Origin of the sequence: Devosia sp. Root105 (assembly GCF_001424865.1) — a bacterium.
GTDB lineage: Bacteria > Pseudomonadota > Alphaproteobacteria > Rhizobiales > Devosiaceae > Devosia_A.
The window spans coordinates 112,461-170,131 of record NZ_LMCR01000018.1 but is presented as its reverse complement, the minus strand read 5'-3'; the positions used below and the strand labels follow the sequence as shown (position 1 = coordinate 170,131).

Sequence of the window (57,671 nt, the reverse complement as noted above, 5' to 3'; positions counted from 1 at the left end):
GTCGACGACATTGTCGAGCATCCGCATGGCGATATCGACGGTGCGCTTGAGCCGCTCGAGGTCGAGGCCTTGGTCGCCGATGTGGGCCAGGAGGTTGATCGAGCCGAGATTGCAGACCGCCACCTCGTCCTTGCTCGTATTCAGCGTGATCTCGGTGCAGAGGTTGGACGAGTGCACCACCCCGACATGCTGCTGCGGCGAGCGGATGTTGCAGGGGTCCTTGAAGGTCACCCAGGGGTGGCCGGTCTCGAACAGCATGGTCAGCATCTTGCGCCACAGATCGAGCGCCCGGACCGTCCGGAACACCTTGATCTGGCCGGCCGCCGCTTTCGCTTCGTAAGCTTCGTAGGCCGCCTTGAAGGCGGGGCCAAAGAGATCGTGCAGGTCCGGCGTCTCGTCGGGCGAGAACAGCGTCCAGTCGGCGCCGGCTTCGACGCGCTCCATGAACAGGTCCGGCACCCAGTTGGCGGTGTTCATGTCGTGGGTGCGGCGGCGGTCGTCGCCGGTGTTCTTCCGCAAATCGAGGAACTCCTCGATGTCGACGTGCCAGGTCTCGAGATAGGCGCAGACCGCGCCCTTGCGCTTGCCGCCCTGGTTCACGGCGATGGAGGTGTCGTTGGCCACCTTGAGGAACGGCACAACGCCCTGGCTCTCGCCATTGGTGCCCTTGATATGGGCGCCGAGCCCCCGCACCGGGGTCCAGTCATTGCCGAGCCCGCCGGAATATTTGGCGAGCAGCGCGTTGTCCTTCACGGCCTTGAAGATGCCGTCGAGATCGTCGGCGACGGTGGTGAGGAAACAGCTCGAAAGCTGCGGCCTGAGCGTCCCCGAGTTGAACAGGGTCGGGGTCGAGGCCATGAAGTCGAAGCTCGACAGCAGGTTGTAGAATTCGATGGCGCGGGCTTCGCGGTCGATCTCGCGCACCGCGAGCCCCATGGCGACGCGCATGAAAAACGCCTGCGGCAGCTCGAACACCGTGCCGGCGGCATGGAGGAAATAGCGGTCGTAGAGCGTCTGCAGCCCCAGATACTGGAACTGCTGGTCGCGCTCCGGCCGCAGCGCCGCGGCGATGCGGGCGATGTCGAAGCGGCCGAGTTCGGGGTCGATCAGTTCGAGCCCGATGCCGCGTTCGAGATAGGCCGGGAAGTACTCGGCATAGCGGGCCGCCATCTCGCCCTGCGTCGCCTGGTCGGGGCGCCCGGCGAGAAAGCTCAGCGCTTCACGGCGCAGCTTGTCGTTGAGCAGGCGCGCCGAGACATAGGCGTAATTGGGCTCGGTCTCGACCAGGGTGCGGGTGGCGAGGATCGGCGCCAGCGCCAGCTCCTCGGTCGAAATGCCGTCATAGAGGTTGCGGCGGGTCTCGGTGAGGATGGTCTCGGCGACCACGCCGTCGAGGCCGGCAGAGGATTCGGCGATAACGGTGGTGAGGCGCGCTTCGTCGAGCGGCGCGCCATCGGCCATGCGGATCGCGGGGGACGCGGCCGGCGCCACCGCCTTGTCGGCGCGGGCCTTGGCGTGCTCCTCGCGGTAGAGCACATAGGCCCGGGCGACCTTCTGGTGTTCGCCGCGCATCAGCGCCAGCTCGACCTGATCCTGCACATCCTCGATGTGGAACACCCGGCCGTCCTTGGCCCGGCGGACCAAAGCCGCCACCACTTCGCCGGTCAGTTGCTCGACGATCTCGTGCACCCGGCGCGAGGCCGCCGCCTTGTTGCCTTCGACCGCCAGGAACGCCTTGGTCAGCGCCACGGCAATCTTGCTCTGATCGAACGGCACGGTGCCGCCATTGCGCTTCAGCAGCGAGAAGCCCGGCGCATTGGCCGCCTGCGGCTCAGGTGAGGTGACGACGACCGGGCGGCCGGTGTCGGAATGGACGATCTCTGAAGTGGACATGTGCCTCAAGTAACCCCGTGAGTGGCAGCGGGGCTTTCCGAGGTCGCGAAACGGCGCACAGGCGCATCGGCCCAGGCGTTTTCGCGGCCAACCGGTGCACCCCGCCCGTGGACGAACTAACCTGTCGTGGCAGGTATCTGGCTGGCCGGCAGCGCCGGCTATCACAGTTGCGGGGGCAGCGCCGGACTGGAGCAATTGCCCGCACCGGCTTCCCTATTATCACCCGTCCTTGCGAACCGAGTGACCACGACACACTAGATGTAGTGTGCCTGTTCGGGATTCGCGTCAATGGGTTGCGACAGAATCCGCCGGGCGGCCAGCTTGCTGTGATGGGCGGGATATAAAGAAATCTTTATGTCCCGTTGACAGCGCCCCATCCCTGCGGCAACCTCACCCCGTCCATGGTCCCCGCAAGGGGATAACAGGGAATCCGGTACGGGGTGGTCCCCAAGTCCGGAGCTGCCCCCGCAACTGTAGGCGGTGATGGGCGCTCAACGAGCCACTGGCGAGAAGCCGGGAAGGCGAGCGTTCAGGATCCTCGCGAGCCAGGAGACCTACCGTGGAAGTGATTGTGCACTTGCAGTCGATCGGGCGGATCGGCGAGAGGACCAGACCATGACGAACCATCGTCACCACTTCCGAATGCGTCGCTGAACCGGCGGCCTTTCGTTGTCGCGCTTTCGAACCGGAAAAGTCTCACAACTTTTCCTGAAAACGCTCCGGCGACCGGCTCCATCCTGATCAGCTTTTTTGCCCGCGCCTTTCGGCGCCGGGCTCGTTCACGCATCGGAAACCCCATGACCCGTTCAGCCAATCTCGGCTTTCCCCGTATCGGCCTCCATCGCGAATTGAAGAAATCCCTCGAAGCCTACTGGAAGGGGGCGATCGATGCAGAGGCCCTCGACGCCTCCGGCCAGGCGCTGCGCGCCCGCCATTGGCAGTTGCAGCGCGACGCCGGCATCGAGGTGATCCCGTCCAACGATTTCAGCTTTTACGACCACGTGCTCGATATGACCGCGGCACTCGGCGCCATCCCGCCACGGTTCGAGGCCATCGCCGACCCGACGGAGCGCTATTTCGCCATGGCGCGCGGCACGGCCGCGGCGCCGGCGATGGAGATGACCAAGTGGTTCGACACCAACTACCACTACATCGTGCCGGAGCTGCATCGCGGCCAGCAGTTCCGCCTTGCCTCGAGCAAAGCGGTCGACGAGGTGCTCGAGGCGAGGGCGCTCGGCATCGAGACGCGGCCGGTGCTGGTCGGTCCGGTCACCTGGCTGAGCCTCGGCAAGCCCAAGGATGACGGGCTCGACCCGCTGACCCTGCTCGACGGCGTGCTGCCGGTCTATGCCGAACTGCTCGGCACGCTGAAGGCGATTGGCGCTGAGTGGGTGCAGATCGACGAGCCGATCCTGGCGCTCGACCTCAGCGTGGTGCAACGGGCGGCGCTCCGCCGTGCCTATGAGGTGCTGCAGCCGGTGGCGCCGCGGATCATGCTCACCAGCTATTTCGGCGCGCTCGGCGACAATACCGAGCTCGCCGTCGGGCTGCATGTGGCGGGGCTCCATATCGATCTGGTTCGCGCCCCCGAGCAACTCGCCGGGGTGCTGAAGGCCCTGCCGGCGGATAAAGTGCTGTCGGTCGGCGTCGTCGATGGCCGCAACATCTGGAGGGCCGATCTCGACCGGCAACTGGCGCTGGTCAACAAGGCGTGGGACAGCGTCGGCCCCGACCGCCTCGAAGTTGCCCCGTCCTGTTCGCTGCTGCACAGCCCGGTGGATCTCGAGGCAGAAACCGAGCTCGACCCCGAGCTACGGTCGTGGCTGGCTTTCGCCACCCAGAAGCTGGGCGAGGTGTCGGCGCTGACCCGCGCCATGCAGAAGGGCCCGGCAGCCGCGAGGGCCGCCTTCGAAGCGAGCGCCGCCGCGGCCCTGTCGCATCGGCAGTCGCCACGCATCCACCGCGCGGAGGTGAAGGGCAGGGCGGCTGCCAGCCTGCGGCTCAATCGCGCCAGTCCGTTCAATGTCCGCCGCGCGGCGCAGCGCCGGCGCTTCGGCCTGCCGGCCTTCCCGACCACCACGATCGGCTCGTTTCCGCAGACGCAGGAAGTGCGCGAGCAACGTGCCGCGTTCAAGCACGGGCAGATCGACGCGGCTGCCTATCAACGGTTCCTCGAGGCAGAGACCGAGCGGGCAGTGCGCATCCAGGAACGGATCGGCCTCGACGTGCTGGTGCATGGCGAATTCGAGCGCAACGACATGGTGGAGTACTTTGGCGAGCAGCTCGACGGCTTCGCTTTCACCAAAAACGGCTGGGTGCAATCCTATGGTTCGCGCTGCGTCAAGCCGCCGGTGATCTACGGTGACGTGTCGCGGCCCCAGGCCATGACGGTGCGCTGGTCGGCCTATGCGGCCTCGCTCACCGACAAGCCGATGAAGGGCATGCTCACCGGCCCGGTCACCATCCTGCAGTGGAGCTTTGTGCGCGTCGACCAACCGCGCGCCGAGACGTGCCGGCAGATTGCGCTCGCCATCCGCGACGAGGTGCTCGACCTCGAAGCGGCCGGCATCGGCATCATCCAGATCGACGAGCCGGCGCTGCGCGAAGGCCTGCCGCTGCGCCGCAGCGACTGGCAGGAATACCTCCGGTGGGCGGTCGATTGCTTCCGCATCACCGCTTCGGCCGTCGCCGACGCGACGCAGGTGCACACCCATATGTGCTACGCCGAGTTCAACGACATCATGCCCTCGATCGCCGAGATGGATGCCGACGTGATCTCGATCGAGACCTCGCGCTCGGCCATGGAGCTGCTCGAAGCGTTCCGCGATTTCCGCTACCCCAACGAGATCGGCCCCGGCGTCTGGGACATCCACGCGCCCCGCGTGCCGAGCCAGCCGGAGATGCTGGCGCTGCTGCGCAAGGCCGCGGAGGGCATCCCGGGCGAACAGCTCTGGGTCAACCCGGATTGCGGCCTCAAGACCCGCAACTGGCCGGAGGTCGAGGCATCGCTGCAGAACCTCGTGGAGACAGCCCGGCAGCTGCGGGCTTAGTCCTCGGGCGTGGGCGTAAAGTGAGGGGGGCGCTGCCGCAGGCGCCCCCATCCCAGGTGCCACCCTGGCGCAGGCAGGCCGGCCTGCCGATCAGGTAGTTGTCAGCCGCGCTGTGGTATCGGGCAGGGATGGAACCGAAGCTTTCATGGTGGGCAGTCCTCGCGGCCTTTTTTGTCCTCATGGTGACAGCGGCCGGCATCGGCGTCACGCTTGGGCTGCTGATCTCCATCCCGCCGCGATTGTGACTGCCTGCGCAAATAGGCGCATAAGCGCCCATCCTGTCAGCAAAACTACAGGCGCCAGGCGCTAAGCTATGAGCGTTGTCCCCGCGTTCGCGCCGCGGAAGGGACCTGCAGGCGTCGTCGGCAAGCGACACCTGCCTCACTGGGCTTTGGGGGCCGTCATAGCGGAAATGGACCGAGAACCGAGAGATCGGTGGTGGCTTTACGCCACCGTCTTCCTTGCGATTGTCACGGGAACGACAGCAGGGCTGGTTGCCATGATGATCTGGGCAAGGCTGTAGCAGGGAGCTGTGGAAGGCCGCCGTGGTGTCATCGCCGCGGCCACCCCGTTCGCGCCACGTCATCCCGGCCTTCGCCCATAGGCGCTAAGTTACGACCGCGCCCACCGAGTTTGGGGCGCTGCCGGGTGGCAAGCTCGCCGATGGGCGCCGCATAAGAGCAGTGGAAATCGCCTAAACTTAACGCATATGGGCGAAGGCCGGGACCCATCCTGAGATGCTTGGGCTTGCCTGCGCAACCGCACGACGCTCTGCAAGTCCCCCAAACTCGGTGTCATCCCCGCGAAAGCGGGGAACTCCGTTTTGCGATCGTGCAAAGGCCAAGAAAACAGAGGTTCCCGCTTTCGCGGGAATGACCCGGTGGGTGGGGCACGACTCTGACTTGCCGCCAATGCGCCTGCGCCGGAGAGCCAGTCGCGTTGTGAGGCGCCGCTGCTGGCGACCTCACCGAATGTCCTCAGCCACGCCGATCGGCGGGTCTTGACTCTGCTACTCAGCGATACTATCTACCGGTAGTCAGTAACGCAGACTAGCACGAGGTGCCCCGGTGGGCAAACAGATGACGGAGATGCTGAAGGGAACGCTGGAGGGGATCGTGCTCGCCATCCTCTCGATGCGGGCCGCCTATGGCTACGAGATCACCGCCTGGTTGCGGGATCAGGGTTTTGCCGACATCGCCGAAGGTACCGTCTACGCGCTGCTGGTCCGCATCGAACAGCGTGGTTTCGTCGATGTCGAGAAGGTGCCGTCCGAGAAAGGGCCACCGCGCAAGGTGTACTCGCTCAACGCTCAGGGCCGCGAATATCTCGAAGAGTTCTGGAGGACCTGGAGCTTCCTCTCGGATCGCCTCAGCCAGCTCAACCAAGGAGACAAGTGATGTCCATTGCCAAGCTCGCCGCCAAAGTGATCGGCGAAAAGAAGCGTTGGCGCGAGTACAAGGCGCGCGTCAAGAAACTGCCCGAGCCGTATCGCAGCGCGGTCGATGCGTTCGAGCGCTACCTGATGGTGGCGGGTGGGGTGGTCGAGGCCGACGCGGCGGCCTCGCTGTTCGAAAACCTTGCCGACCTGTTCGAACAGAGCGCCGCCAATCAGACGCCGATCCGCGACATCGTCGGGGACGACCCGATCGAATTCATCGAAGCCTTCATCCGCAATTATGCGGAAGGCGACTGGCGCGCCCGGGAACGGCAGCGGCTGATCAGCGCCATCGACAGCGCCGCCGGCGACAAGTCGTAACCAGCCAGAACGGATAGACAAGATGCGAACCGACCAGGTTCTGAGCCCCGCAATCCATGTGCGGGGCCTGACGAAGTCTTACCAAAAACTCGAGGTGCTGCGTGGGGTGGATCTCGAGGTGGAGCGGGGCAGCATCTTTGCCCTGCTCGGTTCGAACGGCGCCGGCAAGACCACGCTGGTCAAGATCCTCTCGACGCTGCTCAAGGCCGACGGAGGTACTGCCGCGGTCAACGGTTTCGATGTGGCAACGCGGGCGGCGCGGGTGCGCGATTGCATCAGCCTCACCGGGCAGTTCGCGGCGGTCGACGAAATCCTCTCCGGCCGCGAGAACCTCGTGCTGGTGGCCCGGCTGCGGCACCTCAGGGATCCCGGCGGCGTCGCCGACCAACTGCTCCGCCGGTTCTCGCTCAGCGAGGCGGCGGGCCGCAAGGTCTCGACCTATTCGGGCGGCATGCGCCGCCGGCTCGACATCGCCATGAGCCTGATCGGCAATCCGCCGGTGATCTTCCTCGACGAGCCGACCACTGGGCTTGACCCCGAGGCGCGCCTCGAGGTGTGGCAGGCGATCAAGGAACTCGCCCGCAACGGCACCACGGTGCTGCTCACCACCCAGTATCTCGATGAGGCCGAGCAGCTCGCCGACCGCATCGCCATCCTGCACGAGGGCCGGATCCTCGTGAACGGCACGTTGGCTCAGCTCAAGAAACTGCTGCCGACCGCCACCATCGAATATGTCGAGAAACAGCCGACGCTCGAGGATGTCTTCCTCGCCCTGGTCGGAACGGGCGCTCACCAGCGCCCCGGCACCAACCGCGAAGGACAACTGCAATGACCAGGCACTTTGTCGGCGATACCGTCATCCTCTTGGGCCGCTCGCTGCGCCACATCACCCGCAGCCTCGACACCATCATCACCACCACGATCATGCCGATCATGTTCATGCTGCTGTTCGTCTATGTGTTCGGCGGCGCCATCAACACCGGTACCGAGTCCTATGTCAGCTACCTTTTGCCCGGCATCCTCCTGATCACCGTGGCCTCGGGCATCGCCTACACCGCGTTCCGGCTGTTCCTCGACATGAAGAGCGGCATTTTCGAGCGCTTCCAGTCGATGCCGATCGCCCGCTCATCGGTGCTCTGGGCGCATGTCCTGACCTCGCTGGTCGCCAACATGATTTCGCTCGTCGTGGTGGTGCTGGTCGCCCTGCTGATGGGGTTTCGCTCGGGGGCAGGGGTGCCGGACTGGCTGGCGGTGGGCGGCATCCTGATGCTGTTCACCCTGGCCTTGACCTGGATCGCGGTGATCCCCGGCCTCACCGCCAAAACCCCTGACGGCGCCAGCGCCTTCTCCTATCCGCTGCTGTTCCTGCCCTTCGTCAGCTCGGCCTTCGTTCCCACCGAGACCATGCCCGGCCCGGTGCGCGCCTTCGCCGAGCACCAGCCGGTCACCTCGATCGTCAACGCCATCCGTGACTTGCTCACCCAGCAACCGGTCGGCGCCGACATCTGGATCGCGCTCGTCTGGTGCGTGGGGATCCTGGTGGTGGCGTACCTGTTCGCCATGGCGGCTTATCGGCGGAAGATCGCGTAGTGCTAGCAGTCGGCGCACCGCTCCCGCTTGCGGGGGAGGGTGCGCCGACTGCCAATCCTCAGCTCCCCGACAACTCGCCGAGCGAGCCCGCAAGCGTATCGATCCAGCCCTCGTCGATCGGCCAGCCCAGGTGTTGGGCGGCGGCCAGCAGCGCGCCGCCGACGGGGGGAAGGCGGGGCAGGGATGGTGGCCGGCCGACATGCCTGGTGACGGCTCGCCGGAGCGCCGGGCTGGCGAACAGCCCGCCGGCAAAGCTCCAGGCCATTGTCGGCGCGGCGAGCCGTCGCTCCAGCGTTCGTACGTGCAAGGCGAGCTCGGCGGCCGCTGCATCGACGATGGCGCCGGCGGTCGGATCGCCCTGTTCGGCGAGAGCGAGGGCGAGCGGCGCCAGCGCGGCGATCTGCATGCGCGCTTCGCCCAGCCGCGAGGCCCAGCCTACCAGATCGTTCAGCCCGTCGGCGGACGCGAGGCCGAGCCGATCGAACACCGCGTCGACCAGTGCGGTGGGGGCGGCACGCTCATCGAGTGCCTTGCTGATCGCTCCAAGCACCCGGTTGCCGATCCAGTAGCCGCTGCCTTCGTCGCCGATGACCTCGCCCCAGCCACCGGTGCGGTGCGAGTTTCCCGCCGGGTCTCGCGCCCAGGCCATCGAGCCGGTGCCGGCGAGGATCAGGATGCCCGGCCCACCGGCGAAAGCGCCGATGTTGGCGGCGTCGACATCGTTGAGCAGGCGCTGCGGCGCTGCGCCGAACAGCTCGCCGATCGCCTGCCGCTGGGCCGTCGACGCCGCCTCGACTTCGCCATAGGCCGGCAGGGCTGCCGCGACGCCGGCCAATCCCGACGCGCCGGCAAACGGCCGGGCCAGTTCGGCCAGCGCCTCGCGCCAGCCCGGGCTTTCGAGCGGGCTGGTGCCGCGGCCCCGTTCCAGGCTGATCAGCTGTCCCCCGCGGTCGGCGCTGGCGATCAGCGTCTTGCTGCCGCCACCGTCAATGCCAACGATAATGGCCTGGGAGGGCGAGTGAGAATGGCGAGGCACGGGCGCCCTCCAGCTGTTGAGTTCCGGCAGGTCGGTGCCGTCGCGATCGATGTGGACCATAACCGGGTGCTTCGCGCCAGCCGCTGACGCCGACGAGTGTGAAGTGGGAGACTGGCGAGGGCTGGTGCGAGCTGACCCCCCTGTCCCCTCCCCCCTAGGGGACGCAATAGCGTTCCCGGAATGGGGAGGGAGACGCACTCACTGATGCCGGCGTTTTGGTCTCCCTCCCCCTTGCGGGGAGGGGACAGGGGTGGGGGGGCAGCCCGCACCGGCCTCGCCTCCCGCTACCGATAAGCCGGCAGCCAGTTGCCATGCGCTTCGATCAGCCGGTCGACCAGGCTCCAGATCTCATCCAGCGATAGTTCGGCCGCGGTGTGCGGGTCGAGCATGGCGGCGTGGTAGATGTGCTCGCGCTTGCCGGTCACGGCCGCCGCGACGGTCTGGCGCTGCACGTTGATCGAGAGCTGCATGATCGAGGCCAGGTGATCGGGGATGCGGCCGATACGGGTGGGCTGGATGCCATTGCGGTCGACATGGCAGGGCACTTCCACCACCGCGTCATCGGGCAGGTTCTCGATCAGCCCGCGATTGGGGACATTGCCGTAGATCAGCCCGGGCTCGCCGGTGGTGAGTGAGCGGATGATGCCGGCGGCATACTCGTTGGATTGCTCGACCTCGAGCGGTGCATCGCCCTCGAGGTCGCGGCGCAGCTGGTGCCAGTCGGCGATCTGCTCTTCGCAGCGGTAGAGATATTCGCGGATGCGCAGGTTGTACTGGTCCAGCAGGTCCGGCCGGCCGCGCTTCAGAAACCACGAGTTGTATTCGGAGAAGTGGACGCTCGACTCGGTAACGAAGTGGCCGACCCGCTTCAGCAGGTCGAAACGCACTCGGTCGTCGTCGGGGATCGGGCCGTGCTGGGCGATAGCCTTGAGGCGCGGATAGAGATCCTCGAAGGCGCCATCGGGCCGCACCTTGCCGAACTTCAGGTAGAAGGCGACGTGGTTGATGCCGGCGCAGAGATAGCTGAGGTCAGCCGGGTTCTCGCCCAGGAGCTCCGCCAGCTGGTGCGAGGTTTCCTGCACCGAGTGGCAGAGGCCGACGGTTTTGATGTGGGGGAACTGCTCCTTGATGGCCCAGCAGTTGATGGCCATCGGGTTGACGTACTGCAGGAGCGTTGCATCCGGGCACACCTCCTCCATGTCGCGGCAGATGTCGAACAGCACCGGAATGGTGCGGAGGCCGCGGAAGATGCCGCCAATGCCGAGCGTGTCGCCGATGGTCTGGTTGAGCCCAAAGCTGTCGGGCACTTCGAAATCGGTGACGGTCGCCGGCTTGTAGCCGCCCACCTGCATCATCAGGATGACGAAGTCGGCACCCTGCAGCGCGGCGCGCCGGTCCATCGTCGCCTCGACCTTGAGGTTGGTGAGCCCCAGGGTCTGGCCGATGCGGTTGGCGACGACGTAGGAGGTGGAGAGCCGGGTCTCGTCGATATCGTGGAGGCTGATGGTGGCGTTCTGCAGCGCTGGATTGGAGAGCACGTCACCGAGGATCGACTGGGCGAAGACGGTGCTGCCGGCGCCGATGAGACAGATTTTGAGCATGAGTTGTTCCTTCATCGCGAAGCGATGCCGAGGGGGTGGCTGGTTGGAGGCTGCGGGTCAGGGGTTACTTGATGCCGGTCATCGCTTGATCCCGGTGGTTGCGATCCCCTGGATCAGGAAGCGCTGGAAGAACAGGAACAGCAGCAGCACCGGCACGAGCGCCAGGCAGGACATGGCGAACACGGCGCCCCAGTTGGAAATGCCGGTGCCATCGACGAAGGTCCGCAGGCCCAGCGACACGGTGTATTTGCGCACGTCGCTCAGGTAGATCAGCGGCCCGAAGAAGTCGTCCCAGGTGAAGATGAAGGTGAAGATGGCTGCCGTCGCCAGCACCGGGGTCGAGAGCGGCAGGATGGCGTACCAGTAGACCTGCAGTGGGTTGCAGCCGTCGATGATCGCGGCCTCCTGGATCTCGTGCGGAATGCCGCGGAAGAACTGCACCATCATGAAGATGAAGAACGCATCGACCGCGAGGAACTTCGGCACGATCAGCGGCAGCAGCGTGTTGACCCAGCCGAGGTTGAAGAACATCACGTATTGCGGGATCAGCGTGACGTGATAGGGCAGCATCATGGTCAGCAGCAGGATGGCGAACAGTGGCTTTCGCCCCGGGAACTGCAGCCGGGCAAAGGCAAACGCGGCCAGCGAGCAGGCGATGAGGTTGCCGGCAATCGACAGCAGCGAGATGGTCAGCGAGTTGAGGAAGAAGCGGCCGAAATCGACGCTCAGCCCGGACCAGCCGCTGACATAACCGTCGAGGGTGAACTGCTGCGGGACCAGCGACGTGCTGCTGAAGATCTCCTCCTGCGGCTTGAACGACGCCGCCAGCATCCACAGCAGCGGATACAGCATGGCAAACGAGGTTGCGATCAGCAGCGCGTGCACGATCAGGCTGGCCAGGGGCCGGCGCGTGGCGCGGGCGGGGCGTTCCGGGCTGGTTGGCTCAAGCATCGTAGTAGACCCAGAAACGTGATGTGAGGAATGCGATGGCGGTGAAGATCGCGATGATGACGAGCAGCACCCAGGCCAGCGCCGAGGCGTAGCCCATGTGGAAGAAGCCGAAGGCCTCGCGGTAAATGTAGAGGGCGTAGAACAGGGTGGAGTTCAGCGGGCCGCCGGTGCCGCGCGACACCACGAAGGCCGGCGTGAACGACTGGAAGGCGTCGATCATCGCCACGATGAAGTTGAAGAAGATCACCGGCGTCAGCAAAGGCAGGGTGATCGAGACGAACTTGCGCAGCCTCGTGGCGCCATCGATGCTGGCGGCCTCATAGAGATCGGTGGGGATCTGCCGAAGCCCGGCGAGGAAGATTACCATGGGCGAGCCGAACTGCCAGGCGCTGAGCAGCACCAGCGACCAGAGCGAATAGCGCGGGTCGGAAATCCAGCTCGGTCCCTGGATACCGAACGGCGCGAGCAGCCCGTTCACCACCCCATCGCCGGCAAACAGCTGCCGCCACAGGATGGCAACGGCAATGCTCGAGCCGAGCAGCGAGGGCAGGTAGAAGATCGCCCGGTACACCGGCAATCCGCTGATGCCGCGGTTCAGGATCATGGCGAGGGCCAGGGCGAAGCAGAGCTTCAGCGGCACGGCGGTCACCACGAACATGAAGGTCACGCGCATCGAGGCCATGAAGTTCGGATCGGCGGTGGCGATCCGCAGGTAGTTGTCCGCGCCGATCCACTGCGGCGCCTGGAACAGGTCGAAGCTGGTGAAGGACAGGTAGAGCGAAATCAGCGTTGGGCCCATGGTCAGGCCGAGCAGCCCCAGCAACCATGGCGTCAGGAACAGATAGGCCGGGGCGGCCTTGCGCAGCGTTTGGCTGGTTCGCCGGGGCGAAGATGGCATGAGAGGGCTCGTTTGGAATGGTGCCGCGCTGGGGCGGGCGGGAGCCGGGCCAAGCGCGAGGCTGGCCCGGCGTCGGCATCAGGCGCGGGTGAGCACCGCTTCGGCCCTGGCGATATAGTCGGCAGCGGCATCGGCCGGCGACTTGGCGCCGAACGAAACCTCCTGCGAGGCGCTGCTGAAGGCATCGGTGATCTCGCCGTTGCCGGGCGGCTGCGGCGGCGGCAGCGCTCCGGCAAGTTCGCCCAGACCGGAGATGTAGTCGCTCATCAGCTTGTCGGCTTCATTCATCGAGGGGCCCAGTCGCTGGCGCACCGCCGCCGATGCGGGGATCCCCCGTTCGCTGCCGAGCGCCGTGGTGGCGCCCGGGTCGGTCAAGAGGAAGTTCAGCAGGGCGACGGCCGCCTCGGGGTTCCGGCTGCGGGCCGATACGGCGAAGAACTGCGACGGCTTCACGTAGAGCCCGCCCTTGCCGTCGGCGCCGACCCTCGGATAGGGCGAGAGCCGCACCGGATCGGGCGTAAAGCTCTGGTAAGCCACGTACTCGTTGGAGTTGGCCCAGGCCACGGCGGCGCGCGACTGGGCAAACAGCGAGTTGTCGATGCTGCCTTGCCCCAGAGCCTCGATATCGCCGGGCGGGATCGAGCCGGCGGCGCGCATGTCGGCCCACATCTGGAACCACTCGGTGATATCGCCGGCATCGTAGGCGAGCTTGCCCTGCGGGGTGTAGAGTTCCTTGCCGCGCTGGCGCAGCCAGGTTTCGAGCACCGGCTGGGCCGCACTGCCATCGGCCGTGCCGAACATGCCCTGGCGCTTGGTCTTCCTGCTAAACTCGGCGGTCAGCTGGGCAAACTGCTCCCAGGTGGTGGAGGCGTCGGGCGGCGCCACGCCGGCCTCCTCATAGGCGACCGAGTTGTAGGCGATGGCCACCGCGTTCACGCCGTTGGCCACGGCATATAGTTTTCCGCCGACCTTGCCGTTGTCGAGCACGGCCGGGTCGAAATCGCCGACCGAGAGAGCCGAGCCGACATAGCTGTCGAGGTCGAGCAGCACGCCGCGTGAGGCGTACTCGGCCAGGTACTCGATATCCATCTGCAGCACGTCCGGGGCGTTGCCGCCGGCGGACTGCGTGGCGATCCTCGGCCAATAGTCGTCCCAGCCGAGATATTCGGTATCGACGGTGTGGCCGGGGTGTTGCTGGGCATAGATCGCCAGCGCCTGCAGCGTCCGCTCGGCGCGGGACTGGCCGCCCCACCAGGCCATGCGCATGAGGGTATCTTCGGCGCGCGAAAACCCTGAAAGCCCGAGATAGGCCGCCGTCGCGGCGCCCCCGACCAGAAGCGTTCGTCTATCCATCCGTGTCATCATCTGTCTCCCTGTCATCCAGCCCGCGGGGGCCGTCATCCTCGCTGTAATATATTAGTATTTTCTTTCGATCGTCAACAGTATCCCCGGGCAGGGGCAGTGGTGTCGTCTCGGTCAATCGGGGCGTCAGCGGGCAGCCGCTGCCGAAGCTTATGCGGTCAGGCTGGCGCGCCGGGGCGACAGGCGCATCGCGGCGCTGCGGTCGAGGAAGAGGTGGCAGGCGTCGTGCTGCTGCAGGATGGAGGCAGGGCAGCGGTTGCTGATCTCCCCCTCCAGCACCTTCTGCACCGCGTCGGCCTTGCGTTCGTCCGATACCGTCAGGACGATGGTCCGGCTGCTCAGGATCCGCTGCACGGTCATCGAGATGGCATGCACGGGTACGGCGTCGAGGTCAGCAAACCAGCCCTCGCGCACCTGCTGCTGCCGGCAGGGCAGGTCGAGTTCCACCAGCTTGTAGGCGATGGTCGAGGTGAAGTCGGCCGGCGGGTCGTTGAACGCCAGGTGGCCATTTTCGCCGATGCCGGCGAACATCACGTCGATCGGATGGACGTCGAGCAGGAGGTTCAGCCGCTCGAGCTCGGCATCCAGATTCTCGGCGTCGCCCTCGATGAAGGTAAAGGCGCCCAGCGCGGGCAGCTTGTGGGTGAAGCGCTCTCTCAGGTAGCGCCGGAAGCTGGCCCTGGCGTCGGGGGCGATGCCCACATACTCATCGAGGTGGAACGCCGAAACGCGCGACCAGTCGACATGGGCTGCGGCGACCAGATGGTCCAGCATCTCGAACTGGCTGGCCCCGGTCGCCACGACGATATTGGCGTGGCCGCGCGCCGCAATGGTGTCGGCGATCGCCGCGGCTCCGAGGGCCGCGGCGGCCGCGCCGCTCGCCACCTTCGATTCGAATTCGTGAGTCACTATCATAGAGAAACCTCGGTGAAACGGGCCGGACCGGCCGGCAATTGTTCGTCCAGCAGTGGGGGCAGGGGCCCCCTCAGATGGTCGGCACGCGGTGAGCTTCCCTGGCGTTGACGAAATAATCGGGGTAGCTCGAACTGAGATGGTCGATGTAGGGGATCATCACCCCGAGATGGTCGTGCATGGCATTGCTCGCCGCCTCCACGTCCCGCGCGGCAATGGCGTCGCGGATGCGCTGGTGCTCGTCGACGGTGACGCCCATGCGTCCCTCCAGCGGCAGCGACAAGACGCGCAGCCGATCGAGATGCACCTTCATCTGCCGCACCATCGGCCAGAGCATCGAGAACCCGGCAGCGAGAGCGATGAGCTCGTGGAACTCTTCGTCGGCATCGTGAAAGCCAACCTGGTCGTCGATCGACACGGCCAGCCGCTGCTGGGCGATCAGCAGATCGAGGCGGGCGATATCCCGCTCGTTGGCCACCGCGGCCAGGCGGGTGACCGCCAGTTGCTCGAGCCCGCGGCGGATGATGATGGATTCGCGGATCGCCGCCTTCGGGATCAGGGCGACCGAGGTCCCCGCCTGCGGCTGCATATCCACCAACCCCTCGCCCTGCAGGCGGACCAGGGCCTCGCGCACCGGCGTCCGGCTCACGCCGAACAGCTCGGTCAGCGCCTTTTCCTGCAGCGGCTCCCCCGGCCGGAGCTCCATGCGGGCAATCGACTTGTAGAGCGCATCGTGGATCACCGCGGCGTTGGTGCGCCGCTCGGCCTGGTGCGGCCTTGCGAGGCCGAGGCTTGCGGCCAGCGTCGACGGGCTCTCCTGGATCGGTGTCTTCATTCGCATCTTCCTTGCCGGCGACAGGCAGTGGCGCCGGACGATTTACGGGCTAAATATATTAGTGTATCAGTCCGGTCAATGCGCCGGCTGACGACACTGATACATCGCATTCGCGGGGTGGTTTGAACAGCCGGTGCAGCAGAATACGCACCACTGCGATGCCCTCCGCCCTGGCCCCCGCGCACATGCCCGGGGGGCTTGTGCTGATCAACCTGAAGGAACGCGACGTGACTGACACCCAAAACGCCGAAATCGCGCTGGCCTATGTCGGCGGTGGCTCGCTGAACTGGACGCGGGTGCTGATGGCCGACCTCGTCCATGACGCGACGATTGCCGGCGAGGTCCGGTTGTTCGACCTCGATGCCGCCGCCGCCCAGCGGAACGCGGACCTGGGCAACAGCTATTCCGAGGCGCATGGGGTCAAGCTGCGCTACGTCGTGGCGGAGAGCCTCCAGGCGGCGCTCGCCGGCGCCGACGTCGTGGTCATTTCGATATTGCCCGGCAGTTTTGACGATATGGCCCATGATCTCGACCTGCCGGCCAAAGCGGGGATCCTGCAGTCGGTCGGCGACACCGTCGGGCCAGGCGGCTTTATCCGCTCGATGCGGGCGATCCCGATCATGGCAACCATTGCCGAGGCCATCGGCAAGCACAGCCCCAATGCCTATGTCTGCAACCTGACCAACCCGATGTCGGTGCTGACCGGGACGCTCTATCGGGTGTTTCCCGGCATCCGCGCCTGGGGCGAGTGCCATGAGGTGACCAAGCTACGGCACCTGGTGGCGCAGCTCGCCAACCAGCGCACCGGCACCGACCGGTTCGCCTATAGCGATGTCGACATCAACGTGCTGGGCATCAATCACTTCACCTTCGCCGACAAGGCGTTCGTCGGCGGCCGCGACTGGCTGCCGGATTACCTGGCCTTCGCCGCCGAGCATGCCGCAACCGGGTGGCGTGCCGAACCGATCGATCAGCACAACGAGGAGCAGCGGTATTTCGAGGATTACAACCGGGTGAAGTTCGACCTGACGACGCGGCTGGGCATCGCTGCCGCGGCCGGCGATCGGCACCTGGCGGAGTTCCTGCCGTCCAACTGGTACCTGGCAAACTCGGCCGACTGGAAATTCGGCCTGACGCCGGTCGATTATCGCCGCCGCAGCCGCAAGGCGACGCAGGAGGCCGATCGGCTGGCGGTGCAGGGCGGAACGGTGCCAGCGCTGCCGCCAGCCTCGGAGGAGGCGCTGGTGCCGCAACTGCGGGCGCTGCTGCGCGGCGAAACGCTGGTGATCAACGCCAACCTGCCCAACCAGGGGCAGCTGGAAGGCCTGCCTTTGGGCACGATCGTCGAAACCAATGCCGTGTTCTCCGGCACCGGTATTCGCCCGGTCTATGCCGGTCGCCTGCCGGCTGCCGCCGAAGCGCTGGTCCGTCCGCATGCCGAACGGCAGAATGCGCTGCTGAGCGCCGTGCTGGCCGGCGACCGCGGCACGCTGGAAAGCCTGTTCCTGACCGATCCGCTGGTCGCAGCGCTCGGGCCGCAACGCGGCGCCGAGCTGTTTGGGCAGATGGTGACCGCCACGAGCCACCAGCTGCCCGCGGCCCTGCGCTTCTGAACCCTCGAGGTCATGAACATGAGCGATGCATCCAAGCCCGCCGCTGCAAGAGTACCGTTGCGAACCAGCAATGCCCCGATCGAGCTGCTGTTGCGGGATTTCCGACCCGAGGCGACGGTGCGGCTGGTCGAGCACCACCCGCAGGCCTTCCCGCTACCAGCCTTCGATGCCCATAACCACCTGGGCCGCTGGCACACCGACGGCTGGGCCGTCGCGGATGTGCCGGCTTTCGTCAGCATGCTGGACAGCGTCAACGTGCGCGGCGTCGTCAACCTCGACGGCGGCTGGGGTGACGAGCTCGAAGCCAACCTCGATCGCTACGACCGCGCCCATCCCGGGCGCTTTGCCAGCTTCGCGCGCCTCGACTGGACGGACACCGGCAGTACCGGCTGGGGCGGTCGCTTCGCCGCCTCGTTCGCCGATTCTGCCCGGCGCGGCGCCAGCGGGCTGAAACTGTGGAAGGATATTGGCCTCGGCACCCGCGATGAGCAGGGAGAGCCGTTGTTTCTCGATGATCGCCGCCTGTCGCCGCTCTGGCAGGCGGTCGCCGCCTCCGGTGTTCCCGTGCTGGTCCACGTCGCCGATCCGGTTGCCTTCTTTCGCCCGCTCGATGCCAGCAACGAGCGCTACGAGGAGCTCTCGCACCACCCGGACTGGCATTTTCACGGGCCGCAGTTTCCGAGCTTCGAGCGGCTGATCGGCTCGCTGGAAAACGCAGTCGCGGACAACCCCGGCGTTGCCTTCATCGGCGCCCATGTCGGCTGCTATGCCGAGGATCTGGGCTGGGTGGACCGCATGCTGTCCAGCTATCCGAACTTCCACATCGACATTTCGGCGCGCATCGCCGAGCTCGGACGCCAGCCCCGCGCGGCACGGCGGCTGCTGCTGAAGCACCCGACCCGCGTCCTCATGGGGACCGATATTTTTCCGGCGCAGGCGAGCGACTACCGCCGCTACCTGCGCTTTCTCGCAACCGACGACGAGTGCTTCCCGTACTCCGATGACAACCCGCCCGGCACCGGACGCTGGAGCATTTCCGCGCTGGATCTGCCCGATGAGGTCCTGAAGCTGGTGACGGCCGAAAATGCCGTCCGCCTCATTCCGGCGTTCTCGGCAGGCGTTCTCCCGTAGGGAAGGGCGGAACGCAGGGGGCGTCTGCCCGACGTCTTTCGGCGGCGCGCCTCGTCCCGCCGAATCTATATGATTTCCCTATGCCAGGCCTGCTCCCTCCACATTGAAATCCGCATGTCTCCGGGACCAGCTTGAGGGCGCTGACGCCGGAAACCACTGGCGTTGCGAATTGCTCCAGGGATCAGCTGAGGAGTCGAAGATGGCTCACATTGCATTGAAGGCGTCAGAGGACGCCGCTTCCATTCCAGGCGCCGGGTCGGCCTTCGCCTCTTCCTATGGCAGGGCGGCGCTTGGCTATCTCGCCGCGCTCGCCATGACGGCCATCGCAACCGCCCTCGCGGTTGGCGTCGACCAGGTGGGGCCGATCCCCAACCTGTCGCTGCTCTTCGTCCTGCCCGTCGTCATCGCCGGGGTCAGTTTCGGCTTCGGCCCCTCGCTTGCCGCGGCGGTGCTCGGTGCGCTGGCCTTCAACTTCTTCCTCACCGAGCCGCGCCTGTCGCTCGCCGTCGATGATCCCTCCAATATCTGGGCCATCGGGCTGCTGCTGCTCATCGGGGTGATTGTCAGCGCCGTGGCGTTCACCTCGCAGCGCCGGGGCGCTGACGCGGCGTTGCTCAGAAGCCAGGCGAGCCGGCTCAGGGACTATAGCCGCGAGGTGATGGCGGCCGACAGTGCCGAGGCGATCGCCGCGAGCACCAGCAAGGCGCTGGCGGCGCTGTTCGGGGCTCCCGCCGCAGTGCTGCTGGTGGCGGGGGGCGAGGTGGTTTTCACCAGCAAGGTCGGCGGTGTCGATCTGGGGGCCCCCGACCTCGAGGCGGTTCGCACGCTGGCTGCGGGGGGAACCGGTTCGCGCGCCGGCGTCTATCCGGAACTGGCGTCACGCTTCGATTTCTGGCCGGCCGGACAGGGGGCCAGCCAACAGGCCGTCATCGGGCTGGCGTTCGAGCCGGACGAGCGCCCTGAGGCGCCGGAGCGGCTCATCGACGTGGTCGCCGTGCTGCTGGCGCTGGCGCTGCAGCGCCAGCGAGCCGAGGACCAAAGGTAAGACGCCGCAAGGCGGGGAGCCACGAAGCGCTCCCCGCTTTTGCCACCGGTTATTCCGGCAGTCGCGCCTGGTAATCGGTCAGCGCGTACAGCACGTCTTCGTCGTAGAGCGCGCGCAACTGCTGTGGCGGGAGCAGGTTGGCGACATCGAGGATGGGGAAGCCCTCATCGGCCCTGAATTTCACCAGTGCGCGTATCAGATCTGCCAGGTTTCCGGACTCCTCCGGATTGGGCTCCAGCAGTTCGAGCTTCTCCAGCGTCGACTTGACGGCCTGCAGTTCGGACGGGTCGAACTTGTCGGCTTCCTCTGGCGTCGTGGGCACGTTGGTGAAATTGCGCCTGGCGCGGGCGAGCCAAACACCCGCCTCCTCAAGGCCATTCTTGCCGCCGTTGATCAGGCGACGAACTTCCCGGAGGTCATCGGCGTCGGCCGGGCGGTTGGCGTTCACCGCCGCCCAGAACGAGGTCGCCACCTTGAAGCCCGTGTCGGGCTTTCGCACCTGCTCCGGATCGCCGACCAGATTGAGACCCAGCTTTTCGCCGCGTCGCTTGAAATTGTCGCGGCCGGTGAGCTGCATGAAGCCCGATCCACGGTAGGTCCACCCGTCATTGGGTTCGGTGTTGCCCAGCTGCTGGCGCCCGAACGCGCCGCCATACACATGGTTGGCGATGTCCTGCGGCCGGTGCTGCAGTCGTTCGGCATCGGCGGTGGTGACGCGTGACTTGAACACCTGCCGCAGTCGCTTGGCCGAGTAGTTGAGGTTCTCGTCGATGCGCGCAAATCCGCCGGTTTCGGTGGCGATCTGCGCCAGGAAGTGCTGGGCCCGGATCGGAGTGATGATCTGCTCTCCGATGACGTGGCGCCAGCCTTTGACGATCGCTTCAAGCAGATCGCTGCGCGCCCTGGGCGAGAACTTCGCCATCTTCTCTATGGTGATCAGCCCACCGCCACCCTCCTCGGGGTCGCAGTTCGGAGCCTCTTGCCCCAGGGCACTCAACGGCAGCAGCGGCACGATGGCCGAGCCGATCAGAACGCTTCTTCTCTTCACGACAAAACCTCTCAGTTGCACTCCAGAATTGGGATGTTCTCGGCTTTCGTCCTGGCGAGGATGGCGCTGGTCATGACCGCGCGGTTCTTGTCGCGATAGTCGCCAGAGTTCTCAAAGCCCCAGTGATGCAGCCCGCCGACGCAGAAGCCGTTGGTTCCGCCAGCGACCCGCGACACCAGCACCGGGGAACCGGAACTGCCGCCGGCGGAGTCGCAGCGATGTGAAAAATCCTTCGAGCTCGGCGGGTTTCCCCGCCCGGCGACGGCGATATCGATGGGCAGACACCCGATGATCGAGACCGTCTTGGGCTCGCCATTGGGGTGGTGCACCAGCACAGCCGGCTCATCCGGGAGCGGCGCAGTGGCGAGCAAGCTCAGCGCCACGGCACTGGCAGGCAGGTCCGTTTTGGTCCGCACCACCGTGAAGTCGAGATCAAAGTCGGTCGTGAGTACTGCCTCGCAGCCGACCTGCGGGCCCATCGTGGTGCTGTCGAACTTGTCGACGAAATAGTCGAACACGATGGTCGCGCCGTCGCACTCCGCCTGGTTGGCGATGCAGTGATTGTTGGTCATGATCGTCCGCGGACCGACGACGAAGCCGGAGCAGTTCTCCAGGTCCCAGCTCGGTGTCACGATGGAGAGGTAGGTGATGCTATGCGACACGGCCTCGAGGTCGGGCCTGCCGGCCCGCAACAGAGGCGTCTGGTCGTCATCGCCGAAGATGGATTTCCACGGCCGCAGCGGATCCTCCTGGCGCAGCACCTTGGAGATCGCGAGGTCGGCGGAGGCCAGCTGAGGTGAATAGACGGCGACGGTGAGTTTCTCGCCGTAGACCAGTCCCGAGAGCAACTGCTCGTTTCTGGCGCCATCGGGATAGGGATAGACCAGCCGGTTCTCGGCGGCGCCGGTGCCGGGGATGCTCGGTCCCGCAATCACGATGGTCGACCCGGGCGCCAGGAAGCCGATCGACAGCGCGACGCGCGCGTACCAGCTGTCGGGCGCCCGCACCATCTTCTCGCGATGCTCGCCGACCATATCGAACGCCGAGATCGCAATCGCGGGGGCGTCCGGGTTGGCGCCGCCGCCCAGCGAGACTTCCTGGGCGGCCACCTTGGCGGCAACCAGCAGGACGGCAACGATCAGCAGTCCGCGCAGCGCCCGCATGATCACTTCGCCGCCCGCGTGAACTTGACCACTTCACGGGCATCGATCCTGCGGAACTGCCCGCCATCGAGAAAGACCAGTTCCTGGCCTGGCTCAATCGCTCCCTCGCGCCGGTCCATCGGTCCGGCAGGCGGCTGGGAGAAGAAGACCACATCATCCACATCGTCGCCGATCCGCTGGAACCCAACGATACTGGCCAGGTCGATAGTCTCGACCCGGCGGGTCCTGAGGTCGAAGAAGGCCAGGTCGCTCGCCGGGTTTCCGCCGCGCGTGAGCCGGATCAGCTCGAGCCCGAGGACGTCCTTGTTGTTGTCCACCACCCGATCGCGATCTTTGTCGATCAGGCAACCGACATCGATCCGCCCACCGATCATGTTTCCCATGAGGTCGCGACTGAGGGTCGAGCAGGCGATGAGGCGGGCCCGCGTTTCGGCCGGCGTCCATCGCACGCCCAAGGCAAAGGCGAGGCTGATGGCGCCGGAGACAATCGCCGCCGACTGCGAGCTGCCGCGCATGGTGCCATAGAGGTTGAGCGGCAGCGTGCTCATGACGCCTTCGCCGCCGGCGCCGACTGCAAATTGCGGGTTCGAGTTCATGCCGCCAAGGACTTTCGTGCCGGCGCCATCGAGCGCGACGACGGTGACCACGTTGTCGCGGGTCAGAGCGAGGCACGCCGGCGTGAGATCGCAGCCCTCCTGCTCTTTGTCGTTTCCGGCTGCCGCAACGAACAGCACACCGGTGTGCTTGGTGATGAGTTCGCTCAGCCACTCACGGCGCTCTTCGCCATTTACGTCGTCTTCGATCTCGGCGGGGCGAAAGCCCAGGCTGAGGTTCACCAGGTGAACCTGCTGCTTGAACATGATCCGACCGAGGGCCCGGAGCAGCCAGCGCCCATAGCCTTCGTCCGTCAGGTTATCCATGTCGACCTGCACGCCGACGATCTTGGCCAGCGGGTTGATCCCGCCGACGCCGAACTTGTCCCACCTGGAGGCAATGAGCCCGGCCAGGTGCGTGCCATGCCGGGGGCGCACGAACACTTCGGTGTTCTGCACGGTTTCGGTGTGGAAGCGCCCGCTCGCGCCGCAGCGCTCCCGCTCCCGAGGCACCAGCCCGTCTGAGTGCGGCAAGGCGTTGGCGGCCGGGGCAATTGAGGCTCGCGCCATCCCCAGCGACAGTTCCGGCAAGCCGCTGAGGTCCCCGCCGATGATCGGGCACATGTCGAGGTCCCGGCTGACCTTGCTGCCGCAGTCGAACACCACGAAGTCTTCAGGCATGTCGCAATGCTTGGCATCGAAGTAACTGTCGATGATCATCACGCTGGGCATTACCCCGGTCTCGCTGATCCTCTGGCGCAGCTCTTCGGCCTCTTCGAGCGGAAAATCGATCGCGGCGAGCAAGTCCATCTGGCTCTCGTTGAACTGATCCAGGCTGGAGAAGGGCGCAGCCTTCACATGCTCGAGCCACTTGGTTGACTTCACCAGCTCGTTGCCGATTTCCATGCGCTTGATGACGTCGGAAGGGAGGGCAACCTTGCCGGCACTCTTGGTGAAGTCCGGCAGCACCTTGAAATCCGGCAGCACAGTGTTCGGCGTGACCGGCAATACCAGCGGCTCGCTGAAGACGACCTCACGGTCGTTGGAGAACAGCTTGTAGGGTTGGGTGGTGAAGCGGTTCGACACCACGTCCACGCCGACCGGCCGGCTGAGCACGGCACACAGCGTCTCGCAGTCCGACGGTACCGCGACGGTATAGTCGAGCTTGGGCAACTGCACCGTACTCGTGAGCTTGATGTCGGAAGCGTCGGGGAAGCTGTAGTTGAGCCAGTCGACATAGCTCGGACAATCCTCCGCCGGCAGCACCTTGCTGCCACAGGCGGGATTGTCGGAGATGAGTTCTTCGAGACTGGTACCGGCCGGCCGGACGACCTCGTAGGCCGACAGGGTCGTATCGATCGACACTGCCGGAATGAGGATCTCGTCGCCCGGCATTAACCGCGACCAATCGCCTTCCGAGATTTCGAGCTGCAGCAGGCTATCGACCGACACGACATCCGCCTTGCTGGTCGGCTGCGCCAGGTTCAGGTCCCGGCTGCATGAATCCGGATTGAGGTCGCAGGTCAATGCGTCGACCACCCGCGGGAAATACGGCCCCTCTATTGCACCACGGTCCCGCAGTACCTGCTCGATCCGATCTCCAGGCTGAACAATGTACCTTTCTACCGGCACCGATCCATTGGCGATCAGCACCATGTAGAGTGACTCGATCTTGGCCGATAGTTCTCGATCCTCAGCGGAGTTCAGGCTGCCGATAACGCCCGCTTGCGAGGCGCCGGCGGAAAGAACCGAATATGTTGAAAGGCCAACGAGACAGAGTAGATATCGCCACATGCTACACCTCCTCGAAAGTACAGTACTGTACCATGGTGACTGCAGATTTGTCGATTCAGCTATGAGTCTGATCAATATTGAGTTTTGATAAGCAGTGAAGGCTATTGGCGCGACCTTGAAGCAAGTCCGGGGCCGACCATGAGGGTGATGCGGGGCCAGGTCCGCGGCAGCATCCTGCCTCACCGCTATCGCAGGGGGGCGGCGCTTCCGCATCCCCCAATTGGGCGATGAAGCGGGGTCGAGTCCCTGATCCTGTCCCTCTCGAACGCTGGGGCGGCAGCTATGTGCCGTGGCCCGGCCTGGCTTTGCGGGAGTGGAAAATGGCGACGCTTGTCATCAATGCAGGACAAACCCTGGACGACCTGGCCTTTGTGGGCAATCCGACCGATATCGCGGCGCCGCTGCAAATGCTCGGTGGCGGCCAGGCCAATGTGAGCTTCGTGTTCTACATCGATGAGGAAGGTCCCATCGATACGACCACCGGCATTCTTCGTCTCGATGACAGCTTCACGCTGCCCACGCCGCCGATCGGCTTCATGCCGCCGACCGGGACGTATAGCGAAAACCACCAGTACGAGATGACCGGGCCCGGCAACTTCACCATCCTCGACCCGGTCAGCGGCGAGGCGATCGGCACGGTCACGGGCGCGCCCTATACCTTCACCCTGTTCGTCACCACCACCTATGACGCCGGCACCGGCCAGACCACCTGGGACTATGGAACGGTCGTCCCCGGCAACCCGTGGTTCGGCTTCTGGACCGAGGACGACACGGTGACCCTCGACGCCGGAGACGACCGCTTCGTCGACAATACCGGCCAGCTGACGCTCGATGCCGGCGACGGCAATGACGACATCTTCGCCTATGGCGACGACCCGGTGACGGCCGAGGACGCCGACCAGGTGAACGGCGGCGAAGGTGACGACAACATCCAGTACCAGTTCGGCGGCCACACCATCGACGGCGGTGCCGGCAATGACAGCATCGGCAACAGCGGTGGAACGCATCAGGGCAGCCTCGTCACCACGCTGATCGGCGGCGAGGGCAATGACCTCGTCTATGGCTCGGCGACGGCGGATCGCTTCGTCGAGGACGATGGCCACGGCGACGATACCTATGTCGGCGGCACCGGCAGCGACACCATCGACTATTCGGCCATCGACGGCGGCGGGATCAGCGTCGATCTGGGCATCGGCTACGCCGTGCAGGATACCGGCGCGGCGGGCAACGACATCATCGTCGAAATCGACAATGTGGTCGGCACGGCTGCGGCGGATACGCTCAGGGGCCATAGCGGCGCCAACCGGCTGGAGGGAGGTGGCGGCGACGATACCGTTCATGCCTCGGCCGGTACGGATTTCCTTGATGGCGGGGAGGGCACCGATACTGCGGTCTTCACCGGCTCGCCCGGCGACTATGCGGTCAGCACCAATACCGAGAACCAGCTGGTGATCACCAGCGGCGCCGGTACCACGACGCTCACCGGCTTCGAGTGGGTGCAGGTGGGCAGCACCACCTACGATTTCGCCGTGCTGCTGGCCGGCGCCCCGGTGATTACCTCCGGCGGAGGCGGCGACACCGCCACGGCCGAGGTCAACGAGAACAGCCTCGCGGTGATGACCGTCGAGGCGGTCGACCCCAACAGCTCCGACACGCTGAGCTTTTCCATCATCGGCGGTGACGATGGCGGCTTCTTCGAGATCGACGAGATGACCGGCGCGCTGCGGTTCAAATCCTTCGAATACTATCCGGCGCCGAACTTCGAAGACCCGCGCGACACCGACCATGACAACATCTACCACGTGACGGTGCAGGTCGCCGACGGCAACGGCCATTTCGACACGCAGGATATCGCGGTCAGCGTCAACGACCTCCAGCACGTCACCATTATCGGCACCTCGTTGAACGATGTGATCGATGCCACCCACACGGTCGCCGGCGAGCCCTTCCCCGGCAACGAGGATGATTTCATCGCCGGGCTCGAGGGCGATGATGTGATCGCCAGCCTCGAAGGCAACGACACCCTGGTCGGGGGCGATGGCGTCGACAACCTGGATGGCGGCGACGGCGATGACAGGCTCGATTTCTCGGGCGAGGGCGGCGTCGGCGGGGTCGTGGTCAACCTCTCGGGCAACAGCTTCGACATCGGCAATGGCGACCCGGTCACCATCGCCGCGCACAGCGCCCAGGACACGTTCGGCAATATCGACACGATCGCCAATATCGAGGGCGCCCGCGGCACCGAGCACAACGACGTGTTCATCGGCACCGACGAGATCAGCAATTTCGAGGGTCTGGGCGGCGACGACATCCTGATCGGCGGCTCGCGCGACGATTTCTTCAACCCCGGCGCCGGCAACGACTTTGCGGATGGCTCGGGTCCCAACGATGCCGACGTCATCCACTATTACGAGGAGAACTCGGCCACCCCGCAGCTGCACGGCATCACGGTCGTCCAGGACGGCGACAATAGCGGCACGATCATCGACCCATGGGGCGATACCGATACCTTCCTCAACATCGAGAGCATCCGCGGCACCGATTTTGCCGACAGCTTCACCGGAGCCGGTGGCCGCGACCGCTATATCGGCGCCGACGGCGCCGATAGTTTCGATGGCGGCGGCAACTTCGATGAGCTCGACTACTTCTGGGAGAACAATGTCCAGACCCACTCGCACGGCATCATCGCCAACCTGAGCGACGAGGCGCTCGGCCCGATCGAGATCGAGAACCTGTCGGTTGCCGGCATCGGCGCGGGCGAGATCATCGACACCTATGGCCAGACCGACACCGTCGCCAGCATCGAGGGCATTACCGGCACCATCCGGCAGGACTACATCGCCGGCAGCGAGGCCGACAACGTCTTCCAGGGCGAGGAAGGCGATGACGTGCTGATCGGCAATGGCGGCAATGACGAGCTGATCGGCGATGCCGGCGCCGACATCCTGGATGGCGGCGAAGGCAACGACCAGGTGAACTATCGTGCCGAAACCGCGCATTTCAAACACCTGCCCGGCGCGCACGGCGTCATCGTCAACCTCTCGAGCGAGACGCTGGAGGGTGTCAGCGTCGCCGGCATTGCGACGACCGACGTCGCGGCGGGCACCGCCATCGATACACATGGCGAACTCGACCAGCTGAGCAGCATCGAGCGGATCAACGGCTCTGAGCATGACGATCTGATCGTCGGCGGGAACCAGCGCGACGAGCTGCATGGCCGCGAGGGGAACGACGAGCTGCGCGGTGGTCGCGGCGAGGATGAATTGCAGGGCGGCGCCGGTGATGACCTGCTGGTGGGCGGCGGCGCTGACGATTTCGACGCCGATTTCTTCGTCGGCGGTCGCGGCGACGATACCATCGTCGGTGGCGAAAACGCCAATGAACACAATCGAGTGCAGTATAACGGCGAAACCGAATGGGGCGACAATGACCCTGGTATGCACGGCGTCATCGTCAACCTGTCGAACGCGGCGCTCGAAGGGGTGAGCGTTGCCGGCATCGCCACCACCGACGTGGCCGCCGGCACGGCCATCGACAGCTATGGCGATACCGACACGCTGATCAACATCCAGAATGTGGACGGCACCGAGTACGACGACATCCTCGTGGGCGACGACACCCGCAACGACCTCAACGGGCGGGCCGGCAACGACCAGCTGTTCGGCGGCCTCGACGAGGACGAGTTGAAGGGTGGCGCCGGCGATGACCTGCTGGTGGGTGGCGGCGCGGATGATTTCAGCGCCGATTTCTTTGTCGGCGGGCGCGGCAACGACACCCTGATCGGCGGTGAAAATGCCAATGAATACAACCGGGTGCAGTATATCGGCGAAACCGAGTGGGACGACCAGGACCCGGGCAGCCACGGCGTCATCGTCAACCTCTCCGGGCAGGCGCTCGAAGATGTGAGCGTTTCCGGCATCGCCACCACCGACGTTGCGGCCGGCACCGCAATCGACAGCTATGGCGATCTCGACACCTTGGTGAACATCCAGAATGCCGACGGCACCCAGTATGACGACATCATCGTCGGCGGCGACGAGGACAATGATTTCGACGGCCGCGGCGGCAACGACATCATCATCGGCGGCAACGGCAACAACCACATGGTGGGTGGCGACGGCAACGACACCATCACCGGCGGCAACCGCGACGATTTCGTCGATGGCGGGCGGGGTGATGACGTCGCGCATGGCGGCGGCAACGGCGAAAACGAATACGACAATATCGAGTATCGCGAAGCCGCCGATGGCGTCCACGTCATCAAGACCTCGCGCACCGAGGGGACGGTCGACGGAGCCTGGGCCGGACACGACGTGTTCGACGGTTTCGAGATCGTCGTCGGCTCCAACCATGCCGACCTGTTCGATGGCAGCGCCGAGAACGATGATTTCACCGGCAATGCCGGCGATGACGTCTTCAACGGCGGCGCGGGCAGCGACCGCGTCGTCTACGAAAAGGAGCAGTACGCCGTTGGTGGCGAGGACACGCATGGCGTGATCGTCAACCTGTCGGACACCGAGATCTCAGCCGATGTGGGGCAGGGGAGTATTGTGGTTGCCGCCGGCACGGCCATCGATGGCTTTGGCGACACCGACACGCTCGACAGCATCGAGCAGATCGACGGCACTGAGTTCGACGACCACATCGTCGGCACGCAGAACGGCGAGTTCAACGAGCTGCAGGGCCGCGACGGCAACGACGTGCTGATCGGCGGCACCGGCCGCAACAACCTCAGCGGCGGCGACGGCGACGACACGCTGGTCGGCGGCGACGAAGACGACAACCTCGATGCCGGTCGCGGCAACGACGTGGTGTCGGCCGGCGGCGGCAATTTCGACTACATCAACGGCAGCTCGGGCACCGACAGCATCGATGGCGGTGACGGCTACGACCTGATCGGTTTCAAGGGCTTCAACGGCGACGACCATGTGCATGTGGTGCTCGACGCCTCGGCGCCCGGCAATGGCAGCATCACCGGTGAGTTCGACGGCGAGGCGGTGGCGACCAGCTTCACCGCCGCCGAGCAGGTGACCGGCACCGCCGGCAATGACAGCTTCCTGGTCGAAGCCGGATTCGAGGCGACCGAGCATAGCCGCCACACCTTCTGGGATGGCCGCGGCAGCAATGGCCGGGCCTTCGATTTCGTCGGCGGCAATGGCAACGACACGTTTACCGACAATTCCGGCGTCGACGGCGGCGCCGCGCTTGTCGACTACGACGAGGAGAAGTTCTCGGCGGCAGATTACCACGACTGGCAATGGGGCACGCACCCCGGCGAGCGCGGGGTGATCGTCAACCTCTCGGCCACGGCTCAGACGGTGACCGATTTCGACTTCAACGATGGCGAGGCGCCGGCGGAGGTCACCGTCGCGGCCGGCCAGGCGCTCGATACTTTCGGCAGCACCGACACGTTGAACGGCATCCAGGCGGTGGTTCTCACCGACGCTGCCGACCACTTCTTCGGTTCCGACACCGGCAACTATGTCGAGGGGCGGAAGGGCGACGACACCATTGTCGGCGGCGCCGGCAACGACAATTTCAACGGCGACGAGGGCAATGACAGCATTTCGGGTGGCGCCGGCGACGACAACCTGAGCGGCTGGATCGGCGACGACAGCATCTGGGGTGGGGCAGGCGGCGACTACATCAATACCGGCTTCGGCAACGACAGCGCCGATGGTGGCTCCGGTGGCAGTGGCAGCACCTGGGACACCCTGGGCTTCAGCTGGGGGCAGCCGGTTGAGCCGGGTGACGGGATCGAGGTTGTCTTCAACGGCGCCGATGGCGCCGGCAGCGTCACGGGATCCTTCGCCGACGGCACCGACGACGAGGGCAACCCGCGCCACGGCAGCGTGAACCTGACCTTCACCGGCTTCGAGCATGTCGAAGGCACCAGCGGCGATGACAGTTTTACCAGCGAGGCAGGCTTTATCGCAAGCGCCGACTCGCCGCACCCCTGGCCCGGCGATCGTGGCACCGGGCTGGTCGATGTCAGCGGCGGCGCCGGCAATGACAGCTTCGTCGATCTTGCCGATCCGACGGGCGCGGCAGGCGGCAGCGTCCTCGTCAGCTATGACGGCGACAAGTGGGGCATCGCCGACTTCGACGGCCATCTCTGGGGCAGCGAGGCCGGCGAGCACGGCGTGGCCGTCAACCTGTCGGGCAGCCTGCAGACCGCCACCGGCTTCGACCTCAACGATGGCGGATCCGCGGTGACGCTCGACGTCGCGGCGCACCAGAGTTTCGGCATCTTCGGCGATACCGACAGTTTTGCCGGCATCCAGGCGGTATGGCTGACCGACGCCGACGACTGGTTCTGGGGCGATGACACGCTCGACAGCTTCGTGGGCGGCGCCGCCGGCGACGATCACCTGTTCGGCGGGGCCGGCGACGACCTGTTCTTCGGCGGCACCGGGGCCGATATCATTGTCGGCGGCGCGGGCCACGACACCGTCCGCTACGACTGGCATGGCGAGGCCCCGATGGGCATCCTCGTCAACCTCACCGCCAGCTCCTTCACCTTCCCCGGCATGTACAACGTCGCCGCCGGCCAGATCCGCGATCTCGATGGCAGCATGGACGCGGTGTCGGAGATCGAGGAGATCATCGGCAGCAACTTCAACGACTTCATGGTGGTCGGCGACCAGGGCATGGTGCTGCGCGGCGGGGGCGGCAACGACACGCTTTCCGCCGGCTCGGGCGTCGACCGCATCTATGGCGGCGATGGCGACGACTGGATCGGGGCGGGTAATCACCTGCTCGGCGACGGCGACAACTATCTCGACGGCGGCGAGGGCAGCGACACCATCGGCGGCGCCGGCGGCGCCGACGAGATGTATGGCGGCGGCGGGCAGGACCAGATGGTCGGCCGGCAGGGCGACGACGTGATGCATGGCGGCACGCACCAGGACAACCTCTATGGCAGCGTCGGCAATGACGAGCTCCACGGCGACGATGGCGACGACCTGCTGGTCGGCGGTTCGGGCGACGACCTGATCGACGGCGGCACCGGCGATGCCTTTGGTGGCGTCGATGGCATCGACGACGACCTGGTCGACTATTCGCTCGAGGCCTCCAGCGAGGATGCGGGCGGGCCGCTCGCCACCGGCGAAGGCGTCATCGTCAACATGTCGGATGACGCGGTGACGGTCGGCAGCCAAACGGTGGCGGCCGGGCGTGCCCGGGACGTGTTCGGCGGCAATGACACGCTCAGCGAAATCGAGAACGTGCGCGGCACCACACACGCCGATACGCTGATCGGCGACGGCGAGGACAACGACCTCTTGGGGCTCGGGGGCGATGACACGCTGATCGGGGGCGACGGCGCCGACCTGCTCGACGGCAGCAGCGGCAGCGACGCCCTGACCGGCGGCGGCGGCGCGGACACCCTTATCGGTGGCGGCGGTGACGGCGAAGATACCGCCTACTATTCCGGCGACCGCGCCGACTACGAGGTCGTCGCCCACCCGGGCGGCAGCTTCACCATCACCGACCTCAGGGCCGGGCCGAACGATGGCGTCGACCAGGTTTCCGGAGTGGAGAACTTCGCGTTTGCCGACGGAACGTTCAGCGCCGCGCAGCTGCTGAACGCTCCGGTGACGGCGCCTGCCGACACCGACGGCGCCGACAACCAGGTCGACGAGAATGCCGGCATCGGCAGCACGGTGGGCATCACCGCGGCGGCCAGCGACCCGAACTCCGGCGACACCATCATCTATTCGCTCAGCAGCAACCCGGGCGGGCTGTTCGCTATCGACGCCGAGACCGGCGTCGTCACTACCGCGGCCAATATCGACTTTGAAACCACCGGCGGCAGCGTCGAGATCGAGGTCACTGCGACCTCGAGCGACGGCTCGTCCGAGGCCACCACCTTCGAGGTGGCGATCGGTGACGTCGACGAAGCGCCAGAAGCGAGCGATGCGACGGTGACCGTCGCCGAGGACGGTACCTATGCGTTCGATGCCGGCGATTTCCCCTTCACCGACCCCGACCAGGGCGGCGGTGGGCTGGTCTCGGTCACCATCTACTCGCCGCCCGGCGCCGGCATGCTGAGCTTTGACGGCACGGCGCTCGACGCCGGGGCAATCGGCGCGGGCTTTACGGTCAGCGCCGCCGACCTCGCCGCCGGAAAACTCACCTACACCCCGGCCGCCGACGCCAATGGCGACGATTACGCCTCGTTCTCCTATGCCGTTTCGAGTGCCAGCCAGTTCGGCCTCGCCGCCGCCTGGAGTTTTGAGGGCTCGGGCGAGGATATCTCAGCGGGCAGCAATGACGTGGCTTTGTTCGGCGGCGCTACCTATGGCACCGGCCTGCGCGGCCAGGGTCTCGAGCTCGACGGCAATGTCGGCAGCTATGCCCAGGAAATCGGCAGCAGTTCCGACTTCGACCTGGGCGAGGGCGAATTCTCGGTAGTGGCCTGGTTCCGCCTCGACGGCGCGACCGGCCGCGAGCAGACGCTGATCGAGGATTTCTTCTCGGGCGGCGGGCCGGGCTGGACCTGGACCATGCCCGGAGCCTCCGACCTGCGGCTCCACGCCAGCGGTGCCGTCGTTGCTGACCTGCCAGCCTCGAACCTTCAGGATGGCAACTGGCACCAGGCCGTGGTGACCCGCTCGGGCGACACCTTCAGCCTCTATCTCGACGGCGTGCTGGGCACGACCTACACCGCGAGCGGGGCCATCACCTCCAGTGGTGGTCCGCTGCTGATCGGCGCCCGTAACGCCGCCGACGGCCGCAATTTCACCGTCGATGGCGCGATCGACGACGTCGCGGTGTGGCGCCGCGCCCTGAGCGCCGGCGAGATCGCGGCGCAATGGAACGATGGCGATGGTCTCGATATTGCCAGCGCCGGCACGCCGATCCTTTCCGCCCCGGCGACGATGACCATCGACGTGACGCCGGTGAATGATGCGCCGGTGCTGAGCTCGAATGGCGGCGGCGAAACCGCGGCCATCAGCCGGGCCGAGAACGGCCTCGCCGTGACCACGGTGGTCGCTGCCGATATAGACGGCCCCGGCGTCACCTACAGCATCATCGGCGGGGCCGATGCGGCGCGGTTCGTGATCAACCCAACCACCGGCGTCCTGAGCTTCGTTGCGGCCCCCGATTTCGAGGCCCCCACCGATGCCGACGGCAACAATGTCTACGAGGTGGTGGTCGCCGCGAGCGACGGTTCGCTCAGCGACACGCAGAGCATCGCGGTCACTGTCACCGACCTCAATGGCGTCACCATCAACGGCACCGGCAGCGCCGATACGATCGATGCCACCCACACCCCGGCGGGCCAGCCGCTGCCGACCGACGAAGCCGACACCATCTTCGGCAATGGCGGCAATGACGTGATCAGCGGGCTGGGCGGCGACGACACGATCGATGGCGGCATCGGCAGCGACACCATGCGCGGCGGCGCCGGCAACGACACCTATATCGTCGGCGCCAGCACCGACCAGGTGATCGAGATTGCCGGGGAGGGCACCGACCTGGTGCGTTCGTCGGTGACCTACACGCTGGCTGCCGAGGTCGAAAACCTGACGCTCACCGGCGCAACCAGCATCAACGGCACCGGCAACGGGCTCGCCAACGTGATCACCGGCAACGCCGCCAACAACACGCTCAATGGTGGGTTGGGCGCTGACCAGCTGATCGGCGGGCTCGGCAACGACATCTATGTCGTCGACAATGTCGGCGACACCGTTGTCGAACTGGCGGGCGAGGGCACTGACCTGGTCCAGTCCTCGGTCTCCTACGGCATCGCCGAGGAGGTCGAGAACCTGACGCTCACCGGTACCGCCAATATCGATGGCACCGGCAACGCGCTCGCCAACCTCATCACCGGCAATGCGGGCAATAACCTGCTCAATGGCGGCGGCGGGCTCGACACGCTGGTCGGCGGCGCCGGCAACGACACCTACGTCATCGACGAAGCTGCCGATATCGTCACAGAAGGTGCCAATGCCGGCACCGACACGGTGCTGTTCGAGGGCTCGGGCGATTACACGCTCGGCGGCAATGTCGAAAACCTGGTCCTCGGCGCCGATGCCGCCAACGGCACCGGCAACGCGCTCGCCAACGCCATCATCGGCAATGCCGAGGCCAACGTGCTCACCGGCGCGGCCGGCGCCGACATCCTCACCGGCGGGGCCGGCGATGATACCTATATCGTCGACAATGCAGGCGACCAGGCGATCGAGCAGGCTGGCGGCGGCACCGACCAGGTGAACGCCTCGGTCAGCTTCACGCTGGGCGCCGAGGTCGAGAACCTGACGCTGACCGGCACGGCCGCCAGCAACGGCACCGGCAACGCCCTCGCCAACGTCATCACCGGCAACGTCGCCGCCAATACGCTGAACGGTGGCGCCGGTGCGGATCTGCTGGTTGGTGGAGCCGGCAACGACATCTACATCATCGACGAAGCCGGGGACGTGATCGACGAAAGCGTCAATGGCGGGGCCGGCACGGATACGGTGCAGTCTGCCATCTCGTTCGACCTCGGCGGCGCCTCGGTGCTGGGCGATGTCGAGCGGCTGACCCTCACCGGCATGGCCAATATCGATGGCACCGGCAACGGGCTCAACAACGTCCTCACCGGCAATGGCGGCGACAACGTCCTCGATGGCGGTGTGGGCGCGGATACCCTCGCCGGGGGCCTCGGCAACGACACCTACCTCACCGATGGTGGCGAGACGATCACCGAGGCAGCCTCGGCCGGCATCGACACGGTGCGTGCCTCGGTCGATTACACCCTGGGCGCCAACCTCGAGAACCTGGTGCTGGTTGGCGCTGCGCTCGCCGGAACCGGCAACGGCCTCGACAACACCATCACCGGCAATGGCAACGCCAACGTGCTGAGCGGCGGCGCCGGCATCGACACCATGCTCGGCGGGGCGGGCGACGATATCTACATCGCAGACAATGCGGGCGACGCGGTGACCGAACTCGGGGGTGAAGGCGTCGACGAGGTGCGGAGCTCGGTGAGCTACAGCCTCGGCAATGAGGTCGAGAACCTGACCTTGACCGGCACCTCGGCCATCAACGGCACCGGCAACAGCCTCGCCAACCTGATCACCGGCAACGGCGCCAGCAACACCCTGAGCGGTGGGGCCGGCAACGACACCCTCAATGGCGGGGCCGGCGCCGACAGCATGGCCGGCGGCGAAGGCGATGACAGCTTCATCGTCGACAACCTGGGCGATGTGGTCAGCGAGCTCGCCGGCGAGGGCACCGACCTGGTGCTCTCCTCGGTCTCCCATACGCTGGGGGCCGAGGTCGAGAACCTGACGCTGACCGGCACCGGCGCCATCAACGGCACCGGCAACAGCCTCGCCAATCTGATCATCGGCGGCATCGGCGCCAATGTCCTCAACGGGCTCGAAGGGGCCGACCTGATGAGCGGCGGCGCCGGCGGCGACACCTATGTCGTCGACAATGCCGGCGATGTCGTCGACGAGTTGAGCCATGACGGGGCCGGCATCGACACGGTGCAGTCCTCGATCAGCTTCAGCCTCGCCGACTCGGCTCACGTGCTGGGCGAGGTGGAGCGGCTGACCCTCACCGGCACGGCGAACCTCACCGGTACCGGCAACGCTGCGGACAACCTGATTACCGGCAACGCCGGCAGCAATGTCCTCGATGGCGGGGCAGGGACCGACACGCTGGCGGGTGGCCTCGGCAACGACACCTACATTGCCGATATCGTCGGCGACGTGGTCACCGAAGCCGCCTCGGCGGGCACCGACACGGTGATCTTCAACGGCGCCGCCGGCACGTTCGTGCTCGGCGCCAATGTCGAAAACCTCACCCTCGGCGGCTCCGCGGCGATCGGCGGCACCGGCAACGGGCTCGCCAACGTGCTGATCGGCAACGCCGCCGGCAACACGCTCTCGGGCGGGCTCGGCAACGATACGCTGAACGGCGGCGGGGGCGCCGACACCCTGATCGGCGGCGGCGGCAACGACACCTATGTGGTCGACAATGCCGGCGACAGCGTCGACGAGGCGACCGGCGGCTCGGGGGTGGACACCGTCCAGTCCTCGGTCAGCTTCAGCCTCCTCGCCGACGGGGCGCACGTCCTGGGGGTGGTCGAAAACCTCATCCTCACCGGCACGGCGTCGGTCTCCGGCACCGGCAACGCGCTCGACAACCTGGTCAGCGGCAACTCCGGCAGCAACATCCTGTTCGGCGCGGCTGGCGACGATACGCTGAACGGCAATAACGGAGCGGACACGCTGATCGGCGGCACCGGCCATGACGACCTGTTCGGCGGCGCCGGCGCCGATGTGTTCGACTTCAACGTCGCCGATTTCGGCGGCGCCGGCGGCGCGATGGCCGATCATTCCGACGAGATCTTCGATTTCTCCATCGCCGACGGCGACAGCATCGACCTGTCGGGCCTGCTCAACGACGCCATGGCGCTGGTCGGCGGCAACGCCAACAGCCTGCTCCGGGCCTCGATGGTGGGTGACGACCTGGTCATCGAAGTCAACGAAAGCGCGGTGCTCGACGGCTCGGCCGTCCAGTCCAACTGGGGCGAAGCCATCACCGTCCGCGACGTCGGTGATCCGGAGGGAGTGAACGTCGTCTTCGCCAACCAGACCTGGCACTACGACGCCGACACGAACCTCTTCGGCCTCTAGCAGTCACCGTTTCAAACGAACGGTGACAAGGCCGGCGGGCCTGGCGCAACGACCTCCAGCGCCAGGCCCGGGGCCTCATGGGATCGGCAGGGCGCCGCGCAATCGGCACCCACAGTTCACAGACGGATCAGGAGAGGTAGATGTTCAGCATAGTTGCGCGAGTTGTTCTCAGAGTACTCTCAATAGTTGCATCGGCGTGGTTGTTGGTTGTCGCGCCGGTCGAGGCGCAGTCTCTGCGGCATGGGACAACCGTCAGACTCCTCGAGAACAACGGCGAGATGCAGAATGGGCAGCTATACGCCATTGATGTCAGTTGCTCGCCAAAGGGCGCGAAAGTACCCGCGGATCCGAATGTTTTTGAGTCCACCGGGGTGTTTAGCAGGACTTACTACACCGCATCTCACCTGCTGATCATCACTCTCAAGGATGTTGCTGACACGCCCTCGCTCACGCAATTGCCGACCGACGCGCTTGTCGTTGTCCATCCGTACACAAGTGCGAAGGATACTGGGTGGCGAGACAGCGACTGCAAGCGGACGGTCGTTGTGGCGGGTGGCCCAAACATCCACCTGGTCATTGCCTCGGCGTTCTCTGCGACTACTGAACCATCACCGGTCGTTGGGGTCATTACCGGCGCTTTGAAGCTCGCCTCACCCCTTCTCGCGCTCTTCGGTGCCACTCCCGAGGCCGCCGCGGTGACCACGTTCACTGCAGGCATCGAGAGCCTGAAAAAGCCCTATCAGGACTTGCTCAGTACACTGAATGAAGGAACCAAAATCCGAGCGGGTTCGGCCACTCTTGTGGCCGGGACATACGAAATTTCTGCGCCGTTCAGCACCGAGACCGTAACCGTCAGGCCGGTTGCGTCCTTGGTTCAGGACGGAAAGTACGCGTTTACCAAATACCTTGATGATCAGATCGGAACAGCAAAATTCACTCTGAATAAGGCGTCGTTTTCTGACACATGCCTAACGATCAACAGGGAATTGTACGATCTTGGGATGCATGCGCCGCTCGATCTTGGCTATGCCAAGCTGCAGCTGGCGCTGAGGGCGAAGTTCACCAAATCCGAGATACTTCAGTGCCTGACCCGTGAGCAGGCGATCGAACTGCTTTCGAAGCTTCCGGAGAGATTCTGGGGCAATGTGGACGTCCTGACGCAAAGGTACACGCTAGCGGAAGTCGACACAGTGCATCCTGTCGACGAAGCCGCGCCAGGGGCGCAGCCGCCGTTCGATAAGGTCAAGAGAAGCTTGTTTGACCTCGTTAGCAGCCTATCGGCTGCTGGACGTACCGGATCGGTGGCCGCGCACCAGCGAGCCGTGCTCGCGACACTCTTCGCCGACAGCGTTCTGGTCAGCGACAGAACGAGCGATGAACTCGCTGGCGGCGGCGACAGGTCTCTGAGCCGTGACGCGCTTGTCGACTCGCTGGCGTCCTCGAAAATTCGACGCTTTGGGTGTTACGCAGCGACGGTGAAGCTCGCTGCGCTGGATACCGTTGGCGATGGAGCAGTCGCAGCATTCCTCGGCTTTGTGGTCGATCCGAATGCAGTGACCGCAGCAGAATCGCAGGCCGTGGTGTTCCGGCCATTCTTTGGCCCGAACGGGATCGAGAAGGTAACGATAATGCGAGACTTCGCGATGATCTCGGCCATTGTTACGGACGCTGCAAACAAGTGCGGCGAACTGAGCATAAAGAACCCAACGTGAAATCAACGGTGAGCGTGTCAGCGTTCGGCGTAGAGGCACTATGCACTAATTCGCTGCTGCCCGCGGCCGCAACCTGACCCTGACCGCAACCAGTAACCGTTTGCAACGAAAAGGAGACAGGAATGTTCTCGACACAGCTTCGGGCAATATTGGCGACTTTGGCGGCCTTTGGCATTTTTGGTACAAGTTACGCTGGCGAATGCGACTCCGTCGGCAGCATCAGCATTGGCTCACAAGCGGCGAATGTCCTCGATGACGGAAGCGTGGTGCTTAGGGCCAAGATGAACATCAATATCGATGGCTCTGCCCGAGCCTACCATCTTAAGAACAGAGCCGGTGGTGCCCTTATCCACCTCTGCAATGCAGGCGAGGTGTTCCTCCCCGACGGTAGCCGCTACCAGGGATCTGAGAGCAATGAGACGTGCACCGGGAAGTTCATGACCGATGTTGCAGCCATCGGTGCTGCAGGGTGGAATGACCCGACCGTTGGTGCGGTGCGTTGGTTCGGCGTACTAGGCCAGGGCAGGGCGCGGGTAGGCGGCAACACCGTGGAGGGTGTGGTGCCCGTGCTTCAGGCGGACGGATTCTTCGTGTCTCCTACCGCTCTCATCGATCCCCACTTTCCACCGGAAGATCAGCGACGCTACGTCGAACCGCTAACAGTCCCAGCGGGCGTCATCCGGAACTCAACCTCGCTCACCGCGAGAGGCGTGGTTGTTGGTACATTTGGCGTTGCGATCGACCCCGTGAAGAACGTGGCGGTTCCCTTTATTGTCGGGGACACGGGTCCGCGGGTGGGAGAAGGCACCCCGGCACTCGCGCGGCAGGTCGCAGGCCTCGCTATCGATCCCGGCGTTGAGTACTCGCATCGCTACGACGGTGTTGTCGATACTCGAAGGGTCATTTGGGTGTTCTTTGGCGGTAACGGAATGTCTCCTCCCTTCACCCAAAGCTCCGTAGCTGATGCCGCGCGCGCCGCATTCGACGCCTGGGGCGGTGAGACCCGGCTGGCGCACTGCGTCGCACGGAGCGATATCCCGGACTAGGTAGCTGATACTTTTCGTTGGGTTGGGGCCAAAGCAGACGTTCGCACCCTGTATCCTCTTGTCTTGGGGCCTCAATCCTCTCGGAACACCCGACCCAGCAGGTCGGTCAGCGGCTTAGTCAGAAACGCTAGCACCATGCGGTCGGGGGAAGCGATGTCGAATGTCGAGGTCACCGTTCGCCTGGAGGGGACCTTGGAGATCAGGAGTCCAAGGGCCAATACACCAGCCGGATGGATTACTTTCGGGTTTCATGAGGATCTGAGCGAGGCGACGGTCCGGGCGCTAGATGGGGATGGTCGACCTAATCGGCGAACTCTACGGGCTCGGCCGCGTCGAGGCTATGGCGCTCGGGAGCGTTGTCGTGGACCTACGGGTTACGCAAGTCGTCAACGGGGACCAGGGGTGTCCACGCCTGCCTGTCGCATAGGCTGCTGGCTCGCGTGCCTCGATGCCGACGCGTGCTCGATTCGCCTGCGGAACCGGAGCTTGCTGCCATCGCCGAAGAGTCCGTCCGCGCCCGCCGATATTTAGGCAGGCCGCAGGCCGCCCGACATCTACTCTTTTACGCAATAGGTCAGTGCGACGAAAGGATCGCGCACGCTGACTGGCGCTCCGTTGCCGATCGTGTCCGACTTGATCAAAGTCCCGTTAGGGGGAGCAGGCGGCGTTCCAACGACCTTCGTCATCGCATACTCTCCGTTAAAATAGTTGTTGCTGGTGTCCTGTACGACCGAAATCGAGAAGCTGTGTGGGGGCAGTTGGTCGACCGAAAGTGTCGTTGACTCGGCGCCGCCGGTTTGTCCGAGCACGTAACTCGAAAGGTTCGCCCCCCTATCGTCGACGCCATCGGCCTCGCCGGCGCCAACTATTCGACGCGCCACCGCGGGCTCGAACCGCCCCCAGCCGGCAGGACACTGTTCCAGATCAAAAGCCATGACCGCACCGCCGGGAACAGCGTCGCGCAACAGATGCTCGAGGTCGAAAGTCGCATTCCCCAATGTGCCGATTGCACCAGTGTTCCGCTCGGTTTCCGCCTTGAGGGCGTCGTATTTCTGCTGCAGCTCCTGAAGGTCTTTGTCATTCTTCTTGCACGCACCTTCGGTCTGCAAAACCACGCCGGCCTGCGCCAGGAGCGGCGTGGCCTTTTGTATCGGCACCACAAAGCTGATGAGCTGCGCCTGATCATCGCGCATAGCCGCCGAGACGCCTACAACTGTTCCGTCAGCTCCGAACACCGGCCCACCACTATCGCCGGGATTGAGCGCCAGCGAGGTTTGCCACCAACCGTTAGGCGCCGGCTGATTGTTGGGGTCCGGTGTCAGAGGGCCGATATAGGTGTTTAATGCCGAGATCTGGCTGGTCTCCGGGACGTCCAGGTCGCCGGATGGGAACCCGGCAGCGGTGAGTTCGTCCCCAACGGTGAAGCCTGTACTGCTCCCGATTGGCAATACCGTGTACCGCTCGTCCTGCCTGATCTTCAGAAGTGCTAGGTCGTTCGTTTCGTCAGAGTACTCCAAGCTCGCCGACAGAGCCGAAGCCTCGTATGATCCAAGGCGCACCCGATATTTTCTTTGAGCGATGTCTGCCTCTGCAACCGCGTCCACCTTGGGTGGCCTGAGGACATGCAGTGAGGTGATGATGTACCCCTCCTTGCTGACGACAAAACCACTGCCGAAGGTAAATCCGCTGGTCCCGTCCTTAGCGGTATACTCGAAGAGCACCATGGCAACGCCGGGGCCATACTGCTTGTAGATGCAGGCTTCGGTTTCGCCCCCTAGTACCGGCGCCGCGGCTGCAATCAGAAACGAGAGTGAGAGTGAACACGCCGCTACTTGCAACTTGTGTTTTGTCATCCTGGATCTCCAACGTCATTCATCGCTGAGAGGCGCCTTTGACTGACGAAATAGCCGTCGCGCCGGGAGGTGAAGCACGCAAGCTCCGGGGGGCACGAGTACTGAGCAAGCAGTAGGATTGCTGAGAACATCACAAAGCTCGCACAATATCGCCCACGCGGTGCTTGAGAAGTTCGCCATAACCCGCGTAACCACCTATCGACCGGCCCATCCGAATGAGTGATCCGATCCCCTTGCCATTGAGAATGGAGTCGTCGTCGGCCAGCCTGTTGTAGTGGGTAGATTTCGAGTGCTCTCTGATTGCTTGCCCTAAGACGGCTTTCCCGGCGTCGCCAAACAGCGTGTCCCAATCCGCGTTCGTGCTGGTCGTGCAGACCTCATCGGGATCAAGCCCGCGCCAACGGGTGCGAAAAGACCGCACGAGCGCGTCATCCCCTTCGTAACCTTGGACAAACCGCACCAAGCCTCGGTAGTTTGACCTCCACGTTGTCTGGATCAGGCCTCGGCCACGGAACTTGAAGAAATCGGTTTCCAGAATGATCCCGCAGTCGTCGGGACGTCCGTTGGTGGGATAGTCCTCCTTCGGATAGTCGGTTCCCAACCAGACATCGTTCGAGGTTCTCGCCAGGTTGCTCGACAACGCGAGGTCGCCATGAGCTTTGAGGAAGACGTCGTCGTTGAACAGCTTCCCTGCAGGTAGGTTCTGCAGGTTCTTGTGCTTGTTGTAGGAGGCCTTGTTGAACTTCCGTTTGACACCATCGGCAGGGATGGCGTCGAACAGGTAGGAAATTCCCGGATGATCTGGAGGAGAGCCAAAAAGCTCACTCCGGCTCTGGAGCTGCCCCCCCACCTCGTTCGTAAAGACCGCCATGTAGGCCATGAATCTCATGGCCGTGACCTGGTCGCGGGCACCGGCGTCGGCGACGAACCGGTCCCAGAAGGCGTCAAAGTCAGCCCGCGTTCCCGAAATGCGCTTGCCCTTCCACGCGCCCTTGTTGGCAACGGTATCGTTAAACCAGTTGATGAAACCGGCGCTTCCAAACAGACCATCGCAGTCAGCCGCGCCGGACATGACCGTCGAGAACTTTGCAGCCGAACCAACCGGCAGGTCTGGAGCCGCCGCGACTTGCACTATTGTCGTTCCCGGCTGCGGCTCCCAAATCTGAGAAAAATCCGCGTATCCAGTTTCTTCTGGCGAGAGCAGGTCGGCAAAGCTTGCCCGGTCTTGGGCGACTGAACGGCGTACAAACCCAGAGAGCCCCAGCGCCATCAGCCCAAGGGACACTTCACGTCTCTTCATCGCATCCTCCGGTGCGTTTCTGACTAGTTGTCTCGCTTAAGGCAGCGAACGAAGTCAGACATGATCGTGAAAGATACAGCTGTCACGAACTCGGTCAGTTGATTTCTGCTAGAACAGGCACGTAGTATCCCGTCAGGTCAAGGGTCACTGCCTCAACTGGGATGTCTATTTCCACGCCTTGTCTTGGTAACAGCGTAAATGGCGCCGCCTCGAGTGAAGTTGATATGCCATTCGCGGTGTTGTACTTTAGCGAGCTAACGTAGGTCACCTCGGGCTCTTGCTCTCTTACGATGAGCTTTCTGGCGCCGGGCGGAATTGCAATGCGCTCCGCCCGAACCAGGTCAGACGAGGACGCCCCCACAAGAACGCGACCGTGATATTTAGACGAGCCGTCCTGCATGATGAAATAGATAAAGGGGCATGACCCCTCCTCGAAGGTCCAGGTCGTGTAGAGACTGATATCGGGCGCGGACGCGGTCGTAACTTGCTTCCCATCGACGTTGATGTAGACCAGTTCCACCGCCTCTCCGTAGGAGTAGCTAGGTGTCGGGGTCAAAGGCGACGAAAGGGGAATGTCTCCCAATTTTTTCGGGCTCAGGGTCTTGCAGGTTTCGCCAGTACAGATTCGATATTCCAGCTCCGTACTGCGGTACTTCCGCGAGAGCGCCAACGCCGCCTCATGGGGAATTGGGCCTCCGCCCTGGACGCTGTTCAGCTCTTCCCTCTGATACTGGAATTCGATTCCAAGGGGCACAACGTAGGTGCTTCCCTCGTTGGCATTCAGGATCATTTGCCCGGTGCGAACCGGGCGTCCGGCGTCGAAGCTTGTTTCAGCGCGCAGCGAGGTTTGGCTGTCCAGTTTCACGAAGGCCCCATCGAGTACGACCGGGTCGTCGACTGCGGAGATCACCGCTACGATCGTCTTCAGTTCACGGGGCACAGCGTACATATTCAATCCGCCCACGTATCCGGCACACCCGCCCTCCATATCCCCGGACACCGTGGAACCCACCGCGAGCAAGAAGTCGGAGGGGAAGTAACCCGAGGTGACGTGGTCAATTAGGTCGTAGGATGGACTTGGCGCGTCCTGTTCCAGGAGCGCTTTGGCATCCGCCCCAACAGAGCCTGAATCCAACCCCATGACGACGTTGAGCCCCCTGCCTTGCAGGATCAGGTCCTGCGCGAGACGATCGATGCGCAGCCAGTATCCGCTGAACTCTTCGTCACTGATGTACCGTGCGAAGGAGAGACAGCTCGATATGACATCGACTGGATCCTCTGTTCGTTGCAGCAAGCTTTGATCGAGCTCGCGCACCGCTTGCCTCGTCGTGGCGTCGCGTGAGTGCGTCAGGTGGTACGAGTAATTTGACGGCCATCCGCTCGTGCCAAGAAAGGCATCAGCTGCCGCCTGATCCGGCCACACGAGTTGTCGCTCAAATGTCGGCAGTCGCATCTTGTCCACAACAGGCTGCGGAAGCGACTGAATTGATGTATAGCCCAATGAAGTGATCTCGGTTCGGCCATCAGCCAGCGAGACATTGGCTCCCAGGTACTCCTCGCCGGTCGAGCGTGAGGCGTAATTTTCATATAGATCTTCGAGTCGTTTGAAGACCTCGTTCTTTGCGACCCTCGGCTGTTTGCCGATAAGCAGGCTGAGCGTGTCGTCAGCGTAACCGACTAACAGCAAGCTACTCTGAACTGCGTTCAGCGCGAGGTATTTGACAGAAACCTTGGGTCGGTCGGGCGCTGGGCAGACGACATCAATGATCGTCTCGTCCCGATAGCCATCGACAGGTTGCGCCAGCACACTTTGCAGGAGGTGACATTTGCCACCATTGATTGGGATCGCTTCTACCAATCGATCTTGGGCGTACGCCGAAATATCCAGCAAGATCAATGTCGTCGCCAGAAGTGCAGCAGCGGCGCCAGTATCTATGCGCCCAACGCGGCGGATAGCTATGTGTGAGGACAGGCTCGGCGTCATTGTGATCTCCGAAATGGTTCCTGTGGTACTGCTCAAGAGGGATACGAGCGCGCTGACGTACAGTAGGTCGTGGGTGAATATTGAGTATGAATGTCATTGCTCATCAATGTCGAATCTCCATTCTGCACTTGATAATGAACATCAACGGAGGTCGTTATATTTGCGTAGCGGTTCCCCCTCGGAGTGTGCCTCCGTCAATCCTCCCGGAACGCCCGGCCCAGCAAATCTGTCAGCGGTTTGCTGAGGAACTCGAGCACCGTGCGGTCGGTGGTGCGGATGAAGGCGTTGACGGGCATGCCGGCGACCAGGGGGATGTGGCCGGGCAGGCGGTCGAGTTGCTCGGCCGGCACGATGATGCGGGCGACGTAATATTGCATTGCGCCTGAGGGATCAGTCGTGAGGTCGGGGCTTACCGATTTCACCTCGGCCTCGAGGTCGGGGCTGTAGCGGGTTTCGATGCCGGGGAATTTCAGCAGCACGTGCTGGGCCGCGCCCACCGCCTCGACATCGAGCGGGCTGATGCGGGCCTCGACGGTTGCGCCGTTGACCGGCGGGATCACCAGCATCGCCGTTTCGCCGGCGCCGACCACGCCGCCGACGGTGTGAATGGTCGAGCCGTGCACGATCCCGGTGATCGGGGCGCGGACTTCGAGCCGCGCCAGCTGGCTGTCGAGCGCCACCTGCTGCTGCAGCAGCTGGGCGATCTCGGCACGGGTGGTTTGCTGCTCGCCGATGATCTCGGCGCGCCGTGTATCGGCTTCGGCGGCGAGCAGGGCCCGGTGCTCGGCAATGGTGGCGCGCGCCTCGGCGATGCCGGCGGCGACCTGGCCGATGCTCCCCTCGAGCTGCAGCTGGCGCTGCGCGATGTCGTTGATCCGGCTCTGCTCGACCAAGCCATCGGCCCGCAGCGCCTCGAGGTCGCGGCGCTCGACGGCGAGGAGGGTCAGTTGCCCCTGGCTGGCGGTGCGTTGCGCTGCGAGCCCGCCGATCTTTTCGTCGAGCTGGTTGATCTGCTCGACGATCTGGGCATGGCGGCTCTGCTGGACCGCCGCACGCGCCTGCATGAACGCATGCTGGGTTTCGAGCAGTGCGGCAAGATCGGCTCCGGCCAGCGCCGCGGGCGTGGTTTCGACCAGCACCGGCATCGGCGATCCCTCGAGCTCGGCCGCGAGGCGCGCCAGCCGGGCGAAGGTGTCGCGCAACTGCGAGAGGACGATGTTGCGGCTCGCCATGACCGAGGTTGCATCGAGGCGGAACAGCACGGCGCCGGCCAGCACGTGGTCGCCATCGGCGGCGAGGATCTCGGCGATGACGCCGCCATCGGGGTGCTGGACCCGCCGGGCGCCCCCCTCGACCACAATGGTGCCCGAGGCGACGACGGCGCCCGAAATGGTGGTCGAGGCGCTCCACCAGCCGAGTCCGCCGGCAAAGCCGGCGAGCAGGGCAGCGCCCGCAAAGACGTGCAGCTGTAGGCTTATCGCCCCCTGGCCGGAGGGCGCGCGATCAGTTGACATCGGCATGGCTCCGTCCCGCATTGCCGGCTCCGGCCTGGCTGCCATTGAGGTGGCCCAGCACGGCCTCCTTGGGGCCGAACATCGCCTGCCGGCCCTCGGCCAGCAGCAGCAGCTTGTTGGCGGCGGTGAGGGCGCTCGCGCGGTGAGCAATGACGATGACGATCGCCCCGCGGGCCCGGGCGCCGAGGATGGCTGCGCTGAGCGCCGCCTCTCCGGGCGCGTCGAGGTTGGCGTTCGGCTCGTCGAGCACGATGAGGAAGGGCTGGCCATAGAGGGCGCGGGCGAGGCCGATGCGCTGGCGCTGCCCGGCCGACAGAGCGCCGCCACGCTCGCCCACCGGTGTTTCGTAGCCGTCGGCGAGGCCGGCGACGAGCATCTGAACCCCCGCCGCGGCGGCCGCCGTCTGCACCGCTGCCGAGGCGCCGGCCTGAAAGCGCGAGATATTGTCGGCGATGCTGCCTGAGAGCAGGCCGACATCCTGTGGCAGATAGCCTGTCGCCGCGCCAAGGATGGACGGATCGTAATGGGCAAGCGGTTGCCCATCGAAGCGCACCTCGCCGGTGCGGGCCGGCCACACCCCCACCAGCGCGCGGCCGAGCGACGACTTTCCCGAACCCGATGGTCCGATGATACCAAGCGCATCGCCGGCGACGAGCTCGAAGCTGATGCCGCCGACGACGACCCGCCCCTCCGGTGTGGCGACGGCGAGGTCGATGACCTCGAGGCGCTGCTGCGGCGCCGGCAGGAGGACCTGCCGTGCCTGGCGTTCACTTTGCGCCAGCGCCGGAAGCAGCCGCCGCAAGGCCTGGCGGGCGGCAACAAAGCTGCGCCAATGACTGACCGCCTGCTCGACCGGCGCCACTGCGCGAGACGAGAGGATGGAGGCGGCAATGATGATCCCGGCCGTCGACTCGCCGCTGATCACGAGGAATGCGCCGGTGGCGAGCACTGCCGATTGCAGCATCAGCCGGGTGCTGCGGGTGAACGAGGAATAGAGCGCGGCGCGGTCGCTGGCGCCCGCGGTGGCGGCGCCCAGATCGGCAACGATCGCGGTAAGACGCTGCGTCAATGGCGGTTGCAGCCCCATGGCGCGAATGGCCTCGGTGCCGTGCCGGATCTCGCTCAGCGTCGCGCCACGCCGCAGCGCCGCGTCGGCGACGGCAGTCGCCGGCCCACGGGCGCGGAACTCGTGCACCACCAGCAGCCCCACAGTGGCGAGAATGCCGGCCAGCGTCACCTGGCCGAGCAGCGGGTGCATCAGGAAGATGAGGCCCAGATAGAGCGGCAGCCAGGGCAGATCGAGCAGTACGGTCGGGCCCGGCCCCGAGGCGAAGGCGCGCACCGCATCGGCATCGGCGAAGGGATCGGAGCCTCGGGCCTGCTTACCCTCGATCACGGCATTGACGATGCGCGGCATCAGCGCATCCTCGAAGGCGCGGCCAAGGCGGCTGGCGATGCGCATGCGGATGAGCTCGACCAGCGCGTAAAAGCCATAAACCGCGGCGACCAGCAGGGAGAGCGACAACAGGCTCGGCAGCGATCGGCTGGGCAGGATCCGGTCGTAGACCTGCAGCATGAAGATCGGCCCGGCCAGCAGCACCAGGTTCGAGGCGATACTGGTGACGATGATGGTGACGAGCCCGGCGCCAACCCAGCTGCGGGCCATCGCCCGCCCCCCGGGGGTCGGCAATGGGTTGGGAGCGCGCTGCAGCATCTCAGGCTCCCTCGACGAACGTAGCGCCGGCACATAGCGAGATCATCAGGCGCACCAGGTCCACCTGGCGGTGGCAGCCCATCTTGGCGAGGACCGTCTTGCACTGGCTGCGCACCGTCTCGAGCTCGACGCGGCGGGCCAGCGCAATCTGGGTGAGCGTGAGCCCCTCGACCAGGTGTCCCAGCACCGCCGTCTCCGCCTCGGTAAGGCTGAAGCCCATGCCGATGGCCCAGAGCTGATGGCGCGACAGCTCGAACGCGCCGACGCGGAAATCGAGGATGGCGACGCTGGCGCCGGAACGCAGCTGCTCGGGTGGCGCCCATAACGAGATGCTGACCGAGAATGCGCCGAGCTCGCCGTCCGAAACGACAAGCATGGGGTTGGCGGTTTCGCGCACCTGTCGCAGGGCATCGCGCACCAGCAGCGCACCGCGCTCCGAGGTGATCTCGACCACGCCGCGGTTGAGCCGGGCAGGGTACCGCTTGTGCAGGAGCGCCCGCCCCTGAACATTGGCGTAGCGCAGGATCAGGTGGTTCGGATCGACGATGATGCAGGCGCTATGCCCATCGGGGCAGATGTTCTCGTAGCTCAGCGCGGCCTCCTTGCGCAGTTGCGACGTCGCCAGTGCCGGGGTGGGAAGGTGCCGCCTCGGCTGGCGATAGGGGCTCGGGTACGGCGCCGGTTCCAGCTCGCGCGAGGGGTGTTCGGCCGGCTCGATCGTTTCCAGCCGATGGTCGGCGGCCGAGCCGCGATAGGTGATCATGGTGCCAAGCGCCCTGCCTGCGGTTGCGATGCTTGCGGTAATAGGGCGCGGCAGGTCCGACGATCGTGAAAGCGGCGCCCGCCGACCGTGAAAACGGCGTGCGCGGGAGGAAAACTTTGCTAGGAACGGGTCACGATCGGGTCGCCTGGTGGGGCCGGCGGTCGCTTACACGCCAACGAGGCGCAAGGCCGACTTCACGAACAGGGCGCTGCCGGCGCTGGGCAAGGCGTCGAGCGGCGCTTCGACGGCGTTGCTCGTACCGGCGAGGCGTTCGGCTTCCGGCAGCTGCCCGAACAGCGCGCGGGCCTCATCGACCTGGCCGGCATGGGCGAGCGTCGCGCCGAGATAGCGCAGGATCGGCGGGTAGGAGAGCTGGCGGTTGGCCGGCTCGAGCTGCAGCGCGCGGCGGCCATGCGCGATTGCCGCCTGGTGGTTGCCGGCCAAACCCTCAATCATCAGCAGGGTGGTGGCGAAAGCATAGCGGTAGGAGAGATTGCGGCCGGTCAGCAGGGCTGTCGTGGCGCTTTCGCGCGCCTCGTCGTAGCGACCCGAATAGAACCGCAGCAGCGACAGGGCATCGTAATACATGACGTGCCGCGTGCCGGTGAGGCCGGCGCGGTCGATCAGATCCCACGCAGTGGAAAAGTCGCGGAACAGGAACGCCTCGACATGCGCGCACAAGGACAGCACCAGCCCGTTATAGGGCTCCTCCGCCAGCGCCCGGTTGAGGTTCTCGCGGCATTCCTCGAGCGTCAGCCGGTAATTGTAGCCGTGGCCCGGATCGGCGAGAAATACCGCCTGGTAGGCCTGCCAGGCGTTGAAGATGCCGTTCTCCCGGTACTCCCTGACGCTGGCCCAGGTGTCCCTGCTGCGAATGACGTCCGCGGGGTTGAGGCTGAACATCTGCTCGACCGCTGCGAACGCCGCCCGGCGCGTCATGTGCAGTTCGTCCTGCCGCGGGGGGCGCAGCAGCGCTTCGCGCAGCAACTGGTCGACACACTGACCGGCGAACGTGCCGACGCGGCCATTGGTGGCGGCCCAGCCGCCGCTGGTGCTGATGCCGTCCTGCCGGCTCATCAGCAGCGCGCCATCGCTGAACCGGTGCGCCACGACGACGACCCATGATGCATCGCCCGCCGCTGTCGCCCTGATATGCAGCTCGATATCGGGGGCGATGGCAGGGCCGACAGGCCGGCCCTGCGGGCGCTCGACAATGCTGGCGCGCACGAACCCCGACTCCGACAGGCCGGCCGCGATTGCCTGCGCCACCATATCGGGGACCAGCGCCACCGGCCCCGAAGGGGTGCGGTCGATGTCGAGATGCAGGGTGACCAGCAGATGGGTGGCGGGGCTTACCGTACTGCTGCCAGCGGTTCGGACCGGGGCGGCCGCACTGTGCCGCTCGCTCAGCCGCTCGGCCCGCAGCCAATCCTCGAAGCCTTCGGCCCCCGGCAGGTCGAGGCCCTCCAGCAAGGTCGATCCGCTGGGGATCGGTCTTTCGAGCGCATCGACCTCGCAACGCTCGAGCCGCAGCCGGATGGCTTCGCGGCCGACCTCGAGCAGGGCTTCGGTCAGATCGCCCAATACCTGCCGGATGCTGGAGAGCTCGCGGCGCAGGCTGCCCTGCGCCTCCGACCGCTCCGAGCGCGACCACAGGGTATCCTGCAGCCACACTCTCGAGCGTTCGCCGTGCGGCGCGAGCGCGAGAACGGCCAGCAGGGCGCGCGCCTTGCGGCTCGAGACTGCGACCTCTCGTCCCTGATGCTCAAGCCGAAAGACGCCGATGAGTCCAAGCTTGAATTGCCGTTCCGCGTCCATCTTGCTTGCTGCTTCCCCGGCAATTGTCGACCTTACGCAAAAGCCAAGGAAAATCAACGACAGCCGTATGTCTTCGTTGCCGGAAAGACATGCGGACGTCGAGTGTCGTCACGAAAAAGAACGATCGGAACGGAATAGTTTTGGCGAGCTAGATTTACTCAGAGTGCGGACGTGTTGCAACTCTGCCGCGCAAGACAACAAAAACGGTGCTCAGCGGGATCATCGCAGATTAAGCGGCTTGTCACGTCCGTGCCGAAAAGTCTCAATGATCGTCAATAGTATGCTGGAGCTTTTGGGGGGAGCTGCCATGGCTGAAGACGATCCGGTATTCAATATTCCCGACGAGATTCTGTGGACCGCGGACGGTGACCTGATCCCGCGGATGGCGGCCGCGGTGCCGTTCGCCGGACGTTCATCCGGCATGATTGCCGCCCTGTCGCGCTCCCGTTCGCGCTCCCGCTCACGCTCCAGGTCGCGTTCGCGCTCCAGGTCGCGCTCACGTTCGCGCTCGAGGTTCGACAGCGACGGGGCGCCGCAGGGCGGGGCGGTGCTGCAATCCTGGTCGGTGGTGAAGGCGCTGTTCGAGGGATCGGCCGGGGGCCTGCTGCCCTTCGAGAAACTGCTCGACCGTCTGCCGCCGAACCCGGACGAGACGGCGCTCGAGATCGAAGAAATGCGCCTCATGCAGGTGCACCTGACCACCGACAAGACCCGCCAGGAGGAGATCCTGCGCCAGGCCGACATGAGCGATCTGTCGGATATCTATCGCCCGCTTGGCATCGACAATGGCGGCTATCCCGACACCGAGGCGCTGATCGACCTGGTGTTCGAGACGGCCGAACGGGTCGGCTATTTCTATAAGCGCATCATCGATCGGCCACGACCCAACGCGGTCGATCCGCGCCTCAGGCCGTTCCTCGATATCCCGCCGCACCAGGCGTTTCCGTCCAACCACTCGTTCCAGATGTTCAGCGTCGCCGAGGTGTTTTCGCGCATTCTTCCCGAACATCCCGGTAGCGCCGAGCTGTTTTATGTGGCGCAGCGCGTGGCGGAGAACCGCGAATATGCCGGGCTCCACTATCCGTCGGACACGCGAGCTGGCCGGCGCCTGGCGCAACGCTTCTCACCCTATCTCGTCAACTTCCTCAGGCGCGAAATTGGCAGCGCCCTGGCCGAATGGCGGTAACCGAACATGAGCAGTAACCGTTTCTGGCGTGAGCCCGATCCCAAGAATGGCAAGCCAGGGGGCTGGCTGCCGATCTTTTACCTGTGGCACCTCGAGCAGATCGGGGTCATCGAGCGCGGTAACGGCCCGATCGACAAGTCGATCGAGTATGAGCCGGGAGAAGGCTATGGTTGGCCGTACTGGCCGGACGAGCTGCCGTACTCCACCGTCGCGATCATCGACAGCGGCTGCACGACGCGCCATCCCAACCTGCCGGCCAGTGCCATCCGGCACGGCGTGGACATGGCCCTGATGCCGGTGGGTGGCGTCTACAGCAAAGATGACGCCGACGACATTCGGGAGGAGCGCAGGAAGGGCAAGTGGCGCCTCGACCAGATACTGAAATCCCTCGATGTCCCGGCCGATGCGCTTGCCCTGCAGGAGATCGCCGACGAATTGGCCGACCGCCTGCCCGACCACGTGCAGACCGAGGACCCGGCGAACAACTTTGCCGGTCACGGCACGGCCTGCGCCGGGTTGGTTGCCGGCCGCCTCACCGACGGGGGCAAGGAACGGCCGACAGTGCTGCCCTATTACGGTGTCAACCCGTTCGCGACGATCATCCCGATCGCCACGCCCTACAGTCACGAAATCCGGCCGATCATCGCAGCCCTGATGCATGCGGTGATGGTCGAGGCCGACGTCATCCTGATGCCGCGTGCGGTGAACGACCTCGTGCTCGACCAACAGCGTGACGACGGAACTCCTGACGGCAAGCCTGGTGCATGGAAACCTCCGGCGCTGCACGACCTGCGCGCCACCCGGATCGACTCCGACGCCACGCTGAAGAACGACAAGCAGCTGTTCGTTGCGCTGCTGCAGGCCGTGGCGGCTTGGCGGCCGGTGGTGCTGGCCGCCGGCAACGAGGGCAGGGCGGTGCCCACCTATCCGGCCTCGCTGGCCCACCAGAAGCAGAACCCGCTCACCGACGCGATCATCGTCGGCGCCGTCAACGCCGACGGCGTGCCCTCGTCCTACTCGAACGGCACGCCGCAGACCGGTGTCACGGTCTATGCGCCCAGCGATGACGAGGAACGGATCGACCAGACAAATGGCGACCCGCTCGCGCTGTTCGATCTGGCCGGCCGCGACGCCGCCTGGATCGCACAGCAACCGTTCGTGCGGCCAGCCGAGAACACCTACCTTCCCTACGCCGTGCTCGCCATCGACGTGCCGGGCCGCACGCTGCCCGACGCCACCCCGCAGCAGGTGGTGCCGATGCGCGCGCTCTACAGCAGCTTCGGTGGCACCTCGGCCGCCTCCTCGATCGTCGCCGGGGCGCTCTCGCTGGCCCAGGCCAAGCGCAAGCAGGCGGGCCTCGGGGTGCTGAGCGGCACCGAAATGCAGAAGTGCCTGGTCGACAGCCTGAAGGGGCAGGCCGTGCCGGTTCTCAACATCGCAACGCTGTTGGAGCAGGTGCTGGCGTAACGTCACCCGCAGGCCGGGATCGCAAGGCCGGCGGTACTGAAGAGCCCGTCGGTGTCGCGCACCCGGTCGGGCGCCGATTGCAGGGGCGTCGCGGCGAATGGGCCGCGGCGCGGCGTCGCCAGGCGGGGCCTCAGTCGCCGTCCGGGCCGTCTTCCAGCCACTGGTCGTATTGCCGCTCGCGGCGGTGCTGGTCGAGGGCGCGGAGGTAATAATCCTCGTGCCGGCCGTGCGGGCGGCCAGCCTGTTCCCAGAGGAAGTAGGCGGTTTTGCGCACGGCCTCGCGGAAGGCGTCGTCTTCGTGCGGCGGGCCTCGGCCGTCGGTCATTTTGGGCTCGTGGTTCATTTCGCCCTCAACGTTGCGCCGAAGGTGAGGTTGCATTCGTGCAACATCATGGCGAAGCCTTGCGGCGCTGATACGAAAGTACCCTATCGCCCCCGCATATCTGCCTTGAACAGAACGCAAATCAGCGCAAGAGATGAGGCCTTCCTCTGGTTCTACCGGGCCGAGTCTGTCCGCCAATATTCCGGCGAGGGCAGGCCCTAAAAGCTTTATGTCTGGACCCTTAAATTGAGCTCGAATGCTCCGCGCAGCGCCTATTCGCCTGGCGATGCAATGTCACATGTCGTCGCCGCACAGCAGGGTAAGGGGCTCACCACCCTGTGGCGGATCATGGTGCTGACCTGGCGTCACCCCTGGATGGTGATTATTACCATCCTCTCCTGCTTCATTTCGTCGGCACTGCAATTGGCGACGCCGGTACTGCTGGGCCAGGCGGTCGATCGCGCCGAGGGCGTGCTAGATGGTGGGGTGGGCGCCGCCGATGCGCTGTGGAGCATTGCGCTGATCCTGCTGGTGGTCTCGATCCTGCGCGGTCTGTTCACGATGTCGATGAACTACTTTGGCGAAGCCGTTGGCCACCACACGGCCTATGAGCTGCGCCTCGCGGTCTACGAGAAGATCCAGCGGCTGAGCTTTTCCTACCATGACAAGGTGCATACCGGTGACCTGATCACCGTGGGCATGCTCGATCTCGAGGGCGTGCGCATGTTCTTTGCGACGGGCCTGCTCCGCATCGTGCTGCTCGGCACGCTGATCGGGGTGGGCGCCTATATGCTGATCTCGACCGACTGGATCCTTGGCCTTCTGGCGCTGAGCTTTGCGCCGTTTGTCGGGGTGAACTCCTCGCTCACCCAGCTGAAGCTCCGCGCCACCTGGCTGACGCTGCAGGAGCGGCTGCAGGACCTGTCCCGCGTCATGGAAGAGAACCTCGGCGGCATCCGCGTGGTCCGCGCCTTTGCCGGCGCGCGGCATGAGATGAAGAAATACAACGAGGCTTCCGACCGGGCGCTCAAGCTGACGCATAAGCGCGTCGATATCCGCGTCAACTCGACCTCGATCATGAATATCAGCTTCTTCGTCTCGATGGCGCTGGTGCTGTGGTATGGCGGCGAGCGCGTCATTTCCGGCGAGATGACCGTCGGCACGCTGGCGGCTTTCCTCACCTTCATGACGATCCTGCAGATGCCGGTGCGCCAGCTTGGCCTGCTCGTCAACTCGGTGGCCCGCGCCTCGACCTGCGGCAATCGGCTGTTCGCTTTCCTCGACCTCGAAATCGAGATCAAGGACGAGCCGGGCGCCAAGCCGCTGAAGCTTTCCGAAGGCACGCTGAAGTTCGAGAATGTCGATTTCGCCTATCCCTCGGCGCCGTTCCGTCCGGTGCTCCAGGGCATCTCGTTCGAGGGCAGGAAGGGCGAGACCATCGGCATCGTCGGCAAGCCCGGCTCGGGCAAATCGACTATCGCCCACCTGATCCCGCGCTTTTACGATGTGACCGGCGGCCGGGTGACCATTGACTGCCAGGACGTTCGGGCGCTGACGCTGGCGAGCCTCAGGCAGGCGGTGGCCGTGGTGCAGCAGGACAGCTTCCTGTTCACCACCAATATCGAGAACAACATCGCCTATGGCGATCCGTGGGCGAAGGGGCCGCGCATCGCCAGCGCCTCGGAATATGCGCAGCTCCACAACTACATTATCGGGCTGCCCACCGGCTACGAAACCATCGTGGGCGAGCGCGGCGTGTCGCTGTCGGGCGGCCAGCGGCAGCGCCTCAACATCGCGCGTTCGCTGATGCTCAGGCCCTCGGTGATGGTGTTCGATGACTCGACCGCGGCGGTCGATGCCGGCACCGAGCAGCGCATCCGCACGGCGATGAAGCGCTTCGCCAAGGACCGGGTGACGCTGATCATCTCGCACCGGCTTTCCTCGCTGATGCATGCCGACCAGATCCTGTTCATCGATGAAGGCAAGATCGTCGAGCGCGGCACGCATGAGGAGCTCCTGGCGCTCGGCGGCCGCTACCGCGCCCTTTACGACCTCCAGGTGAAGCCTGGCGACGACCAGCTGGAGGCTGCCGAATGACCGAGGCAACGCTCAACACCGAAGACGACAGCGAAGACCGCAACCGCCGTCCGCCCCGCGCCGTGGTCGGCTCGAGCCTCGACCGCGAGGAAGAGGTGTTCGGCAAGGCCTATGATCCGAAGATCGTCCGCCGCATCTGGGCCTTCGTCAAACCCTATCGCAGGCAGATCTACCTGTCGGTCGCCGCGGTGCTGGTGTTCACGCTGACCCAGCTGGCTTTCCCGCTGGTGATCCGCTTTGCCATCGATAACGGCATGGCGCAGGGCGGGGGCGGGCGTTCGATCCTCCTCTGGTGCATCGTGGCGTTTGCCGGGCTGATCGCTATCAACTTCGCCTCGTCCTGGATCCAGGAAACGGTGGTCGGCAAGGCGGCCGAGAACGTGCTGTTCGACATGCGCCGCGCCATGTTCGCCCATCTGCAGCGGGTGTCGCTCGGCTGGATGGACAAGACCGAGGTCGGCCGGTTGATGTCGCGCCTGATGGGCGACGTGAACTCCATGCAGGAGTTCCTTGAAACCTCAGTGCTTTCGGTTGGCGATATCGTCCTGCTGTTCGGCATTGTCGGCGTGCTGCTGTGGCTCGATCCGATGCTCGGGCTGATCACCATGGCGACCATGCCGATCCTGTTCATCGTGCGCCTGTTCTGGCTGCCGCCGGCCAAGGTCAGCTTCATGGCGGCGCACCACACCAACTCGGCCGCCAATGGCGCGCTCGCCGAGGGCATCAATGGCGTGCGCACGGTGCAGAGCCTCGATCGGCAGCAGGTCAATTTCGACCTCTATGAGGAAAAGGCCAGGGCCAACCTCCGGGCCCATCTCCGCGCCGCAAAATTCGCCCAGGTGATGGTGCCGATCGTCGATACGCTCACCGGCATTTCGATGGCCACGGTGATCGTGGTCGGCGGCCAGATGGTGTTGGGGCGCGAGCTCGATGTCGGCGTCATGGTGGCGTTCCTGTTCTACATCCAGCGCTTCTTCGACCCGATCCGCTCGCTCACCATGCAGTACTCGGTGTTCCAGCGCGCCATGTCGTCGGGCACCCGCATCGTCGAGGTGCTCGATGTGCCGGTGACTATCGCCGACAAGCCCGATGCCTTCCCGCTGACTTCGGGGATGGACGGCTCGGTCGAGTTCAAGGACGTGACCTTCGGCTACCGTAAGGGCCAGCCGGTGCTGAAGCATGTGAGCTTCCGGGTGAACCCGGGCGAGACGGTGGCCATTGTCGGGCCCACCGGCTCGGGCAAATCGAGCTGCATGTCGCTGGTGCACCGCTTCTACGACGTGTGGGAGGGCTCGGTGACGGTAGGCGGACTTGATGTGCGCGACGTCACCCAGGATTCGCTCGGCGAACAGGTGGCGATGGTGCTGCAGGAGCCGTTCCTGTTCACCGGCTCGGTGATCGAGAACATCCGCTACAACAAGGAAAGCGCCACCCGCGAGCAGGTGATCGATGCGGCAAAGGCCGTGGGCGCGCATGATTTCGTCATGTCGCTGGCCGATGGCTACGACACCAGGCTGGAACAGCGCGGCGGCAACCTGTCACTGGGGCAGCGGCAGCTGATCAGCTTCGCCCGGGCGTTGGTGGCGGATGCCAAAATCCTCGTCCTCGACGAGGCGACAGCGAACATCGACAGCTATACCGAGATGCTGATCCAGAAGGCGCTGAAGCGGCTGCTAGAAGGCCGCACCGGCCTCGTCATCGCCCACCGCCTCGCCACCATCCGCGGCGCCGACCGCATCATCGTGCTGCAGAACGGCGAGCTCTTGGAATCGGGCAACCACGAGCAGCTGATGGAAAAGCAGGGCCTCTATTCGCGGCTCTACACCATGAACTATTCGAGCTTCGACGACCTGCCGGAGAATGCGGAAGATCATGCCGCGGCGGCGGTAGGGAAGGCGACTTAGGGGTAGGGCCTCATGGCACCGGCCGCGCAAAGTGCGTCCCCTCGCCCCTCTGGGGAGAGGGTTCCTCGCCCCTCTGGGGAGAGGG

34 protein-coding genes and 2 riboswitches (1 of these 36 only partly in view) are annotated in these 57,671 nt (G+C 65.1%); of the genes, 15 read left to right on the top strand and 19 right to left on the bottom strand.

Annotation, left to right across the window (positions count from 1 at the left end):
* Positions 1–1,893, bottom strand: partial view of a ribonucleoside-diphosphate reductase subunit alpha gene (locus tag ASC68_RS21105; RefSeq protein ID WP_055883681.1) — the 5' portion only. The gene continues 993 nt to the left of window position 1, outside the view; the window shows 1,893 of its 2,886 coding nt (coding positions 1–1,893); the start codon lies at positions 1,891–1,893; its stop codon lies off the left edge, out of view.
* Between the two features lie 110 nt (positions 1,894–2,003).
* Positions 2,004–2,157, bottom strand: a riboswitch (cobalamin riboswitch).
* Between the two features lie 121 nt (positions 2,158–2,278).
* A riboswitch (cobalamin riboswitch) is annotated at positions 2,279–2,470 on the top strand.
* Between the two features lie 220 nt (positions 2,471–2,690).
* Between ASC68_RS21105 and metE the strand changes: the two genes are divergently transcribed.
* From metE to ASC68_RS21075, 5 genes are all read left to right on the top strand, one after another.
* The gene (metE, locus tag ASC68_RS21100) at positions 2,691–4,943 is read left to right on the top strand and encodes a 5-methyltetrahydropteroyltriglutamate--homocysteine S-methyltransferase (RefSeq protein ID WP_055883679.1); all 2,253 of its coding nucleotides are present in this window, start codon (positions 2,691–2,693) and stop codon (positions 4,941–4,943) included.
* A 1,079-nt stretch (positions 4,944–6,022) separates the two neighbouring features.
* Positions 6,023–6,340 carry a PadR family transcriptional regulator gene (locus ASC68_RS21090; protein WP_197421333.1) on the top strand — a complete coding sequence of 106 codons (318 nt, stop codon included), beginning with the start codon at positions 6,023–6,025 and terminating at the stop codon, positions 6,338–6,340.
* A complete protein-coding gene (locus tag ASC68_RS21085; RefSeq protein ID WP_055883671.1) occupies positions 6,340–6,699 on the top strand; it encodes a DUF1048 domain-containing protein in 360 nt (119 codons plus the stop codon). Before ASC68_RS21090 ends, ASC68_RS21085 begins: the two co-directional genes overlap by 1 nt.
* Positions 6,700–6,721: 22 nt before the next feature.
* A complete protein-coding gene (locus tag ASC68_RS21080) occupies positions 6,722–7,531 on the top strand; it encodes an ABC transporter ATP-binding protein (protein WP_055883668.1) in 810 nt (269 codons plus the stop codon).
* The gene (locus ASC68_RS21075; RefSeq protein WP_055883664.1) at positions 7,528–8,289 is read left to right on the top strand and encodes an ABC transporter permease; all 762 of its coding nucleotides are present in this window, start codon (positions 7,528–7,530) and stop codon (positions 8,287–8,289) included. Before ASC68_RS21080 ends, ASC68_RS21075 begins: the two co-directional genes overlap by 4 nt.
* A 58-nt stretch (positions 8,290–8,347) precedes the next feature.
* Here ASC68_RS21075 and ASC68_RS21070 read toward each other — a convergent pair whose 3' ends face one another.
* The 7 genes from ASC68_RS21070 to ASC68_RS21040 form a co-directional block, all read right to left on the bottom strand.
* Positions 8,348–9,385 (bottom strand): BadF/BadG/BcrA/BcrD ATPase family protein, encoded by a 1,038-nt coding sequence (locus tag ASC68_RS21070; protein ID WP_082528348.1) that lies wholly within the window; start codon positions 9,383–9,385, stop codon positions 8,348–8,350.
* Between the two features lie 224 nt (positions 9,386–9,609).
* Positions 9,610–10,926 (bottom strand): alpha-glucosidase/alpha-galactosidase, encoded by a 1,317-nt coding sequence (locus ASC68_RS21065; RefSeq protein ID WP_055883661.1) that lies wholly within the window; start codon positions 10,924–10,926, stop codon positions 9,610–9,612.
* A 78-nt stretch (positions 10,927–11,004) separates the two neighbouring features.
* The gene (locus ASC68_RS21060) at positions 11,005–11,877 is read right to left on the bottom strand and encodes a carbohydrate ABC transporter permease (RefSeq protein ID WP_055883658.1); all 873 of its coding nucleotides are present in this window, start codon (positions 11,875–11,877) and stop codon (positions 11,005–11,007) included.
* Positions 11,870–12,775 (bottom strand): sugar ABC transporter permease, encoded by a 906-nt coding sequence (locus ASC68_RS21055; protein ID WP_055883655.1) that lies wholly within the window; start codon positions 12,773–12,775, stop codon positions 11,870–11,872. Before ASC68_RS21055 ends, ASC68_RS21060 begins: the two co-directional genes overlap by 8 nt.
* Before the next feature lie 78 nt (positions 12,776–12,853).
* Positions 12,854–14,128 (bottom strand): ABC transporter substrate-binding protein, encoded by a 1,275-nt coding sequence (locus ASC68_RS21050; RefSeq protein ID WP_055883651.1) that lies wholly within the window; start codon positions 14,126–14,128, stop codon positions 12,854–12,856.
* 159 nt (positions 14,129–14,287) lie between these two features.
* Positions 14,288–15,052, bottom strand: coding sequence for a glucosamine-6-phosphate deaminase (locus tag ASC68_RS21045; RefSeq protein WP_055883648.1), 765 nt, complete (start codon positions 15,050–15,052; stop codon positions 14,288–14,290).
* A gap of 70 nt (positions 15,053–15,122) precedes the next feature.
* Positions 15,123–15,884: a GntR family transcriptional regulator gene (locus ASC68_RS21040; protein ID WP_082528346.1), complete on the bottom strand. Its 762-nt coding sequence runs from the start codon at positions 15,882–15,884 to the stop codon at positions 15,123–15,125.
* A gap of 227 nt (positions 15,885–16,111) precedes the next feature.
* Here ASC68_RS21040 and ASC68_RS21035 point away from each other — a divergent pair, with 227 nt between their 5' ends.
* From ASC68_RS21035 to ASC68_RS21025, 3 genes are all read left to right on the top strand, one after another.
* On the top strand, positions 16,112–17,497 hold the full coding sequence (locus ASC68_RS21035; RefSeq protein WP_082528388.1) for an alpha-galactosidase: 1,386 nt from the start codon (positions 16,112–16,114) through the stop codon (positions 17,495–17,497).
* Between the two features lie 18 nt (positions 17,498–17,515).
* Positions 17,516–18,628 (top strand): amidohydrolase family protein, encoded by a 1,113-nt coding sequence (locus tag ASC68_RS21030; protein WP_055884403.1) that lies wholly within the window; start codon positions 17,516–17,518, stop codon positions 18,626–18,628.
* A 199-nt stretch (positions 18,629–18,827) separates the two neighbouring features.
* On the top strand, positions 18,828–19,673 hold the full coding sequence (locus tag ASC68_RS21025) for a DUF4118 domain-containing protein (RefSeq protein WP_055883645.1): 846 nt from the start codon (positions 18,828–18,830) through the stop codon (positions 19,671–19,673).
* Positions 19,674–19,722: 49 nt separating this feature from the next.
* On the opposite strand, the gene ASC68_RS21020 is transcribed toward ASC68_RS21025, so the two are convergent.
* The 3 genes from ASC68_RS21020 to ASC68_RS21010 are packed head-to-tail and all read right to left on the bottom strand — an operon-like array spanning position 19,723 to position 24,271.
* Positions 19,723–20,721 carry a glycoside hydrolase family 19 protein gene (locus tag ASC68_RS21020; protein ID WP_055883642.1) on the bottom strand — a complete coding sequence of 333 codons (999 nt, stop codon included), beginning with the start codon at positions 20,719–20,721 and terminating at the stop codon, positions 19,723–19,725.
* Between the two features lie 11 nt (positions 20,722–20,732).
* Positions 20,733–21,884 carry a serine protease gene (locus ASC68_RS21015; protein ID WP_055883638.1) on the bottom strand — a complete coding sequence of 384 codons (1,152 nt, stop codon included), beginning with the start codon at positions 21,882–21,884 and terminating at the stop codon, positions 20,733–20,735.
* A gap of 2 nt (positions 21,885–21,886) precedes the next feature.
* On the bottom strand, positions 21,887–24,271 hold the full coding sequence (locus ASC68_RS21010) for a S8 family serine peptidase (protein WP_162247976.1): 2,385 nt from the start codon (positions 24,269–24,271) through the stop codon (positions 21,887–21,889).
* 320 nt (positions 24,272–24,591) lie between these two features.
* On the opposite strand from ASC68_RS21010, the gene ASC68_RS21005 reads away from it, so the two are divergent.
* From ASC68_RS21005 to ASC68_RS20995, 3 genes are all read left to right on the top strand, one after another.
* Positions 24,592–36,906 carry a LamG-like jellyroll fold domain-containing protein gene (locus ASC68_RS21005; protein WP_055883631.1) on the top strand — a complete coding sequence of 4,105 codons (12,315 nt, stop codon included), beginning with the start codon at positions 24,592–24,594 and terminating at the stop codon, positions 36,904–36,906.
* Between the two features lie 140 nt (positions 36,907–37,046).
* Entirely contained in the window at positions 37,047–38,618 is a 1,572-nt protein-coding gene (locus ASC68_RS21000) for a hypothetical protein (protein WP_055883628.1), read from the top strand.
* A 122-nt stretch (positions 38,619–38,740) separates the two neighbouring features.
* A complete protein-coding gene (locus ASC68_RS20995) occupies positions 38,741–39,664 on the top strand; it encodes a hypothetical protein (RefSeq protein ID WP_055883625.1) in 924 nt (307 codons plus the stop codon).
* Between the two features lie 554 nt (positions 39,665–40,218).
* Here ASC68_RS20995 and ASC68_RS20990 read toward each other — a convergent pair.
* The 7 genes from ASC68_RS20990 to ASC68_RS20960 all read right to left on the bottom strand — a co-directional run bounded on the left by ASC68_RS20990 (position 40,219) and on the right by ASC68_RS20960 (position 50,610).
* The gene (locus tag ASC68_RS20990; RefSeq protein WP_055883622.1) at positions 40,219–41,517 is read right to left on the bottom strand and encodes a trypsin-like peptidase domain-containing protein; all 1,299 of its coding nucleotides are present in this window, start codon (positions 41,515–41,517) and stop codon (positions 40,219–40,221) included.
* A 130-nt stretch (positions 41,518–41,647) separates the two neighbouring features.
* The gene (locus ASC68_RS20985) at positions 41,648–42,817 is read right to left on the bottom strand and encodes a hypothetical protein (protein ID WP_055883620.1); all 1,170 of its coding nucleotides are present in this window, start codon (positions 42,815–42,817) and stop codon (positions 41,648–41,650) included.
* Positions 42,818–42,911: 94 nt separating this feature from the next.
* The gene (locus tag ASC68_RS20980) at positions 42,912–44,801 is read right to left on the bottom strand and encodes a hypothetical protein (RefSeq protein ID WP_055883616.1); all 1,890 of its coding nucleotides are present in this window, start codon (positions 44,799–44,801) and stop codon (positions 42,912–42,914) included.
* 194 nt (positions 44,802–44,995) lie between these two features.
* Positions 44,996–46,315, bottom strand: coding sequence for an HlyD family type I secretion periplasmic adaptor subunit (locus ASC68_RS20975; RefSeq protein ID WP_197421331.1), 1,320 nt, complete (start codon positions 46,313–46,315; stop codon positions 44,996–44,998).
* Positions 46,305–47,981: a type I secretion system permease/ATPase gene (locus ASC68_RS20970; protein ID WP_082528387.1), complete on the bottom strand. Its 1,677-nt coding sequence runs from the start codon at positions 47,979–47,981 to the stop codon at positions 46,305–46,307. Before ASC68_RS20970 ends, ASC68_RS20975 begins: the two co-directional genes overlap by 11 nt.
* A gap of 49 nt (positions 47,982–48,030) precedes the next feature.
* Positions 48,031–48,792, bottom strand: coding sequence for a LuxR C-terminal-related transcriptional regulator (locus tag ASC68_RS20965; protein ID WP_055883610.1), 762 nt, complete (start codon positions 48,790–48,792; stop codon positions 48,031–48,033).
* Between the two features lie 165 nt (positions 48,793–48,957).
* A complete protein-coding gene (locus ASC68_RS20960; RefSeq protein ID WP_055883606.1) occupies positions 48,958–50,610 on the bottom strand; it encodes a tetratricopeptide repeat protein in 1,653 nt (550 codons plus the stop codon).
* 307 nt (positions 50,611–50,917) lie between these two features.
* Here ASC68_RS20960 and ASC68_RS20955 point away from each other — a divergent pair, with 307 nt between their 5' ends.
* Positions 50,918–51,796 carry a phosphatase PAP2 family protein gene (locus ASC68_RS20955; protein WP_055883603.1) on the top strand — a complete coding sequence of 293 codons (879 nt, stop codon included), beginning with the start codon at positions 50,918–50,920 and terminating at the stop codon, positions 51,794–51,796.
* Positions 51,797–51,802: 6 nt separating this feature from the next.
* Positions 51,803–53,263, top strand: a complete 1,461-nt coding sequence (locus tag ASC68_RS20950; RefSeq protein WP_055883600.1) for a S8 family serine peptidase — start codon at positions 51,803–51,805, stop codon at positions 53,261–53,263.
* A 130-nt stretch (positions 53,264–53,393) separates the two neighbouring features.
* Here the strand turns inward: ASC68_RS20950 and ASC68_RS20945 are convergent, their stop codons facing one another.
* Positions 53,394–53,588 (bottom strand): DUF2934 domain-containing protein, encoded by a 195-nt coding sequence (locus ASC68_RS20945; protein WP_197421329.1) that lies wholly within the window; start codon positions 53,586–53,588, stop codon positions 53,394–53,396.
* A gap of 243 nt (positions 53,589–53,831) precedes the next feature.
* Here ASC68_RS20945 and ASC68_RS20940 point away from each other — a divergent pair, with 243 nt between their 5' ends.
* A complete protein-coding gene (locus tag ASC68_RS20940; protein WP_082528342.1) occupies positions 53,832–55,682 on the top strand; it encodes an ABC transporter ATP-binding protein in 1,851 nt (616 codons plus the stop codon).
* Positions 55,679–57,586, top strand: coding sequence for an ABC transporter ATP-binding protein (locus tag ASC68_RS20935; RefSeq protein ID WP_055883592.1), 1,908 nt, complete (start codon positions 55,679–55,681; stop codon positions 57,584–57,586). The genes ASC68_RS20940 and ASC68_RS20935 overlap by 4 nt, the downstream gene beginning before the upstream one ends.
* Positions 57,587–57,671: the final 85 nt, after the last annotated feature.

Coding starts and splice junctions, on each gene's coding strand:
- metE (WP_055883679.1), top strand. CDS start 2,691: ATGACCCGTTCAGCCAATCTCGGCTTTCCCCGTATCGGCCTCCATCGC.
- ASC68_RS21090 (WP_197421333.1), top strand. CDS start 6,023: ATGACGGAGATGCTGAAGGGAACGCTGGAGGGGATCGTGCTCGCCATC.
- ASC68_RS21085 (WP_055883671.1), top strand. CDS start 6,340: ATGTCCATTGCCAAGCTCGCCGCCAAAGTGATCGGCGAAAAGAAGCGT.
- ASC68_RS21080 (WP_055883668.1), top strand. CDS start 6,722: ATGCGAACCGACCAGGTTCTGAGCCCCGCAATCCATGTGCGGGGCCTG.
- ASC68_RS21075 (WP_055883664.1), top strand. CDS start 7,528: ATGACCAGGCACTTTGTCGGCGATACCGTCATCCTCTTGGGCCGCTCG.
- ASC68_RS21070 (WP_082528348.1), bottom strand. CDS start 9,385: ATGGTCCACATCGATCGCGACGGCACCGACCTGCCGGAACTCAACAGC.
- ASC68_RS21065 (WP_055883661.1), bottom strand. CDS start 10,926: ATGCTCAAAATCTGTCTCATCGGCGCCGGCAGCACCGTCTTCGCCCAG.
- ASC68_RS21060 (WP_055883658.1), bottom strand. CDS start 11,877: ATGCTTGAGCCAACCAGCCCGGAACGCCCCGCCCGCGCCACGCGCCGG.
- ASC68_RS21055 (WP_055883655.1), bottom strand. CDS start 12,775: ATGCCATCTTCGCCCCGGCGAACCAGCCAAACGCTGCGCAAGGCCGCC.
- ASC68_RS21050 (WP_055883651.1), bottom strand. CDS start 14,128: ATGGATAGACGAACGCTTCTGGTCGGGGGCGCCGCGACGGCGGCCTAT.
- ASC68_RS21045 (WP_055883648.1), bottom strand. CDS start 15,052: ATGATAGTGACTCACGAATTCGAATCGAAGGTGGCGAGCGGCGCGGCC.
- ASC68_RS21040 (WP_082528346.1), bottom strand. CDS start 15,884: ATGAAGACACCGATCCAGGAGAGCCCGTCGACGCTGGCCGCAAGCCTC.
- ASC68_RS21030 (WP_055884403.1), top strand. CDS start 17,516: ATGAGCGATGCATCCAAGCCCGCCGCTGCAAGAGTACCGTTGCGAACC.
- ASC68_RS21025 (WP_055883645.1), top strand. CDS start 18,828: ATGGCTCACATTGCATTGAAGGCGTCAGAGGACGCCGCTTCCATTCCA.
- ASC68_RS21015 (WP_055883638.1), bottom strand. CDS start 21,884: ATGCGGGCGCTGCGCGGACTGCTGATCGTTGCCGTCCTGCTGGTTGCC.
- ASC68_RS21010 (WP_162247976.1), bottom strand. CDS start 24,271: ATGTGGCGATATCTACTCTGTCTCGTTGGCCTTTCAACATATTCGGTT.
- ASC68_RS21005 (WP_055883631.1), top strand. CDS start 24,592: ATGGCGACGCTTGTCATCAATGCAGGACAAACCCTGGACGACCTGGCC.
- ASC68_RS21000 (WP_055883628.1), top strand. CDS start 37,047: ATGTTCAGCATAGTTGCGCGAGTTGTTCTCAGAGTACTCTCAATAGTT.
- ASC68_RS20995 (WP_055883625.1), top strand. CDS start 38,741: ATGTTCTCGACACAGCTTCGGGCAATATTGGCGACTTTGGCGGCCTTT.
- ASC68_RS20990 (WP_055883622.1), bottom strand. CDS start 41,517: ATGACAAAACACAAGTTGCAAGTAGCGGCGTGTTCACTCTCACTCTCG.
- ASC68_RS20985 (WP_055883620.1), bottom strand. CDS start 42,817: ATGAAGAGACGTGAAGTGTCCCTTGGGCTGATGGCGCTGGGGCTCTCT.
- ASC68_RS20980 (WP_055883616.1), bottom strand. CDS start 44,801: ATGACGCCGAGCCTGTCCTCACACATAGCTATCCGCCGCGTTGGGCGC.
- ASC68_RS20975 (WP_197421331.1), bottom strand. CDS start 46,315: ATGTCAACTGATCGCGCGCCCTCCGGCCAGGGGGCGATAAGCCTACAG.
- ASC68_RS20970 (WP_082528387.1), bottom strand. CDS start 47,981: ATGGCCCGCAGCTGGGTTGGCGCCGGGCTCGTCACCATCATCGTCACC.
- ASC68_RS20965 (WP_055883610.1), bottom strand. CDS start 48,792: ATGATCACCTATCGCGGCTCGGCCGCCGACCATCGGCTGGAAACGATC.
- ASC68_RS20960 (WP_055883606.1), bottom strand. CDS start 50,610: ATGGACGCGGAACGGCAATTCAAGCTTGGACTCATCGGCGTCTTTCGG.
- ASC68_RS20955 (WP_055883603.1), top strand. CDS start 50,918: ATGGCTGAAGACGATCCGGTATTCAATATTCCCGACGAGATTCTGTGG.
- ASC68_RS20950 (WP_055883600.1), top strand. CDS start 51,803: ATGAGCAGTAACCGTTTCTGGCGTGAGCCCGATCCCAAGAATGGCAAG.
- ASC68_RS20945 (WP_197421329.1), bottom strand. CDS start 53,588: ATGACCGACGGCCGAGGCCCGCCGCACGAAGACGACGCCTTCCGCGAG.
- ASC68_RS20935 (WP_055883592.1), top strand. CDS start 55,679: ATGACCGAGGCAACGCTCAACACCGAAGACGACAGCGAAGACCGCAAC.